Source organism: Acidocella sp. C78, from assembly GCF_907164655.1.
The window spans coordinates 1-50,481 of sequence record NZ_CAJQZK010000081.1 but is presented as its reverse complement, the minus strand read 5'-3'; the positions used below and the strand labels follow the sequence as shown (position 1 = coordinate 50,481).

Annotated in this window: 55 protein-coding genes, 2 tRNA genes and 5 pseudogenes; 32 read left to right on the top strand and 30 right to left on the bottom strand. The window is 69.2% G+C overall.

The window, feature by feature from the left end; genetic code table 11:
• Window positions 1-221, bottom strand: a pseudogene (locus ACIDOCELLA78_RS93530) (phosphatase); the annotation flags it as partial.
• A 4-nt stretch (window positions 222-225) separates the two neighbouring features.
• The gene (locus ACIDOCELLA78_RS93525; RefSeq protein ID WP_249676430.1) at window positions 226-678 is read right to left on the bottom strand and encodes an outer membrane protein assembly factor BamE; all 453 of its coding nucleotides are present in this window, start codon (window positions 676-678) and stop codon (window positions 226-228) included.
• Window positions 679-805: 127 nt separating this feature from the next.
• On the opposite strand from ACIDOCELLA78_RS93525, the gene ACIDOCELLA78_RS93520 reads away from it, so the two are divergent.
• From ACIDOCELLA78_RS93520 to ACIDOCELLA78_RS93485, 8 genes are all read left to right on the top strand, one after another.
• Window positions 806-1,330 carry a DUF177 domain-containing protein gene (locus ACIDOCELLA78_RS93520; RefSeq protein WP_201729422.1) on the top strand — a complete coding sequence of 175 codons (525 nt, stop codon included), beginning with the start codon at window positions 806-808 and terminating at the stop codon, window positions 1,328-1,330.
• Window positions 1,331-1,478: 148 nt separating this feature from the next.
• A complete protein-coding gene (gene rpmF, locus ACIDOCELLA78_RS93515) occupies window positions 1,479-1,682 on the top strand; it encodes a 50S ribosomal protein L32 (protein WP_174503934.1) in 204 nt (67 codons plus the stop codon).
• Between the two features lie 153 nt (window positions 1,683-1,835).
• A complete protein-coding gene (plsX, locus tag ACIDOCELLA78_RS93510) occupies window positions 1,836-2,876 on the top strand; it encodes a phosphate acyltransferase PlsX (protein WP_214006286.1) in 1,041 nt (346 codons plus the stop codon).
• Between the two features lie 5 nt (window positions 2,877-2,881).
• A complete protein-coding gene (locus ACIDOCELLA78_RS93505) occupies window positions 2,882-3,844 on the top strand; it encodes a beta-ketoacyl-ACP synthase III (RefSeq protein ID WP_201729421.1) in 963 nt (320 codons plus the stop codon).
• Window positions 3,845-3,923: 79 nt separating this feature from the next.
• On the top strand, window positions 3,924-4,238 hold the full coding sequence (locus ACIDOCELLA78_RS93500) for an integration host factor subunit alpha (RefSeq protein WP_201729420.1): 315 nt from the start codon (window positions 3,924-3,926) through the stop codon (window positions 4,236-4,238).
• Window positions 4,235-4,828, top strand: a complete 594-nt coding sequence (locus ACIDOCELLA78_RS93495) for a MerR family transcriptional regulator (RefSeq protein WP_201729419.1) — start codon at window positions 4,235-4,237, stop codon at window positions 4,826-4,828. Before ACIDOCELLA78_RS93500 ends, ACIDOCELLA78_RS93495 begins: the two co-directional genes overlap by 4 nt.
• Before the next feature lie 51 nt (window positions 4,829-4,879).
• Window positions 4,880-4,956, top strand: a tRNA-Pro gene (locus ACIDOCELLA78_RS93490).
• Window positions 4,957-5,153: 197 nt separating this feature from the next.
• Window positions 5,154-6,197 (top strand): YncE family protein, encoded by a 1,044-nt coding sequence (locus ACIDOCELLA78_RS93485; protein ID WP_201729418.1) that lies wholly within the window; start codon window positions 5,154-5,156, stop codon window positions 6,195-6,197.
• A gap of 209 nt (window positions 6,198-6,406) precedes the next feature.
• On the opposite strand, the gene ACIDOCELLA78_RS93480 is transcribed toward ACIDOCELLA78_RS93485, so the two are convergent.
• Window positions 6,407-6,940, bottom strand: a complete 534-nt coding sequence (locus tag ACIDOCELLA78_RS93480; RefSeq protein ID WP_201729417.1) for a phasin family protein — start codon at window positions 6,938-6,940, stop codon at window positions 6,407-6,409.
• Between the two features lie 365 nt (window positions 6,941-7,305).
• Between ACIDOCELLA78_RS93480 and ACIDOCELLA78_RS93475 the strand changes: the two genes are divergently transcribed.
• Window positions 7,306-8,676, top strand: a complete 1,371-nt coding sequence (locus tag ACIDOCELLA78_RS93475) for a D-alanyl-D-alanine carboxypeptidase (RefSeq protein ID WP_201729416.1) — start codon at window positions 7,306-7,308, stop codon at window positions 8,674-8,676.
• 17 nt (window positions 8,677-8,693) lie between these two features.
• Here ACIDOCELLA78_RS93475 and ACIDOCELLA78_RS93470 read toward each other — a convergent pair whose 3' ends face one another.
• The gene (locus ACIDOCELLA78_RS93470; protein ID WP_201729415.1) at window positions 8,694-10,283 is read right to left on the bottom strand and encodes a glycoside hydrolase; all 1,590 of its coding nucleotides are present in this window, start codon (window positions 10,281-10,283) and stop codon (window positions 8,694-8,696) included.
• 47 nt (window positions 10,284-10,330) lie between these two features.
• Between ACIDOCELLA78_RS93470 and ACIDOCELLA78_RS93465 the strand changes: the two genes are divergently transcribed.
• Window positions 10,331-10,756, top strand: coding sequence for a CoA-binding protein (locus tag ACIDOCELLA78_RS93465; protein WP_201729414.1), 426 nt, complete (start codon window positions 10,331-10,333; stop codon window positions 10,754-10,756).
• Here the strand turns inward: ACIDOCELLA78_RS93465 and serB are convergent.
• On the bottom strand, window positions 10,746-11,618 hold the full coding sequence (serB, locus tag ACIDOCELLA78_RS93460; RefSeq protein WP_201729413.1) for a phosphoserine phosphatase SerB: 873 nt from the start codon (window positions 11,616-11,618) through the stop codon (window positions 10,746-10,748). The genes ACIDOCELLA78_RS93465 and serB overlap by 11 nt on opposite strands.
• Between serB and miaA the strand changes: the two genes are divergently transcribed.
• Genes miaA through ilvN form a run of 3 tightly spaced genes read left to right on the top strand, consistent with a single transcriptional unit; the run spans window position 11,617 to window position 14,999 of the window.
• On the top strand, window positions 11,617-12,594 hold the full coding sequence (miaA, locus tag ACIDOCELLA78_RS93455) for a tRNA (adenosine(37)-N6)-dimethylallyltransferase MiaA (protein ID WP_201729412.1): 978 nt from the start codon (window positions 11,617-11,619) through the stop codon (window positions 12,592-12,594). The two genes, serB and miaA, sit on opposite strands and share 2 nt — an antisense overlap.
• Before the next feature lie 53 nt (window positions 12,595-12,647).
• Window positions 12,648-14,429, top strand: a complete 1,782-nt coding sequence (locus tag ACIDOCELLA78_RS93450) for an acetolactate synthase 3 large subunit (protein WP_201729411.1) — start codon at window positions 12,648-12,650, stop codon at window positions 14,427-14,429.
• 51 nt (window positions 14,430-14,480) lie between these two features.
• A complete protein-coding gene (ilvN, locus tag ACIDOCELLA78_RS93445) occupies window positions 14,481-14,999 on the top strand; it encodes an acetolactate synthase small subunit (protein WP_201729410.1) in 519 nt (172 codons plus the stop codon).
• A gap of 141 nt (window positions 15,000-15,140) precedes the next feature.
• Here ilvN and ACIDOCELLA78_RS93440 read toward each other — a convergent pair whose 3' ends face one another.
• Both ACIDOCELLA78_RS93440 and ACIDOCELLA78_RS93435 read right to left on the bottom strand, forming a co-directional pair.
• On the bottom strand, window positions 15,141-15,515 hold the full coding sequence (locus tag ACIDOCELLA78_RS93440; RefSeq protein WP_201729409.1) for a c-type cytochrome: 375 nt from the start codon (window positions 15,513-15,515) through the stop codon (window positions 15,141-15,143).
• A 53-nt stretch (window positions 15,516-15,568) separates the two neighbouring features.
• Window positions 15,569-16,912 carry a hypothetical protein gene (locus ACIDOCELLA78_RS93435; protein ID WP_201729408.1) on the bottom strand — a complete coding sequence of 448 codons (1,344 nt, stop codon included), beginning with the start codon at window positions 16,910-16,912 and terminating at the stop codon, window positions 15,569-15,571.
• Window positions 16,913-17,072: 160 nt separating this feature from the next.
• Here ACIDOCELLA78_RS93435 and recQ point away from each other — a divergent pair.
• Both recQ and ACIDOCELLA78_RS93425 read left to right on the top strand, forming a co-directional pair.
• Window positions 17,073-18,900 (top strand): annotated as a pseudogene (recQ, locus tag ACIDOCELLA78_RS93430) (DNA helicase RecQ).
• A gap of 151 nt (window positions 18,901-19,051) precedes the next feature.
• The gene (locus ACIDOCELLA78_RS93425; protein ID WP_201729407.1) at window positions 19,052-20,347 is read left to right on the top strand and encodes an O-acetylhomoserine aminocarboxypropyltransferase/cysteine synthase family protein; all 1,296 of its coding nucleotides are present in this window, start codon (window positions 19,052-19,054) and stop codon (window positions 20,345-20,347) included.
• A gap of 52 nt (window positions 20,348-20,399) precedes the next feature.
• Here ACIDOCELLA78_RS93425 and pepN read toward each other — a convergent pair.
• A pseudogene (pepN, locus tag ACIDOCELLA78_RS93420) lies at window positions 20,400-23,062 on the bottom strand (aminopeptidase N).
• Window positions 23,063-23,254: 192 nt separating this feature from the next.
• On the opposite strand from pepN, the gene ACIDOCELLA78_RS93415 reads away from it, so the two are divergent.
• The 4 genes from ACIDOCELLA78_RS93415 to ACIDOCELLA78_RS93400 all read left to right on the top strand — a co-directional run bounded on the left by ACIDOCELLA78_RS93415 (window position 23,255) and on the right by ACIDOCELLA78_RS93400 (window position 27,807).
• Complete coding sequence (locus tag ACIDOCELLA78_RS93415; RefSeq protein ID WP_201729406.1) at window positions 23,255-24,403, top strand: GNAT family N-acetyltransferase; 1,149 nt, start codon at window positions 23,255-23,257, stop codon at window positions 24,401-24,403.
• Window positions 24,400-25,266, top strand: a complete 867-nt coding sequence (locus ACIDOCELLA78_RS93410) for a DMT family transporter (protein WP_201729405.1) — start codon at window positions 24,400-24,402, stop codon at window positions 25,264-25,266. The genes ACIDOCELLA78_RS93415 and ACIDOCELLA78_RS93410 overlap by 4 nt, the downstream gene beginning before the upstream one ends.
• A 174-nt stretch (window positions 25,267-25,440) precedes the next feature.
• Window positions 25,441-27,054: an APC family permease gene (locus ACIDOCELLA78_RS93405; protein ID WP_201729404.1), complete on the top strand. Its 1,614-nt coding sequence runs from the start codon at window positions 25,441-25,443 to the stop codon at window positions 27,052-27,054.
• Between the two features lie 135 nt (window positions 27,055-27,189).
• Window positions 27,190-27,807, top strand: a complete 618-nt coding sequence (locus ACIDOCELLA78_RS93400) for a pyridoxamine 5'-phosphate oxidase family protein (protein ID WP_201729403.1) — start codon at window positions 27,190-27,192, stop codon at window positions 27,805-27,807.
• 19 nt (window positions 27,808-27,826) lie between these two features.
• Here the strand turns inward: ACIDOCELLA78_RS93400 and ACIDOCELLA78_RS93395 are convergent, their stop codons facing one another.
• Both ACIDOCELLA78_RS93395 and ACIDOCELLA78_RS93390 read right to left on the bottom strand, forming a co-directional pair.
• Window positions 27,827-28,426: a glutathione S-transferase N-terminal domain-containing protein gene (locus ACIDOCELLA78_RS93395; RefSeq protein WP_201729402.1), complete on the bottom strand. Its 600-nt coding sequence runs from the start codon at window positions 28,424-28,426 to the stop codon at window positions 27,827-27,829.
• A 93-nt stretch (window positions 28,427-28,519) separates the two neighbouring features.
• Complete coding sequence (locus ACIDOCELLA78_RS93390) at window positions 28,520-29,581, bottom strand: phosphotransferase (protein WP_201729401.1); 1,062 nt, start codon at window positions 29,579-29,581, stop codon at window positions 28,520-28,522.
• 176 nt (window positions 29,582-29,757) lie between these two features.
• Here ACIDOCELLA78_RS93390 and ACIDOCELLA78_RS93385 point away from each other — a divergent pair.
• The 3 genes and pseudogenes from ACIDOCELLA78_RS93385 to ACIDOCELLA78_RS93375 all read left to right on the top strand — a co-directional run bounded on the left by ACIDOCELLA78_RS93385 (window position 29,758) and on the right by ACIDOCELLA78_RS93375 (window position 32,898).
• Window positions 29,758-31,037: pseudogene (locus ACIDOCELLA78_RS93385) on the top strand (acyl-CoA dehydrogenase family protein).
• The gene (locus ACIDOCELLA78_RS93380; RefSeq protein ID WP_201729400.1) at window positions 31,037-32,011 is read left to right on the top strand and encodes an NADPH:quinone oxidoreductase family protein; all 975 of its coding nucleotides are present in this window, start codon (window positions 31,037-31,039) and stop codon (window positions 32,009-32,011) included. Before ACIDOCELLA78_RS93385 ends, ACIDOCELLA78_RS93380 begins: the two are co-directional and overlap by 1 nt.
• A complete protein-coding gene (locus ACIDOCELLA78_RS93375) occupies window positions 32,008-32,898 on the top strand; it encodes an SDR family oxidoreductase (RefSeq protein ID WP_201729399.1) in 891 nt (296 codons plus the stop codon). The genes ACIDOCELLA78_RS93380 and ACIDOCELLA78_RS93375 overlap by 4 nt, the downstream gene beginning before the upstream one ends.
• 7 nt (window positions 32,899-32,905) lie before the next feature.
• On the opposite strand, the gene thiL is transcribed toward ACIDOCELLA78_RS93375, so the two are convergent.
• From thiL to rpiB, 9 genes are read right to left on the bottom strand one after another with little or no spacing between them, the layout of a single operon-like run.
• A complete protein-coding gene (thiL, locus tag ACIDOCELLA78_RS93370; RefSeq protein WP_201729426.1) occupies window positions 32,906-33,844 on the bottom strand; it encodes a thiamine-phosphate kinase in 939 nt (312 codons plus the stop codon).
• A gap of 16 nt (window positions 33,845-33,860) precedes the next feature.
• Window positions 33,861-34,358: a transcription antitermination factor NusB gene (nusB, locus tag ACIDOCELLA78_RS93365; RefSeq protein ID WP_201729398.1), complete on the bottom strand. Its 498-nt coding sequence runs from the start codon at window positions 34,356-34,358 to the stop codon at window positions 33,861-33,863.
• The gene (ribH, locus tag ACIDOCELLA78_RS93360) at window positions 34,355-34,837 is read right to left on the bottom strand and encodes a 6,7-dimethyl-8-ribityllumazine synthase (RefSeq protein ID WP_201729397.1); all 483 of its coding nucleotides are present in this window, start codon (window positions 34,835-34,837) and stop codon (window positions 34,355-34,357) included. Before ribH ends, nusB begins: the two co-directional genes overlap by 4 nt.
• Window positions 34,834-35,961 (bottom strand): 3,4-dihydroxy-2-butanone-4-phosphate synthase, encoded by a 1,128-nt coding sequence (gene ribB / locus ACIDOCELLA78_RS93355; RefSeq protein WP_201729396.1) that lies wholly within the window; start codon window positions 35,959-35,961, stop codon window positions 34,834-34,836. Before ribB ends, ribH begins: the two co-directional genes overlap by 4 nt.
• Window positions 35,961-36,575: a riboflavin synthase gene (locus ACIDOCELLA78_RS93350; RefSeq protein ID WP_201729395.1), complete on the bottom strand. Its 615-nt coding sequence runs from the start codon at window positions 36,573-36,575 to the stop codon at window positions 35,961-35,963. Before ACIDOCELLA78_RS93350 ends, ribB begins: the two co-directional genes overlap by 1 nt.
• A gap of 3 nt (window positions 36,576-36,578) precedes the next feature.
• Window positions 36,579-37,670 carry a bifunctional diaminohydroxyphosphoribosylaminopyrimidine deaminase/5-amino-6-(5-phosphoribosylamino)uracil reductase RibD gene (gene ribD / locus ACIDOCELLA78_RS93345; protein WP_201729394.1) on the bottom strand — a complete coding sequence of 364 codons (1,092 nt, stop codon included), beginning with the start codon at window positions 37,668-37,670 and terminating at the stop codon, window positions 36,579-36,581.
• Between the two features lie 2 nt (window positions 37,671-37,672).
• Window positions 37,673-38,128, bottom strand: coding sequence for a transcriptional regulator NrdR (gene nrdR / locus ACIDOCELLA78_RS93340; protein WP_174503902.1), 456 nt, complete (start codon window positions 38,126-38,128; stop codon window positions 37,673-37,675).
• Window positions 38,129-38,135: 7 nt separating this feature from the next.
• A complete protein-coding gene (gene glyA, locus ACIDOCELLA78_RS93335) occupies window positions 38,136-39,434 on the bottom strand; it encodes a serine hydroxymethyltransferase (protein WP_201729393.1) in 1,299 nt (432 codons plus the stop codon).
• Window positions 39,431-39,883 carry a ribose 5-phosphate isomerase B gene (gene rpiB / locus ACIDOCELLA78_RS93330; protein WP_201729392.1) on the bottom strand — a complete coding sequence of 151 codons (453 nt, stop codon included), beginning with the start codon at window positions 39,881-39,883 and terminating at the stop codon, window positions 39,431-39,433. Before rpiB ends, glyA begins: the two co-directional genes overlap by 4 nt.
• Window positions 39,884-40,013: 130 nt before the next feature.
• Between rpiB and ACIDOCELLA78_RS93325 the strand changes: the two genes are divergently transcribed.
• The 5 genes from ACIDOCELLA78_RS93325 (at window position 40,014) to ACIDOCELLA78_RS93305 (ending at window position 42,458) form a co-directional block, all read left to right on the top strand.
• Window positions 40,014-40,090 (top strand) — tRNA-Arg (locus tag ACIDOCELLA78_RS93325).
• A gap of 108 nt (window positions 40,091-40,198) precedes the next feature.
• Window positions 40,199-40,384 (top strand): Trm112 family protein, encoded by a 186-nt coding sequence (locus ACIDOCELLA78_RS93320; RefSeq protein WP_174503899.1) that lies wholly within the window; start codon window positions 40,199-40,201, stop codon window positions 40,382-40,384.
• Complete coding sequence (locus ACIDOCELLA78_RS93315) at window positions 40,381-40,743, top strand: gamma-butyrobetaine hydroxylase-like domain-containing protein (protein ID WP_201729391.1); 363 nt, start codon at window positions 40,381-40,383, stop codon at window positions 40,741-40,743. The genes ACIDOCELLA78_RS93320 and ACIDOCELLA78_RS93315 overlap by 4 nt, the downstream gene beginning before the upstream one ends.
• Before the next feature lie 111 nt (window positions 40,744-40,854).
• On the top strand, window positions 40,855-41,790 hold the full coding sequence (locus ACIDOCELLA78_RS93310; protein WP_201729390.1) for a tetratricopeptide repeat protein: 936 nt from the start codon (window positions 40,855-40,857) through the stop codon (window positions 41,788-41,790).
• A gap of 14 nt (window positions 41,791-41,804) precedes the next feature.
• The gene (locus tag ACIDOCELLA78_RS93305; protein WP_201729389.1) at window positions 41,805-42,458 is read left to right on the top strand and encodes an LON peptidase substrate-binding domain-containing protein; all 654 of its coding nucleotides are present in this window, start codon (window positions 41,805-41,807) and stop codon (window positions 42,456-42,458) included.
• A 96-nt stretch (window positions 42,459-42,554) separates the two neighbouring features.
• On the opposite strand, the gene ACIDOCELLA78_RS93300 is transcribed toward ACIDOCELLA78_RS93305, so the two are convergent.
• From ACIDOCELLA78_RS93300 to ACIDOCELLA78_RS93270, 7 genes are all read right to left on the bottom strand, one after another.
• The gene (locus tag ACIDOCELLA78_RS93300; RefSeq protein WP_201729388.1) at window positions 42,555-43,622 is read right to left on the bottom strand and encodes a flagellar biosynthesis protein FlhB; all 1,068 of its coding nucleotides are present in this window, start codon (window positions 43,620-43,622) and stop codon (window positions 42,555-42,557) included.
• A 44-nt stretch (window positions 43,623-43,666) separates the two neighbouring features.
• Window positions 43,667-44,446, bottom strand: coding sequence for a flagellar biosynthetic protein FliR (locus ACIDOCELLA78_RS93295; protein ID WP_201729387.1), 780 nt, complete (start codon window positions 44,444-44,446; stop codon window positions 43,667-43,669).
• A 2-nt stretch (window positions 44,447-44,448) separates the two neighbouring features.
• A complete protein-coding gene (locus tag ACIDOCELLA78_RS93290) occupies window positions 44,449-44,724 on the bottom strand; it encodes a flagellar biosynthetic protein FliQ (RefSeq protein WP_249676423.1) in 276 nt (91 codons plus the stop codon).
• Window positions 44,725-44,809: 85 nt separating this feature from the next.
• The gene (locus ACIDOCELLA78_RS93285; RefSeq protein WP_201729386.1) at window positions 44,810-45,112 is read right to left on the bottom strand and encodes a flagellar hook-basal body complex protein FliE; all 303 of its coding nucleotides are present in this window, start codon (window positions 45,110-45,112) and stop codon (window positions 44,810-44,812) included.
• A complete protein-coding gene (flgC, locus tag ACIDOCELLA78_RS93280; RefSeq protein WP_201729385.1) occupies window positions 45,112-45,516 on the bottom strand; it encodes a flagellar basal body rod protein FlgC in 405 nt (134 codons plus the stop codon). The genes ACIDOCELLA78_RS93285 and flgC overlap by 1 nt, the downstream gene beginning before the upstream one ends.
• 15 nt (window positions 45,517-45,531) lie before the next feature.
• Window positions 45,532-45,777: a hypothetical protein gene (locus ACIDOCELLA78_RS93275; protein ID WP_249676420.1), complete on the bottom strand. Its 246-nt coding sequence runs from the start codon at window positions 45,775-45,777 to the stop codon at window positions 45,532-45,534.
• Window positions 45,771-45,911, bottom strand: coding sequence for a flagellar basal body protein (locus ACIDOCELLA78_RS93270; RefSeq protein WP_249676417.1), 141 nt, complete (start codon window positions 45,909-45,911; stop codon window positions 45,771-45,773). The genes ACIDOCELLA78_RS93275 and ACIDOCELLA78_RS93270 overlap by 7 nt, the downstream gene beginning before the upstream one ends.
• A gap of 210 nt (window positions 45,912-46,121) precedes the next feature.
• Here ACIDOCELLA78_RS93270 and ACIDOCELLA78_RS93265 point away from each other — a divergent pair, with 210 nt between their 5' ends.
• Window positions 46,122-46,406 (top strand): hypothetical protein, encoded by a 285-nt coding sequence (locus tag ACIDOCELLA78_RS93265; RefSeq protein WP_201729384.1) that lies wholly within the window; start codon window positions 46,122-46,124, stop codon window positions 46,404-46,406.
• Entirely contained in the window at window positions 46,406-47,167 is a 762-nt protein-coding gene (gene fliP, locus ACIDOCELLA78_RS93260) for a flagellar type III secretion system pore protein FliP (RefSeq protein WP_201729424.1), read from the top strand. The genes ACIDOCELLA78_RS93265 and fliP overlap by 1 nt, the downstream gene beginning before the upstream one ends.
• A 30-nt stretch (window positions 47,168-47,197) precedes the next feature.
• On the opposite strand, the gene ACIDOCELLA78_RS93255 is transcribed toward fliP, so the two are convergent.
• From ACIDOCELLA78_RS93255 to ACIDOCELLA78_RS93240, 4 genes are read right to left on the bottom strand one after another with little or no spacing between them, the layout of a single operon-like run.
• The gene (locus ACIDOCELLA78_RS93255; protein ID WP_249676412.1) at window positions 47,198-47,416 is read right to left on the bottom strand and encodes a sensor histidine kinase KdpD; all 219 of its coding nucleotides are present in this window, start codon (window positions 47,414-47,416) and stop codon (window positions 47,198-47,200) included.
• Entirely contained in the window at window positions 47,410-48,039 is a 630-nt protein-coding gene (locus tag ACIDOCELLA78_RS93250) for a hypothetical protein (protein ID WP_249676409.1), read from the bottom strand. The genes ACIDOCELLA78_RS93255 and ACIDOCELLA78_RS93250 overlap by 7 nt, the downstream gene beginning before the upstream one ends.
• Window positions 48,000-48,593, bottom strand: a complete 594-nt coding sequence (locus ACIDOCELLA78_RS93245; RefSeq protein WP_249676406.1) for a hypothetical protein — start codon at window positions 48,591-48,593, stop codon at window positions 48,000-48,002. The genes ACIDOCELLA78_RS93250 and ACIDOCELLA78_RS93245 overlap by 40 nt, the downstream gene beginning before the upstream one ends.
• Window positions 48,594-48,598: 5 nt before the next feature.
• Window positions 48,599-49,540 carry a patatin-like phospholipase family protein gene (locus tag ACIDOCELLA78_RS93240; protein ID WP_249676403.1) on the bottom strand — a complete coding sequence of 314 codons (942 nt, stop codon included), beginning with the start codon at window positions 49,538-49,540 and terminating at the stop codon, window positions 48,599-48,601.
• Window positions 49,541-49,741: 201 nt separating this feature from the next.
• Between ACIDOCELLA78_RS93240 and rpmH the strand changes: the two are divergent.
• The 3 genes and pseudogenes from rpmH to yidD form a co-directional block, all read left to right on the top strand.
• Window positions 49,742-49,875 (top strand): annotated as a pseudogene (gene rpmH / locus ACIDOCELLA78_RS93235) (50S ribosomal protein L34).
• 67 nt (window positions 49,876-49,942) lie between these two features.
• Complete coding sequence (rnpA, locus tag ACIDOCELLA78_RS93230; protein WP_201729382.1) at window positions 49,943-50,311, top strand: ribonuclease P protein component; 369 nt, start codon at window positions 49,943-49,945, stop codon at window positions 50,309-50,311.
• Window positions 50,308-50,481, top strand: a 174-nt coding sequence (gene yidD / locus ACIDOCELLA78_RS93225; protein WP_201729381.1) for a membrane protein insertion efficiency factor YidD, incomplete at its 3' end; no start/stop codon positions are given. The genes rnpA and yidD, both read left to right, overlap by 4 nt.

The window sequence follows — 50,481 nt, the reverse complement described above, 5'->3', positions numbered from 1 at the left end:
GGCGGCGCGCCGGGCAGCACGGGATCGCCCCAGCGGATCAGCACGTCCCGCCGCCACCCCGGCGCCACCACGTCGTTCAGCTGCGGCGCCTCCGATCCGGGCGGCAGGCTGGTGACGGGCTCAGCCATGCCGAGCACCGAGGTCGAGGCGCGGGCGGTCCCGGCCATCGCCAGCGCCGCCACGGTCCCGGTTCCGGCCAGAATGCCGCGCCGCCCGATCATGCGATCAGAATCCGCTCGCTCCGCCCAGGCCGCCGGACTGTCCGGCGCCAAGGCCCGGGTTATAATGCCCGACACCGCCGACAAGCTGCTGCAGGAAACCTGCATGGCCGCCCGGCGCGTGCGTTCTGCCACCCGCCATCGCCACATTCACCGCCTGTTTCTTGCCAACCCGGCGGATCGATTTCAGCACCCCGCCGCCGCCGAAATCCAGCACGACGACCTGCTGCTTCTCGACGCCGAGGGTCTGGCCGATGCGCGGCCGCGTCACCTGGCTCACATAAAGCCAGTCGTGGTCGTTGAACGATTCCCGCAGCGTCGGCGAACCGAGCAGGGCGGTGGCGTCCGCCTCGGTCGAAACGCCGGGAGTGAGCTGCTTGAGCTGCGCCTCGGTCACCGCGGTGCCCCGATAGCGCGGTTGCGCCGAAAACACGGCACAGCCGGCGAGCGCCGGCAGCATCAGCAAGGGGAGAAATGGGCGGAGCTTGATCGCCAATCTGCGCACGCGGCTCGATCCTCGGGTTGCGGCTGGTTCAGGCTCTATGAGCGAGCTTCCCTCGCCGTGCAAGATGCGGCACTGTTTTAACATGACTGACGCAGCCCCCGCCCCGCTCATCCGGCGCCTCGATCTCGCCCGCCTCGGCGATGAGCCTGAAACCCTGACCATCGAGTCCACACCGGCAGAGCGCGCCGCCATCGCCGCCGCCTTCGGCATCCCCGCGATCGCCGCGCTGTCGGGCCGTTTCCACCTGCGCCGCGCCGGCGGACCGCGGATCGCGGCGCGGCTGGAGCTCGCGGCCGAGGTCACGCAATCCTGCATCGTCTCGCTCGAACCGGTGGAGCAGTCGATCGCCGAAACCGCCGCGCTGCTGCTCGTCACCAACGGCGCGCCGGCGGAGGACGACGACATGCTGGACCCCGACGCGCCAGACCAGATCGCGCTGGACAGCACAATGGCCGATCTCGGCGCCCTGCTCGTCGAGCAGCTCGCCCTCGCCCTCGATCCCTATCCCCGCCGGCCCGGCGCGGAACCGCCCGCAGCACCCGATGCCGGCGCGGCGCCGCAGGCGCACCCGTTCGCCGCCCTCGCCAAGCTCCGCCGGCCGGACTGAGCCCAGCCCAGTCCGCCCCACCGCCAATCTTGCCCTCCGCCCCTCTCTCTGCTAGAGCGCCCCTTTCCGTTCCCCCCGGTCCGCGGGGCGTCACCTGCTGGCGCGCCCGGACCTTTCGCGACGAAACGTACAGAACCGAGAGCGACCCATGGCCGTACCCAAGCGCAAGACCTCCCCCTCCCGCCAAGGCATGCGCCGCAGCCACCACGCCGTGGGCCAGCAGGCTCATGCCGAGTGCAGCAACTGCGGCGAGCTGAAGCGTCCGCATCACGTCTGCGGCCATTGCGGCCATTATGACGGGCGTGAAGTCGTCGCGGCCGGCAAGGATCTCAAGGGCACGGTCCGGATCTGATCCGGCCGTGACCTTGTCGCCACCGTCCGTGCCTCCGCACAGCCGATGACGACCGGATCCCCTCCCGACTCCGCCTCCTCCGTGCCGCATCCGCCGCAGGGCCCCGATCGCCCGCTTGCCGCCGCGGGAGCCCCGGTGCTCGCTGTCGATGCGATGGGCGGCGACAATGCCCCGGATGTGGTCATTGCCGGGCTCGACATCGCCGCCGAGCGCCACCCGAGCGCCCGGTTCGAGGTGTTCGGCGACGCGCCGCGGCTCGACGAGCTGATCCGGCTGAGCAAGCGCCTGCGCAACCGCGTCACCATCCGCGCGACGACGGAAGTCATCCCCAACGAGCTGAAACCCACCGCCGCCCTGCGGCTTCGGGATGCCTCGCTGCGCCGGGCGATCGACGCCGTCGCCAATGGCGAGGCCGCCGGTGTGGTCTCGGCCGGCAATACCGGCGCGATGCTCGCGCTCGCCAAGATCGTCCTCAAGACAATGAGCGGGATCGACCGCCCCGCGATGGCGGCCATCGGCCCCTCGGCGCGCGGCGACGTGGTGATGCTCGATCTGGGCGCCAATGTCGTCTGCGATGCCCGCAACCTCGTCGAATTCGCCATCATGGGCGAGTTGTTCGCCCGCACCGTGCTCGGCCTGCCGCACCCGACGATCGGCCTGCTCAATGTCGGCTCCGAGGAAATGAAGGGCGACGAAACCCTGCGCCGCGCCGCCGAGGCGCTCCGCGAAAGCCCGATCGGGCCGCAGTTCCACGGCTTCATCGAAGGCCACGACATCGCCGGCGGCACCGTCGATGTCGTCGTGACCGACGGTTTCACCGGCAATGTCGCGCTCAAGACCGGCGAGGGCGCGCTGCGCCTGGTCGGCGACCTGCTGCGGCGGATCTTCACCGCCAACATCGCCGCCCGCCTTGCCTATCTCCTCGCCCGCCCCGGCCTGTCGCGCCTGCGCGAATGGCTCGACCCGCGGCGCTACAACGGCGCGGTCCTGCTCGGGCTGAACGGCGTCGTGGTCAAATCCCACGGCGGCGCCGACGCCGAGGGCTTCGCCCATGCCGTCGACGTCGCGATGGACATGATCGTCAACCGCTTCAACGACCGCATCCGCGACGACCTGACCCAGCACGTCGATCGCGAGCGCCTCGCCAGCGACGCCTTCCGCGTTACGCCATCCACACCTGTCACATCCGGCTGACCGACATGAAACGCACCGTTTTCGAAGGGGTCGGCAGCTACCTGCCGGAACGCATCGTCACCAACGACGAACTGGCCACACGGGTCGACACCTCCGATACCTGGATCCGCGAGCGCACCGGTATCGGCCAGCGGCACCTCGCCGCCCCGCACGAAACCGCGACCTTCATGGGCGCCGAGGCCGCGCGCCGCGCGCTTGCCTATGCCGGCGCCGCGCCCGAGACGGTCGATGCCATCATCGTCGCGACATCAACGCCGGATCAGGGCTTTCCCGCAACCGCGGTCAGCATCCAGGCCGCCCTCGGCATCACCCGCGGCTTCGCGTTCGACCTCTCGGCGGCCTGCTCGGGCTTCGTCTACGCCGTCTCGGTGGCCGATGCCTTCATCCGCTCCGGCCAGTGCGCCAGCGTGCTGGTGATCGGCACCGAGGTCTATTCCCGCATCCTCAACTGGGAAGACCGCGGCACCTGCGTCCTGTTCGGCGACGGCGCCGGCGCGGTGCTGCTGCGCGCGGCACAGGACGACGCCGATCGCGGGCTGATCTCCACCCATATCCATTCGGATGGCCGCTACGGCGACATCCTCTATATCGATGGCGCGACCGGCCAGGCCGACCGGCCCCAGCATCTGGTGATGAAGGGCTCGGAGGTGTTCCGCCACGCGGTGAGCAAGCTCGCCGGCGCGGTGGACGAGGCGCTCGCCGCGAACGGGCTCTCGCAGTCGGATATCGACTGGCTGGTCCCCCACCAGGCCAACCGCCGCATCATCGATGCGATGGGCAAGCGGCTCGGCCTGTCGCCCGAACAGGTCGTCGTCACGGTCGACCGGCACGCCAACACCTCCGCCGCCTCGATCCCGCTCGCACTCGACGAGGCGGTGCGGGACGGGCGGATCCAGCCGGGCCATCTCGTGCTGATCGAGGCGCTGGGCGGCGGGCTGACCTGGGGCTCGGCGCTGTTCCGGTTCTGACCCGGCGCCGCACCTCACCCGCGCCGCGGCGATGCCGGTTCCGTGTTGACCCGGCGATCTTTCTTGCTAATCTTGAAAAATGAGCACGTTGACACGCGCCGGACTGGCTGAGTCGATCTATGCGGCAGTTGGACTGTCGCGCAACGAATCCGCGGCGCTGCTCGAAGCGGTGCTGGACCGCATGAAGCACGCCCTTGCCGAAGGCGAGTCGATCAAGATCAGCGGCTTCGGCACCTTTTCCGTGCGCCAGAAAGGCCGTCGCATCGGCCGCAACCCGAAAACCGGCCACGAGGTGCCGATCCTGCCGCGCCGCGTGCTGGTCTTCCGCCCCAGCCAGATCCTGCGCGAAGCGGTCGATACCGGCAAATCCCCGTCATCGGCGGGCCGGTCTTGACCGACGAGGCGCCGCCGGACGATCCGCGGCAGGACGAGCAGGGCCGCGCCCGGGTGCGCAAATCAGCCGAGGCGTTCCGCACCATCAGCGAGGTGGCGGACGAGTTGCATGTCCCCCAGCATGTGCTGCGCTTCTGGGAAACCAAGTTTCCCCGCATCAAGCCCCTCAAGCGCGGCGGCGGCCGCCGCTACTACCGTCCGGACGATGTCGTGCTGCTGCAACGCATCGCAGACCTGCTCTATACCCAGGGCTATACGATCAAGGGAGTCCAGCGGTTGCTCCGCGAGGGCGGTGGGCTGCTGCATGGGGAGATCCCGCCCGCCTCGGAAGAGGAACGCGCCGCCTCCGCCGCCGAGCGCATGCGCGCAACTGCCGAGGCCGGCCTGCCGTCCGAGGCCAGCGAAGACGCGCCCGAACTGCCGATCCTCGCCGGTGCCGCCGCATCCCGGCCGGAACCGGGGCGGCCCGTCGATGCCGCGCCGGACCGGCGACTCGAACGCGCCCAGGCCACCACCACGGTGCTGCGCACCGCCATCCGCGCGGTGCTCGACGAGCTGGAAACCCTGCGCGCCAGCCTCGACCCGAGATAAGCGCCCGGGGTCGATTGCCTCACCCTGAATCAGTTGCTAAGACCCCCCTGTCGGAGCGTAGCGCAGCCTGGTAGCGCATCAGTCTGGGGGACTGGGGGTCGTGGGTTCGAATCCCGCCGCTCCGACCACTGGTTTCAATGTCTTCTCCCCCTCCCGAATCCCGATTTCGGCGCTAATTCCAGCCCGATCACGGCGCCGGCACCGCATGCGCCCGTTCGCCGCCCGGCCCGCGCCATGACGTTCCGATGAATTCCCGCGACTGAGGCTTGCCCGCGCGCGTCCGATCGGTGAAGGCCATGCTCCCTCAAACCGGAACGGACCCTTCATGATCAAGCCGCGCCTCCTCGCTCTCGCCCTGCTGCCCGGCCTGTGCGCAGCGCCCTTCGCGCGCGCCGCAACGCCCCGCTTCCATGTCGCCGGCCAGATCGCCCTGCCCGCAGGCCCGGTGAAATGGGATTACCTCGCCGATGAGCCGTCGGCGCACCGCATCTTCGCCGCCCAGGGCGACCAGGTCGACGTGATCGACACGCGCACCGATCGCCTCGTCGGCACGATCGCCAACGTGCGGGGGGCGCATGGCATCGCGCTCGCGCCGCGCTTCGGCCACGGGTTCGCCACCGCCGGAATGGCCGGCACCGTGACCATGTTCGACCTGAAGACCTTGCGCACGATCCGCACCATCGATGTCGGCAAGGGGCCGGATGCGATCGCCTATGATCCCTCGTCGCGGCGGGTTCTCGTGCCCAACGAAGTCAGCCAGACCCTGTTCGCGATCGACCCGGCAAATGGCGGGATCGTCGGCTCCCTGCCCTTCCATGCCGATCCCGAATTCATCGTCGCCGACGGGCGCGGGCGCGTGTATCTCAACCTCAAATCCGCCAACCGGATCGCGGTGATCGATCCGCGGCGCATGCGCATCCTGCGCGAGATCGACGTCTCGCACGCCTGCACGGGGCCGACCGGCCTCGCGATCGACCGCGCGGCGGCGCGCCTGTTCGTATCCTGCCGCAACGACGTGCTGGCGGTGGTCGATGCGCGCGGCGGGAAAGTGGTCGCCTCGCTGCAACTGCCAGGCTTTGCCGACGCGGTGCGCTACGATGCGCGGGACGCTCTGGCGCTGGCGCCGAGCATCGACGGCACGCTGACCGTCATCGGCGCGTCGCCCAGAGGTGGATATCGCATCGTCCAGCGCCTTGGAACCGAACCGGGCGCCCGAACCATGACCTTCGACGCCGCGACGAGAACGGCCTACCTTTCCACGGCGAGGCAGGTGGCCGTGCTGCCGCCGGCGCCGGGAAAAACCTACCCAAGGCGGGCGTTCAAGCCGGGGAGTTTCCGCGTGCTGGTGGTCCGCGCCAGCGCGCCCTGACAGCGTTGCCAGAGCACGTTGATAACCAGAGCACGTTGATAATGTGAGCATCATCCGATCGGACGGGTCATCCGATCGGAACCTGCTCCAAACGCAAAAAGCCTGAAATCCGAAGGATTCCAGGCTTCAGGCAAACACTGGCGTCGCCAGTATCGGGCAGTCGTCATGCCCCCGAAACCCGTCAGGGTTTCTGGGGCATCTTTATCGGCTCAGAGAGCCGCGCCGAACTTCTCGACGGCGAGCGTCACGCGCGCGGTCAGCGGCGCGATGGTCTGCTCGGTCAGCTTCAGCGAGGCGTCGGTGATGCGGCCGGTCTCGGCAACCGCCTTCTCCATCAGCGAGCGGGCGAAACCGGTCTGCAGGTCCACCGCTTCCTTGACCGACTTCACGCCGGCGAGCGCCTTGGTCATCGCGACGGTTTCCTCAACCGAATTCTGCGTGGTGCTGGCGATCTGCTTCGAGATGCCCTGCATGCCGGAAGCGAAGATCTGGCTCGCCTTCACCAGCGCCTCGAAATTGCCCTGGCCGAACGCCATCATCTCTTCGGTGGTCTTCATCGCCTTCACAACCTGCTCCTTCATCTTGGCCTGCTGGGTCTCGAAACCCTTGGCGGCGTTTTCCATGCCCTCCTTCATCGAAGCCAGGGTCTTCTCGAACCCGGCCGCGACCTGGGCCTTCGTCGCCTCCACAGCCGCCTCGGCGGTGTTCTGGGCGGTATCGGCAGCTTTTGCCTTTGTCGTCATCGCTATCCACTCCTTGTCAGTCCGTTGCAACGATTGCCGGCGCCCGCAGGCACCCAATCTTGGCTGTCGCCACTTTCGTCTCAGGAAGAAACACGACGGCCAAAAGTCCCGCACGCACGTTGATAGTGCAGTGCAACATCGCCGATCTAGGCGCTATCGAAGACGGAGTCAAACTTTTTTTGTGCATCGCACAATGACAAATCGGGGACGGAACGACCGGGCCGGGCACCGAGATCGGCGCCCGACAACGCAACATCCACCATTAACCCTTTGGCTTTTTTATTAATTTCATTATTTCAACTGGACAGGCGGGAAAAATCATCCTATCCGACGCATGAGGTATCGTTCATGTTCGGGAGATCGATATGGGTTTTGCCGGGTTGCGTGATCGCGCGGGAGGCGTCCTGAAGCGCTGCGCGGGCATTGCCATTGGCGGCGCCGGCGCGGCCGCCCTGCTGGCCGCGCCGGCGGCGAAGGCGTATGCGCATCACCACCGACCCTACCGGCACATCACCCCGATCGCGGCGGCGGCCACCGGGTCCGGCCCGCTCGCCCCGGGGATCGACTGGGTGGTGATGGACGCCGCGACCGGCAAGATCATCTCCGAGAACAACGCCTACAACATCCGCTATCCCGCCAGCCTGACCAAGCTGATGACGCTCGACCTCGCCTTCACCGCGCTCAAGGACGGGCGGCTGCGCATGAACACGGCGCTGCCGGTCAGCGCCGCGGCGGCCGCGGTCCAGCCGGTGAAGCTCAATCTCGTGGCCGGGCAGACCGTGACCGTCCGCCAGGCCATGCTCGGCATGACCACGCTCTCCGCCAACGATGCGGCGACCGCGCTCGGCCAGTATCTCGGCAATGGCAGCATCCGCCGCGTCGCCGCCGAAATGACCGCGCACGCCCACGCCATCGGCATGCAGCGCAGCGTCTTTCGCAACCCCTCCGGCCTGCCCGACCCCGGCCAGGTGACCGACGCCTACGACATGGCGATCCTCGCCCGCCATCTGCTGCTCGACTATCCGCAATACCGCTACCTCTTCTCGGTTCCGAGCTTCCGCTTCGAAGGCCGCACCATCCCCAATATCGATGGCATGCTCAAGCGCTACGACGGCGCGATCGGCATGAAAACCGGCTTCACCAACCTCGCCCGGTTCAATCTCGTCACCGCCGCGGTGCGCAACGGCCACATGCTGATCGGCGTGGAAATGCACGCCCCATCCTGGATCGTGGCCTATGACAACATGGCCCATCTGCTCGATGCCGGGTTCGCGGCCGAAGGCGGCGCGCCGGCGATGGTGGTGGCCGCCAACGCCCCGGCGAGGTCGCCGGCCCCGCCCGCCGCCATCCGTCATCCCGCCGCGGCCCCGGCGCCGGCCGCGCCCCGGCTCGCGCATCTCGCCCGGCCGGCCCCGAATCACCTGCGCCTCGCCGCGGCCGCCCCCGTCACGCACCGCGCCAGCGTCACGCGCGACATCGTCCCCGGCTGGACCGCGCAGGTCGGCGCCTATGACAGTTACAGCCTCGCCCGGCGGCAGGCCCTGCTCGTGCGCGGCCAGCATCGCGTCGGCATCGCCCGCGTCGGCAGCACACTCGTCCACCGCCGCCGCGTCTGGCGCGCCCAGATCGCCGGGCTCGACCACCGGAGCGCGAGGATGGTCTGCGACGATCTCAAGCGCGCCCACCAGTCCTGCTTCATCATCCCGCCGGGCAACGAAAGCCTGGCGATGCGCTGACCTCGCGGCGGCGCCGCTTACCGCCGCTCACCGCCCAGCCGGAGCGCCAGCAGCCCTGGCGCCGCGACAACCAGCATCAGCGCGTTCCAGAGCATGAACTCCAGGTTCAGCACGCCGGAGATGACGGCGCTGGCCACCGCGCCGGCCGCCAGCAGCGCGCTTGGCAGCCAGTCCCGCCAGCTCCGCGATGCCGGCCAGTCGCCGCGGGCAAGCCGCCAGGCCGCGATCACGACCGGCACCGCAAACACCGGGAACGGCGCATCGCGATAGCGCGGATCGAACACCAGCCCCGCCTGCACGATGACCGCCGCCGCCACGAACAGGAACCAGAGGTGGTCGAACAGCCGCCGGCCCCAGTCGGCCAGACCCGCCTTGCCGAACAGGCTCGCGCGCAGCAGCAGCACCGTCGCCGCCCCATCCGCCGCCGGCGTCGCCGCGCCGCGCGAGGCCCGGCGCAGGGCGGCCAGCGCCAGGGCGAGCTGCGCCGGCAGGTTCACCGCGGCGCAGATCAGCAGGGATTCGTCATACAGAACATGATGCGTGATCGCCCAGGCATAGACCAGCGCATTGCCAAGCCCGAAGGCGAGCGCGAGGCCGGATGCCGCCGCCATCCCGCCGAGCAGCGCGAAAACCACCGACAGCGCGATCCCCGCTCCGGCATAAAGCGGCCAGTGCGGCATCTCCACCACCGGCCCGGAGAGCGGGAATTTCGGCGCCCGCCCGGCGGACCAGATACCCCAGTTCGCGCCGGCGATCCCCTCGTCGTGATATTTCCAATGCTGATCGAACGCCTCGATCAGGTTGTAATCCACATGCGCGCGATCGGCGAGGCTGACGAAGCGCCGCAGGAACACCGCCTCGTTGACCCGCGAGGGGGCGGCATCCGCCCGCCATCGCCCCCGGCTCGGCCAGCCGGTCTCGCCCACCGAAATCGTCTTGCCCGGAAACAGACGCTCGGCCTTGCGGATGGTCCGCCCGATCCGCGCGATCGCGCCATTCACCCCCACCGGGTGGTTCTGCCAGTAGGGCAGCAGATGGATCATCACGACATCGACATGCCTGGCAACTTGCGGAAACTCGAACCAGAAGCTCGCCACATCCGCATAGGCCACTTTCTGCTTCACCCGGGCGCGCACATGGTCGATGTCGCGGATCAGTTCCCCCACCGACAGATCGCGCCGGAGCAGCACCTCGTTGCCGACGACGACGCGGGTGATCGTGTGCGGATGCGCGTTCGCCGCGGCGATCCCCGCCGCCATCTCCCGCGCATTGTCCTTCGCGTTCGGCCCGAGCCAGATCCCGGCCCAGACCTTCAGCCCCGCCCGCTTCGCCAGCGCGCCGATATCGAAATCCCCCTCGATCGAGGAATAGGTGCGGATGCCGCGCGCATGGCGCGCGATCAGGCGCAGATCCTGCGCCACCTCGGCGGCGGAGGCGAAGGTTTTCGTCAGCGGCGACTGGCCATTGCGGAACGGCGCGTAGGAGACCGAGTTGAACCGCGCATCGGGCATGGCGACACCGCCGGCACGCGGCCGGTTCGGCAGGTACCACGCGGCGACGCTCAGCAGGCCGAGCAGAAAGATCACGTAAGGTCTTGCGGTGCGCATGGTCCGTGCGCTTACAGGAGGCTCCACCGGCAGACCAGAGGCGGCTCATGAGCATCGACGGGCTCGACGACACGACGATCGCGCGCATCCTGACGAACACGCGGCGGATCGCGCTGGTCGGCGCCTCGGCCAACCCGTCCCGCCCCTCGAACGAGGTGCTCGGCGCGCTGCTCCGCCTCGGCTACGACGTCACCCCGGTCAATCCCGGCCTCGCCGGCACCAGGCTGCACGGGCGAGTGGTCGCCGCCTCGCTCGACGATGCCGCCCCGCTCGACATGGTCGAGCTGTTCCGCGCCTCCGAACGGGTGCTGCCGGCGGTGCGCGACGCGATCCGCCTCGGCGCGAAGACGATCTGGATGCAGCTCGGCGTGGCGAACGAGGAGGCCGCCGCCCTCGCCCGCGCCGCCGGGCTCGTCGTGGTGATGAACCGCTGCCCGCTGATCGAGCGCCCGCGGCTCGGCCTCACTCCTTGAACGACGCGGCCGGATAGCCCTGGGCGAAGAGCAGCGCGCGCAGGTCGCCATGCTCGACGCGCACCGCCGCCGCCTCGGCGAGGATCGGCTTCGCGTGATACGCCACCCCCAGCCCGGCATCGGCGATCATCGCGAGATCGTTCGCCCCGTCGCCCACCGCCAGCGTCGCCGACAGCTTCACCCCGCGCGTCGCCGCCAGTTCGTGCAGCGCCGCGCGCTTGGCGTCGCGGTCCAGCACCGGCTCGGCGACGCGGCCGATCAGCCGGGAACCGTCATCGAGCAGCTCGTTGGCGCGATGCGTGTCGAACCCGACCTCCGCCGCCACCCGGCTGGTGAACCAGGTGAACCCGCCCGAAACCAGCGCCGTCACCGCGCCATGCGCGCGCATCGTCGCGACCAGCGCGCGCGCCCCCGGCATGATCGCGGTGCGCCGCCAGGTGCGCTCCAGCGCCGCCACGTCGAGCCCCTCCAGCAGGGCGACGCGCTCGCGCAGCGCATCGGCGAAATCCAGCTCCCCCGCCATCGAGCGCGCGGTGATCGCGGCAACGCGCTCGCCAATCCCCGCCTCCGCCGCCAGCTCGTCGAGCGTTTCCGAGGTGACGATCGTGCTGTCCATGTCGGCCACCAGCACCGCCTTGCGCCGCCCGCGATCCCTGACGCACATCACATCCACCGGCGCATTGTCGAGCGCCGCGCGCACCAGGGCGAAATCGGGCGGGTTCATGCACGGAATTTCGGCGGCCTCGCCGGGCGAAAGCCAGGCCGGCGCGCCGCCGGCGGCCAGTTCGCGCACCCGCGCCACCATCGTATCGGTCAACGTCACCTTGTCGCGCGCCGCGACCAGCACCAGAACGAATTTCATGACCCAGTCGCCTAGAGCAAGTTCCGCCTCCCCGGCAAGGCCGCTGCTGATCGTCGCCGGCCCCACCGCCTCGGGCAAGTCGGCCCTCGCCCTCGCCGCAGCACAGCGCTTCGGCGGCACGATCATCAACGCCGACGCGATGCAATGCTATGCCGACTGGCGGATCATCACCGCCCGCCCCTCGCCGGCGGACGAGGCGGCGGCGCCGCACCGCCTCTATGGCGTGCGGGCGCTGGAAGACGCGGTCGATGCCGCCTGGTGGCGCGGCCGGGCGCTGGCCGAGCTGGAGGCGGCGGCGCTGCCGATCCTGTGCGGCGGCACCGGCATGTATCTCTCGGCGCTGGTCAACGGCATCGCCCCGATCCCCGATCCCGGGCCGCAGGCGCGGGCGGCGGCGCGGCAGATGCTCGCGGCGGATGGCCCGGCCGCGCTGCACGCCTGGCTTGCGTCGCGCGATCCGGCCACGGCGGCGAAGCTGCGGCCGAGCGACCCCCAGCGCCTCGCCCGCGCCGCCGAGGTGCTGCTCGGCACCGGGCGCGGCCTCGCCGCCTGGCACGCCGCACCGCGCGACGGTCTCAACGGATACCGCGTCATGCTGCTGCTGCTCGACCCGCCCCGCCTTGCGCTGCGCGAGGCGATCGCGGCGCGCTTCGCCGCGATGCTCGCCGCGGGCGCGCTGGCGGAAGTCGCCGCCGTCACCGCCCGCCACCCCGATCCCGCGCTGCCCGGCCTGCGCGCCCACGGCGTGCCGGAATTGCGGGCGCATCTCGCCGGCGAGATCGGCCTCGATGAGGCCGCCGCCCGCGCCATCGCCGCCACCATCGCCTACACGAAACGCCAGGCCACCTGGTTCCGCCACCAGAAACTGGCAGATCAGCGCGATACGCATACGATCAGTTCACGTTTTACCGATTCCGCGCAATTTTCCGAAAGCACGCTCGGCAATATCATTTCATTTATTAATGGGCCGGGTTGACGCAGCGCAGCGGACCGGGCTAGGCCTGCTCCGCGATCGCACATGATGGGGATATGAACGCCGTGAACAATTCCGTCGCTTCCGGAGCCGAAACCCTTCTCCGCGCGCTCAAGGCGCAGGGGGTCGAGGTCATTTTCGGCTATCCGGGCGGTGCCGTGCTGCCGATCTACGATGCGCTGTTCCAGCAGAACGCGATCCGCCATATCCTGGTCCGCCACGAACAGGCGGCGGTTCACGCGGCGGAAGGCTATGCCCGCTCGACCGGCAAGGTCGGCGTCGTCCTCGTCACCTCCGGCCCCGGCGCCACCAACGCCGTCACCGGCCTGGTCGACGCGCTGATGGACAGCATTCCCGTCGTCTGCCTCACCGGCCAGGTGCCGACCCACCTGATCGGCAACGACGCCTTCCAGGAAGCCGACACCACCGGCATCACCCGTCAGGCCACCAAGCACAATTATCTGGTCAAGCGCTCGGACGATCTCGCCCGCATCGTGCACGAGGCGTTCCACGTCGCGCGGACCGGCCGGCCCGGCCCCGTGCTGATCGACCTGCCGAAGGACATCCTCATCAATCCGGCGCCCTATACCGAGGCGCCGGACGGCCCGCACCGCTCCTACCGCCCGCGCACCGAGCCCGATCTTTCCCACGTCGCCGCGGCGGTGAAGCTGCTCAAGGGCGCGCGTCGGCCGATCATCTACACCGGCGGCGGGCTGATCAATGCCGGCCCCGAATCGGCCGAACTGATCGTCGCGTTCGCGAAGCTGACGGGCGCGCCCGTCACCTCGACGCTGATGGGCCTCGGCGCCTTCCCGGCCTCGAACCCGGCCTTTCTCGGCATGCTCGGCATGCACGGCACCTACGAGGCCAACCTCGCGATGCATGGCTGCGACGTGATGCTGAACATCGGCGCCCGGTTCGACGACCGCGTGACCGGCCGGCTCAACGCCTTCGCCCCGCATTCGAAGAAAATCCACATCGACATCGACCCCTCGAACATCAACAAGAACGTGGTGGTCGACATCGCCATCGCCGCCGACGCGACCGAGGCGCTGCGCGCCCTCATCGCCGCCTGGAAGCAGGATGACGCCCGGCAGGACAGTGCAGCGCTCGCCGAATGGTGGCGCATGATCGAGACCTGGCGCGAGAAGGACTCGCTGCGCTTCACCCAGAGCTTCGAGACCGGCGCGATCATCAAGCCACAGCACGCCATCCGCCGGCTGTGGGAAAAGACCCAGGGCCGCGAAACCTATGTCACGACCGAGGTGGGCCAGCACCAGATGTGGGCGGCCCAGCATTTCCGCTTCGACAAGCCGAACCGCTGGATGACCTCGGGCGGCCTCGGCACGATGGGCTACGGCCTGCCCGCGGCGATGGGCGTGCAGATCGCCCATCCCGACGCGCTGGTGATCGACATCGCCGGCGAGGCCAGCATCCTGATGAACATCCAGGAGATGGGCACGCTCGCGCAATACCGCCTGCCGGTGAAGATCTTCATCCTCAACAACGAATACATGGGCATGGTCCGCCAGTGGCAGGAATTGCTGCATGGCGGCCGCTATTCCGAGAGCTATTCCGCCGCCCTGCCCGATTTCGTGCGCCTCGCCGAGAGCTTCCACGCCGTCGGCCTGCGCGCCGAGAGCATCGACGATCTCGACCGGGTGATCGACGAGATGCTGGCGACCGACCGCCCGGTGATCGCGGACATCCATGTCGACCGCGCGGAGAACTGCTTCCCGATGATCCCCTCGGGGGCGGCGCACAACGAGATGATCCTCGGGCCGGAACACGAGGCGAGCGCCGCCGGCATCACCGATGAGGGGCTCGTGCTCGTCTGAGCCCCGCCATCGCCGCCGAGATCCCGAGACACCGAACCTGAAAGAGCCGACATGAACGCCATCGTCCAGGAACCCATGCGCGCCGCCACGATCTCCGTGCTGGTCGAGAACGAGTCCGGCGTTCTCGCGCGCGTCATCGGCCTGTTTTCAGGTCGCGGCTACAATATCGACAGCCTGACCGTCGCCCCCGTCGAGGACGACCGGCGCAAGAGCCGCATCACCGTCGTCACCTCCGGCACCGAGCTGGTGATCCAGCAGATCAAGGCGCAGCTCGATCGCCTCGTGCCGGTCTACCGGGTGTCCGACCTCTCCGCCGAAGGGCCGCACATCGCCCGCGAACTCGCCCTCATCAAGGTGATCTGCGGCGGCGAGAAGCGGCTGGAAACGCTGCGCCTCGCCGATGCGTTCCGCGCCCGCGTGATCGACGCGACGACCGAAAGCTTCGTCTTCGAACTCACCGGCGCGACCGACAAGCTCGACGCGTTCCTCGAACTGATGCGCCCGCTCGGCCTCGCCGAGGTCTCGCGCACCGGCGTCGCCGCCATCGCCCGCGGCACCCGCACGATCTGACGGCGCCGCCGGCCCGCGCCGCCGGCCCACGCCAACGAAAAAGGCCTCATCCGCTCCCGCCGGATGAGGCCCGCCCGAAAGACCGGTTCACGAAACACGGCAAAACCCGGCCCGCCTGGGCCGGGTCGTGCCGCAACCGCCCTACTTGCCGCTCAGCGTCTTGAGATAGGCGACCACATCGGCGCGGTCCGTCGCATTCGGCATGCCCATATAGGGCATCTTGGTGCCCGGCACGTCCGCCTGCGGATTGGCGAGGAATTTGGAAAGCGTGTCCGCGTTCCAGACGATGCCGGAATGCTTCAGCGCCGGCGAGAACTGGAACCCCGCGCTCGCCGCCGCCTTGGCACCATAGATCCCCGCCAGCGAAGGCCCGATCCCGTTCTGCCCCGCCTTGGCGCTGTGGCACGCCGCGCACTGGGCCTGAAACAACGCCTCGCCATGCGCGACATTCGCCGCATGCGCCCCGGCGATGCTCAGGGCACCGGCAGCCAGGGCAAGGATGGTTAAGGATTTCATGTGCAGTCTCTCCTGTCCGGCACCCGCCCCCCTGGGCGGGTGCGTCATGTTCGTCAGAAAGCCAGCCACACGCCCGCAAAGAGCGTATCGTTCGCCTGCGCGTTCGTTCCCGCGCCATCATAGTTGCGCACACTGCCGTTGAATACAGGGTAGATCGTGTTTTCAACGAAGAGTTTCGCATTCAGCCACGGCAGCCATTTCGGCCCGCCATTGTTGAACGGATAGTAATCGAGTTCCGTCGTCCAGGCATTGCTGTTCGGCTTGCCATTGGCACTGCTCGTATACTCGCCCGCATCGGCGTTGCCATAGATCGTGTTGAACGATTCCGTGATCCCGTATTTCTGATAGATCAGGTCGGAAACCGTGATCGTCGCGACATTGAGGCTGTCGGCCCGGTTGCTGGCGGCACCCGGCGCCCATTCCTGCGATTCGTGAACCAGGTTGGCCTGCACCGAGAAGGCCTGGTTCTGCGTGATGTACTGGAACTGGGAGTCGGCGGCGATGTCGAAGAACCGGTTCGTCGGCCCGCTGGCGACGCCGGTCGGATAGGTTCGGTCCATCAGCGCGTAGGTGCCGACCTCGATCGAGGAATTGCCCCACTGGTGCTGCACGGCGAGCCGCACATAGGGTGCTACGCCATCGATCTTCACCCCGCCCCCGGCGCCGAGCGCGTAGCCCAGCCGCTGCGGCAGCGATTTGTAAAGATCCGCCTCGGCATAGATCATGTCCGCCGGCGTCACGTTCAGCGCGCCATAGACGCCGATGCCATAGACCGATTGCGCGAGCGAGGCGATCTGCTGTGCCGCGGCCGGCGCGTTGGCGAGGCCCGAGGGGATATACGGATACCCCCAGCTCGGCGGCGTGTTCCACAGATCGGTGACACCCGGATTGTTGTTGAGCGTGACACCCCAGAACAGCGGATGGCCGAACAGCTTGCCCGGCCGGGCGAGGCGGATATCGGTATTGTCCCAGCTCCACTGCCGGGCCACGCCATCATAGGTGACCTGCACGAACGCGCCGAGCCCGATCGCCGAATCCAGCGCGCCGCCATAGAACAGGCTGGTCTGCTGCGCCGCCCAGGCGTCGTTCGACTTGAAGCCTGGCTGCAACCCGCCCGGTATCTTGTCGTGCTGCTGGGTCCAGCCGATCTGCGACATCGCCGCGAAATTCTTCCAGGTCGGGAACATGCCGCCGGCGATATAGCCCTCGAGCTTGAAATCCCGCCCATATGGGGTCAGCTGCGGAAAGCCGATATGACAGGCCGAGCAGGGCTCTCCGGTCTGCGCCGCGAAGGCGGGAATGGCATAGGCGGCGCCCGGCGCCGCCAGCGATGCCGCGGCGACCATGCCAGCCGCAGCCGCCAGGCGCCAGGAACCATGATGTGACCGGGGTTTCATGTGCAGTCTCCCGTTGACTTTCATTCAGTGACGATGCCGGGGGTATCAGGGCCGAACCGCGCGGTCGTTGATCGAGATCAATATTGTGACGGCTTGTTTCATGGTGTTGCAGATAAGGCACCATTGCCGCGGTCCCGGCGCGCGCCCTACACCTTGCGGCGTGCGAATCGATCTTCCCTTCCCGCCGCCCGCTGCCGCCGCCGATCCCGAATCGATGCTGCGCCGCGTCTTCGGCCATGGCGGTTTCCGCGGCAGCCAGCGCGACGTCGTCGAGCATGTGATCGCCGGCCACGATGCGCTGGTGCTGATGCCGACCGGCGGGGGCAAGTCGGTCTGCTACCAGCTGCCCGCCCTCTGCCGGCCGGGTGTCGGCATCGTGGTCTCGCCGCTGATCGCGCTGATGCGCAACCAGGTCGAGGCGATCCGCCAGCTCGGCGTGCGCGCGGCCTCGTTCAATTCGACCCAGAGCCCGGCGGAACGGATGGAGGTGCGCCGGGCCCTGCGCGCGGGCGAGCTGGACCTGCTCTATGTCGCCCCCGAGCGGCTGGTCACCGAGGAGTTCCTCGCCCTGCTCGAACCGGTGCGGATCGCCCTGTTCGCGATCGACGAGGCCCATTGCGTCAGCCAGTGGGGGCACGATTTCCGGCCGGAATACCTCCAGCTCGCGACCATCGGCGCGCGCTTCCCCGGCGTGCCGCGGGTCGCGCTGACCGCGACGGCCGACCCGCAGACCCGGGACGACATCGCGCGCCGCCTCGGCCTCGGCGGCGCGCGCCTGTTCCTCTCCAGCTTCGACCGCCCCAACCTGACCTACGCCATCACCCCGAAAACCGAGCCGCGGCGCCAGCTTCTCGGTTTCCTGCGCGCCCATCCGGGCGAGAGCGGAATCGTCTACTGTCTCAGCCGCGCCGCGGTCGAGGACACCGCAACCTGGCTCTGCGGCCAGGGCCTGCGCGCCCTGCCCTACCATGCGGTCTCGCCGCCGAAACGCGCAACCGCAACCAGGACGCCTTCCTCGCCGACGAGGGGCTGATCCTGGTCGCGACCATCGCCTTCGGCATGGGGATCGACAAGCCGGACATCCGCTTCGTCGCGCATCTCGACCTGCCGTCGAGCCTCGAAGCCTATTACCAGGAAACCGGCCGCGCCGGCCGCGACGGCGCGCCGGCCGAAACCCTGATGCTCTATGGCATGCAGGACGTCACACTGCGCCGGCGGATGATCGACCAGGGCGACGCGCCGGACGAGGTCAAGCGCGTCGCCCGCGCCAAGCTCGACGCGCTGCTCGGCGTCTGCGAAACCGCAGGCTGCCGGCGGCGGGCGATCCTCGCCCATTTCGGCGAGGCCTATCCGCGCGATTGCGGCCAGTGCGACAATTGCCGCCAGCCGGTCGAGACGTGGGACGGCACCGAGGCCGCGCGCAAGGCGCTCTCCGCCATGCTGCGCACCGGCCAGCGCTTCGGCGCCGGCCACCTGATCGACATCCTGCGCGGCACCGGGACCGAACGGATCCACCAGCTCGGCCATGACCGCCTGCCCACCTTCGGCGTCGGCGCCGATCTCGACCGCCGCCAATGGGGCTCGGTGTTCCGCCAGCTGATCGTCGCCGGGCTGATCGAGGTCGATCACGACGCCCATGGCGCGCTGTTCGCCACCCCCGCGCCCGCCCGGTGCTGCGCGGCGAGGAATCGCTCCGCCTGCGCCGCGACCCCGCCGGCACGCGCCAGACCACACGGCGCGGCGCCGTCCCGCCGGATTCCGCCACCGACTCCCCCGCCTTCGCCGCCTTGCGCGAATGGCGGCGCGACACCGCGCGGGCGCAGCAGGTGCCGGCCTATGTCATTTTCCACGACGCGACACTGGCCGCCCTCGCCGCCGCGCATCCGCGCGACCGCAGCGACCTCGCGACCGTCCCCGGCATCGGCGCGAGCAAGATCGAGCGCTATGGCGATGCCGTGCTCGCCGTGCTCGCCGGCGTGCGCGGCTGAACCCCGCCCCCGCGCGACAGCCGCCCCTGCCACAGCCACCCTTGCCACGCCACCCGCCCGCGGCTTAGCCTCCGGCCCGACAGAGCACGACCTCCGGCCCGGAAGTCTCGGAACGTGCCCTGAAAACCAGAGCCCCCGACGGAGACAGTCCATGACGGTCAAGAGCCACCACCCGGAAACCCTCGCCCTGCACGCCGGCTGGCGCGCCGACCCCACGACCGGCTCGGTCGCGGTGCCGATCCACCAGACCACCTCCTACCAGTTCAACAGCACCGAACATGCCGCCAACCTGTTCGCGCTCTCCGAGCTCGGCAACATCTATACCCGCATCATGAACCCGACGACGGACGTGCTCGAACAGCGCCTCGCCGCGATCGAGGGCGGCGTCGCGGCCCTTGCCGTCGCCTCCGGCCAGGCCGCCTCGGCCAGCGCGATCCGCACGCTGACCCGCGCGGGCGAGAATGTCGTCGCCTCCACCGATCTCTACGGCGGCACCTGGAACCTCTTCGCCAACACGCTGCGCGACCAGGGGATCGAGATCCGCTTCGTCGACCCGACCGACCCCGAGAATTTCCGCCGCGCGACCGATGACAAGACCCGCGCCTACTACGCCGAAACCCTGCCCAACCCGAAGCTCGCGGTCTTCCCCATCGCCGAGGTCGCGGCGATCGGCCGCCCGCTCGGCATCCCGCTGATCATGGACAACACCGCCGCCCCGCTGCTCTGCCGTCCCTTCGACCACGGCGCGGCCATCGTGGTCTATTCCGCCACCAAATATATCGGCGGCCACGGCACCTCGATCGGCGGGATGATCATCGATTCCGGCAATTTCGACTGGGCGGCGCAGCCCGAGCGCCAGCCGCTGCTGAACGCGCCCGACCCCTCCTATCACGGCGCCGTCTGGGTCGAGGCGGTCAAGCCGCTCGGCCCCATCGCCTACATCATCCGCGCCCGCACCGTGATCCTGCGCGACGAGGGTGCGGCGCTCTCGCCGTTCAACGCCTTCCAGCTCATCCAGGGGCTGGAGACGCTGCCGCTGCGCATCGCGCGGCATTGCGAGAACGCCGAGAAAGTCGTCGATTTCCTCTCCAGCCATCCCGACGTCGTGCGGGTGATCCATCCCAGCGTCGCCACCGGCGAGGCGCGGCGGCGGGCGGAAACCTACCTCACCGGCGGCAACGGCGCGCTGGTCGGCTTCGAGCTGACCGGCGGCGCCGCATCGGGGCGGAAATTCATCGAGGCGCTGCGGATGTTCTACCACGTCGCCAATATCGGCGACGCCCGCAGCCTCGCCATCCACCCCGCCAGCACCACCCACTCCCAGCTCTCGGCCGAGGAACAGGCGGCCACCGGCGTTACGCCCGGCTATGTCCGGCTGTCGATCGGCCTCGAACACATCGAGGACATCATCGCCGATCTGGATCAGGCGCTGGCCGCCGCGCGCTGAGCTTCAGTATCCCGATGTCGCGGGCCGGATCGCCGATCCGGCCCGCGATCCTTCACGACCCCGCCCGCGCCCGCTCGGCCATTTCGCGCACATTCGCCGACAAGGCGGGGGCGGCCAGAATCTCATCCAGCGCGCCCCGCATCAGCGCCTGCCGCGCCGGGTCGAAGCGCCGCCAGTTCGCGAACACGTCGATGCAGCGCGCCGCGATCTGCCGGTTCACCTGGTCGACCTCGCCGATCATCCGCGCCACCAGCGCATAGCCGCGCCCCGACGAATCGTGGAACCAGCGCTGGTTGCCCGCCCCGAACGCCTGCACCAGGGCGCGGAAGCGGTTGGGGTTGCGCAGGTCGAAATCGGCGTGCCGGGTCAGCGCCTCGACGCGGTCCAGCGTGTCCGGCGCCGCCGCCATCGCCTGGATGCGGAACCACTTGTCGCCCACCAGCGCATCGCCGCGCCAGCGCGCGTGAAACGCCGCCAGCGCCACATCGCGCGCCGGCGTCGCGGTATCGGCGAGCAGCGCCAGCGCGCCCAGCCGCACGGTCATGGTCGGCGCGGTCTCGAAGCGGCGCTGCGCCACCTCCAGCACCGCCGCCGGGTCCGCCGCCATCAGATAGGCCAGCGCGACATTGCCGAGCGCCCGCCGCCCCATGCTCGCCGGATCGAGGCTGAACGGCGCCGATGGGTCCTCCACCCCGCACAGTGAAGCGAAGCGGTCCCGCAGCCGCCGGCCGATTGCCGCCCGCGTCGTCTCCAGCGCGTCATGGATCGCATCCGGATCGATCACCGCCATCCGATCCGCCAGCACGTCCTTGCCCGGCAGCGACAATATCCGTGCCGCGAGCGCCGGCGCCTCCGTCGCGAGGTCGAGGGCCGCCGCCATCGCCGCCACCAGCGCCGGATCGGTCGCCACTGCCTCGCCGCGCTGCAATGCGGCGATCGCGTCGAGCAGCGCCCGCGTCGCATATTCCTGCCCAGCCTCCCAGCGGCTGAACCCGTCGGTATCGTGCGCGGCAAGCCGTGCGAGCCCGGCCGCCTCGTGCCCCGAGAGCTTCACCGGCGCCGAGAACCCGCGCAGCAGCGAGGGCACCGGCGGGGCGGCGACCTCCTCGAACACGAAGCGCTGCTCCGCCGCGCGCAACAGCAGCAGCCGCGTGCCTGCATGCGCCGCGTCCTCGCCTTCCAGCCGGGCGGCAAGCTCCGCGCCATCCGGCCCGATCAGCCCCATCGCCACCGGAATGAGAAACGGTTCCTTGCGCGCCTGTCCCGGCGTCGGCGCCGTCATCTGCCGCAATGTGAGCGTATAGCGCCGCGCCGCCGCGTCGTAGTCGCCCTCGAACCGCAATTGCGGCGTGCCGGCCTGCTCGTACCAGCGCATGAACTGCGAAAAATCGAACCCCGATTCCTCGCCCATCGCGGCCACGAAATCCTCGATCGTCGCCGCCGCATTGTCGTTGCGGGCGATATAAAGGTCGAAGCCGCGGCGGAACGCCTCGTGGCCGATGATCGTGCGGATCATCCGCACCACCTCCGCCCCCTTCTCATAGACGGTCGCGGTGTAGAAATTGTCGATCTTGCGATAGGCGGCGGGGCGGACGGGGTGCGCCAGCGGCCCGGCATCCTCGGCGAACTGCCGGGCGCGCAGCATCTTCACGTCGTCGATCCGCGACAGCGCCGCATCGGTGGTCGCCGCACCGTATTCCTGGTCGCGGAACACGGTCAGCCCCTCCTTGAGCGAGAGCTGAAACCAGTCCCGGCAGGTCACCCGGTCGCCGGTCCAGTTGTGGAAATATTCATGCGCGATCACCCGGTCGATCCGCTGATAATCCGCATCCGTCGCGGTGTCCGGCCGGGCGAGCACGAGGGCGGTGTTGAAGATGTTGAGCCCCTTGTTCTCCATCGCCCCCATGTTGAAGTCGGCAACGGCGGCGATGTTGAAAATGTCGAGGTCGTATTCGAGGCCGAACGCCTCCTCGTCCCAGCGCATCGCCCGCTTGAGGCAGGCCATCGCGTGGTCCACCTTGTCCTCGTCGCCGCGGCGAACATGGATGCCGAGCTGCACCTGCCGCCCCGACCGGGTGACGAATTCATCATGCGCCGACACAAGGTCGCCCGCGACCAGCGCGAACAGATAGGACGGCTTGGGATGCGGGTCCTCCCATTTCGCCCAGTGCCGCCCGTCCGGCAGCACCCGCGATCGACCGGATTGCCGTTGGAGAGCAGCAGCGGGCAGCGCGCCGGATCGGCGATCAGCGTCGCGGTGTAGCGGGCCATCACGTCCGGCCGGTCGGGGAAGAAGGTGATGCGGCGAAACCCCTCTGCCTCGCACTGGGTGAAGAAATCCCCGCCCGAGACATACAGCCCCGAAAGCTCGGAATTGCGCTCCGGCGCGATGATCACCTCGGTATCCAGGGTGAACTCGTCCGGCACGTCGCGAATGACGAGGCCATGATCGCCCAGCGCGTAGCGATTGGCGCCGAGCGCCTCGCCGTCGAGCAGCACCGATCGCAGGTCGAGCGCCTCGCCATCGAGTTCCAGCGGCGCATCCGCGATCCCGTGCGCCGCGTTGCGCCGCAGCGTCAGGCTGGCGCGCACCCGCGTCGCCGCCGGATCGAGATCGAAGATGAGATCGACGCTATCGACCAGAAAAGCCGGCGGCCGGTATTCGTCGAGGCGGCGCGGGGCGGCGTCGGGCAGCGGGACGGGACGTTCGGCCATCTTTGTCTCCTTGCGAATGCCCCCTTATCTGGCCCGCCGGCTGCCGGCGCGCAAATCGCTCCACCTCCCCGAATTGCCCCGAGCGGGACTCCGACCTGCCCGGCGGATGGTTGCATAAGCCGCATCACGACCTATGATTTTGTAAATATTACGCGGGACGCCACGCTCCCTCCCGCATTGCGCACGGGATACATGAACGGCACCGCGGACGACCTCTCCCTCTCGCTGCACCAGAGCATCCACGAGATCCCGGCGCCGGACTGGGATGCGCTCGCCGGCGGCAACCCGTTCGTCAGCCACGCCTTTCTCTCCGCCCTGGAAGACAGCGCCTCGGTCGGCGGCGACAGCGGCTGGTATCCCCAGCACGCGGCGCTGCGCGACGGCACGGGCCGCCTGCTCGGCGCCGCCCCCGCCTATGTGAAAGCCCATTCCTACGGCGAATACGTGTTCGATCACGGCTGGGCCAACGCCTTCGAGCGCGCCGGCGGGCGCTATTACCCGAAGCTGCAAGTCGCCGCCCCGTTCAGCCCGGTCCCCGGCCCGCGCCTGCTGATGGCCGACGGCCTGCCCCCGTCGCTCCTCGCCCGCGGCCTCGAAATCGCCGCCGAGCGGCTCGGCTGCTCCTCGATCCACGCCACCTTCTGCACCGAGGCGGAATGGCACGCGCTGGGCGAGGCCGGCTGGCTGCGGCGCATGGGCGTGCAATATCACTGGCACAACCGCGGCTATGCCGCGTTCGAGGATTTCCTCGCCGCCCTGTCCTCGCGCAAGCGCAAGGCGATCCGCCGCGAGCGGCGCGACGCCCAGGCGGGGCTCGAAATCCGCGCCCTGCGCGGCAGCGAGATGGGTCGGCGCGAATGGGCCGCCTTCTACAATTTCTACCTCTCCACCGTCGACCGCAAATGGGGCGGCGCCTACCTCACCGAGCGCTTCTTCCCCCTGCTCGGCGAGCGCCTCGGCGATGCGGTGGTGATGATGATGGCCTTCCGCGCCGGCCGCCCGATCGCCGGCGCGCTCAACCTGCGCGGCCGGGACGCGCTCTACGGCCGCAACTGGGGTGCCGTGGAAGACATCCCCTTCCTGCATTTCGAACTCTGCTACTACCAGGCGATCGACTACGCGATCGGCGCCGGCCTCGCCCGCGTCGAGGCCGGCGCCCAGGGCCAGCACAAGATCCAGCGCGGCTACCTGCCGAGCCGCACCTATTCCGCGCACTGGATCGGCCATCCCGGCCTCAGCGACGCCGTGGCGCGGTTTCTCGACGCCGAGCGCCCGGCGGTGGAGGAGGAAATGGCGATGCTCGGCGAGCAATCCCCCTATCGCAGCGATCTTTCGCCGTGATCGCGGCCTATGCGGCGCTGGCCGCCTCGATGGTGATCGTCGGCGGCAATGTCGTCCTGCTCAAACTGCTGGCCGCCCACCTGCCGACCTTCCCGCTGCTGTTCATGCGGACGGGCTTCGCGACATTGTGCCTTGCCCCGCTGGTCGCACCCCGCCTGCCGGCGCCGCGCACGCTGGCCATCCTGTTCATGCAGGCGGCGTGCGGCACGCTGCTCTACAACGGCATGATGGTCGCCGGGCTGAAACTCACCGGCGCGGTGCAGGCCGGGCTGGTCCTCGCCAGCCTGCCGGCGGTGATCGCGCTCGGCGCCGCGCTGTTCCTGCGCGAGCATCTGCGGCCGCTGCAATGGGCGGCGGTGGTGCTGGCGGGCGTCGGCATCGCCGCCCTCGCGCGCGGCGGCGGCGGCTTCAGCCTGCTGGGCGACGCGCTGATCTTCGGCGCGGTCTGCGGCGAGGCCGGATACGCGCTGTTCGCCCGCCGCGCCGCCGGCCTGCTCCCGGTGATGCAGGCCACTTTCTGGATGCAGGCCTGCGGCGCCGCGATGACCGCCCCGCTCGCCATCGCCGGTTTCGGGCAGGTCCACTTCACCTGGACGATCGCCGGATTGCTGCTGGTCAACAGCCTCACCTCCAGCGTGCTCGCGGTGATCCTGTGGTATCACGGCATGCGGCGGGTCCAGGCCGGCATCGCTGGCACCTTCACCGCCCTGCTGCCCGCCACCGCCACGCTGATGGGCGTGCTCGTTCTCGCCGAACCGTTCACACGGGGCGATGCGATGGGCTTCGCCGCCCTGTTCGTCTCGATGGTGCTCATCCTCCGCCCGCAGCGCCGCCGCCCCGCCCGCGAACCGGCAGACGCCTGACCCCCGACATTAGCATGATGTCCGATCCCGGCGGATCGGACAGGCCCCCCTGCCGCCCATGATGAACGGCAAGGTTGTAAACCCCGATTTTGTCATGGCAGATTCACGGACCGGTTTCCTCCGATGCAAAACTGCATTAGGGTTTGTTCATAAACTGTCATGGGGGCACGTAAAATGAGTGGAAAATCGGGTGTCAAACTCAAGCGGGATGCGGGTATCATCGGCCTGCTCTTCGCGAGTCTAGGCGGCATCATTGGCTCGAGCTGGCTGTTCGGCCCGCTTCACGCCGCCAAGGATGCCGGTCCGGCGGCGATCTTCGCCTGGCTGATCGGCGGTGTCGCGGTCCTGCTGCTGGGCTTCGTCTATGCCGAGCTGGCCACGGCCTTCCCGCGCGGCGGCGCGGTGATCGCCTTCCCGAAACTCTCGCACGGCAACCTGATGGCCGTGATCATGAGCTTCGTGGTGTTTCTCGGCTATGTCTCCGTGCCGCCCGCCGAAGCCTCGGCGGTCATCACCTATGGCAACAACTACATCCCCGGCCTGGTCGACAAATCCGGCGTGCTCACCGGCTTCGGCTTCTTCGCCTCGCTGATCCTGATGCTGGTCTTCACCGGCATCAACGCGCTGGCGGTGCGCCTCGTGCTGACGGTCAACAGCGCGCTGACCTGGTGGAAACTCGCGGTCCCGGCGCTGACGGTGATCGTGCTGATCATCGCCGGCTTCCATCCCGGCAATTTCTCGGCCCACGGCTTCGCCCCGCACGGCACGGCCGGCGTGTTCTCGGCCGTGGCCACATCCGGCGTCATCTTCGCCTATCTCGGCTTCCGCCAGGCGGTGGAACTCGCCGGCGAATCGAGCAACCCGCGCCGTAACCTGCCCATCGCCATCGTCGGCTCGGTCGCCATCGCGCTGGTGCTCTATGTCGGCCTGCAGGTCGCCTTCATCGGCGCGCTCCGCCCGTCCGACCTCGCCAAGGGGTGGGATGCGCTGACCTTCGCCGGCGCCTCCGGCCCGTTCGCCGGTCTCGCCACCATCGTCGGCGCCACCTGGCTCGCCATCCTGCTCTATATCGACAGCGTGGTTTCGCCCGCCGGCACCGGCATCATCTACTTCACCACCACCTCGCGCGTGGTCTACGCCACCGGCCAGGAAGGGCTGCTCGGCGGGCAGACCTTCGCGAAACTGTCCAAGGTGGGCGTGCCGATCGGCGGCCTGATCATGACGCTGATCGTCGGCGTCTTCTTCATGTTCCCCTTCCCGTCCTGGCAGAAGATCATCGGCTTCATCTCCTCGGCCTCGGTGCTCTCCTACGGCACCGGCCCGATCGTGCTGCTGACCCTGCGCAAGACCATGCCGGTCGAACAATACAAGCGGCCCTACCAGCTGCCCGGCGGCACGCTGGTCTCGACCCTCGCCTTCATCATCTCCAACTTCATCGTGTTCTGGAGCGGCGCTTCGACCGACAACTTCCTGTTCGGCATCATCCTCCTCTTCACGATCGTCTATGTCGGCTACGAGGCGACGATGGGCGAAGGGCTCGGCAACCTGCACTGGCGCGGCGCGTGGTGGCTGGCGCCGTATTTCTTCGGCCTGTGGCTCATCACCTATCTCGGCCCGAAGAACCTGACCGGCGGCACCGGCACGTTCTCCAACCTCGTCGCCTCGATCATCCTGATCGTCTTCAGCCTGATCGTCATCCAGGTCGCGGTGAATTCCGGCTCGCCCGATCCGGAAGAAGCGAAAGCGACGATCCTCGCCGGCGAACCCGAAGTCTTCGGCGCCGACTGACCGCGCAACCCGGCCCCTGCGGGCCGGACCACGCACCTGACTGAGACCGCCAAGGCGGATGGGGCCTCCCCCATCCGCCTTTCTTCTTGCCCCGGCGGGGTTTTCATCCGCCCGAAACGGTCCAGATCTTCACCCATGACCGAACCCGCCCCACAAGCCGCCATCGCGCACGACACCGATCCCGCCCTGCATCCGGCAGAAAATTTCATCGCCGCCGCGCTCGCCCGGCTGACAAGCGGCGTGCGCGACCGGCGCAGCGATTTCCACGTGATCGGCCTCGCCACCACCGGGGCGGACGGCGGGCCCCGCCTGCGCAGCGTCGTGCTGCGCGGCCGCGCGGCGCAGGGCGGACAGATCACCTTCCACACCGATGCGCGCTCCGCCAAATTCGCCGAGCTGAGCCGCGATGGCCGCGCCGCGCTCCTCGCCTATTCACACGCCGCGAAGCTGCAAATCCGCATCGAAGGCCGGGTGACGCTGCATCACGACGATGAAGAGGCCTCCGCCATCTGGCGCGCCCTGCCCGAGGGCGCGCGCCAGATCTACCGCGCGGAACTGCCGCCGGGCACCGAAGCCGCGGCCGACCGTCTCGATCAGACCCTGAGCCTGGAGGCGGCCGCCCGGCATTTCGCCGTCTGCCACCTGCGCCCCGCGCTGTATGATGTTCTGTGGCTGCGGCCGGAAGGCCACCGCCGCGCCATCGGCACGCTCGATGGCGCGGGCGCTCTGGCGGCGCGCTGGGTCGCCGCCTGACCCTGGCCGCGCCTCGGCCTCAGGCCGCCGGCGGCGCGGTCCGCGCGAAGGCCGGCTCGCGCGCGAAGGCGGCGAACCACGCGGCCAGCGCCGGGCAGGCTTTCCGCCAGTCATGCGCGGCGAGGCGGAAATCGAGATAGCCCAGCGCGCAGCCCACCGCGATCGAGCCGATATCCAGCATCCGGCCCGGCGGGTCCTGTTCGAGCACGGCCAGCGTCCGCTCGATCGCCTGCATCTGCCGCTCCATGAACGCCGCCCGCGCCGCTTCCTTCGGCTTCAGGCTTTCCATGCGGATGCCCACGGCGGCGTCGAGAATGCCATCGCCCATTGCCTGATAGCGCAGCGCCGTCCAGCGGGCCGACCCGCTGCCCGGAAACAGCGGCAACGCATCGCCGATCTGGTCGAGATATTCGCAGATCACCCGGCTGTCGAACAGCGCCACCCCCTCGTCGGTCACCAGGCACGGCACTTTCGACAGCGGGTTGTTCGCGGTCAGCGCCGCCGGGCTCTCATGCGGGTTGGTCGGGATCAGCTCGATCCGCTGGTCGATCTCGCGGGCGATCGCGCAGGCCATCACCTTGCGGACATACGGGCTGGTGACGGAGTGAAACAGCTTCATGTGTCGGACTTCCTTCTGCTGGCGGCACCGGTCGCATCCCGGGCCGCCGATACCGTTACGCGAGGGGCGGCGCCGGCCGCGATCCATCGCCGCTCAGTCGCCGCGCACGACGTTCCAGCCGGTTTTCGCAACCTGCAGGAACACGTCGTGCATCCGGTGGGCGCGCTGGTCGGCGGCATTGCCGGCCAGCGCGCGGGCATACACCCCCTCGACGATCGCCGCCGAGCGGAACAGCGAGAAGCCGAGGAAGAAGCGCCAGTTCTCGATCCGCTCTCGCCCGGTCCGCCGGCAATAAAGCTCCAGCGCCTCAGCCTCGCTCATCAGCCCGAGCGCGGCGAGATCGACCCCCTGATATCCCGCCATCGCCGGCCCCGAGCCGGGCGGCAGGTGGTAGGACATGCAGCAATAGGCGAGATCGGCGAGCGGATGGCCGATGGTCGAAAGCTCCCAGTCCAGCACCGCGAGAATGCGCGGCTCGGTCGGGTGAATCATCATGTTGCCGAGGCGGAAATCGCCATGCACGATGGAACTCTCGTCGCGCTCGGGAATATTGCCGCGCAGCCACGCGATCAGATTGGCCATCGGCGCGAAATCCTCGGTCTTCGAGGCTTCGTACTGCTTGGTCCACCGCTCGATCTGGCGCGCGACATAATGGTCCGGCCGGCCGAATCCGGCGAGCCCCACCGCCTCGTACTCCACCATGTGCAATGCGGCGATGGTCTCGATGATCTGCCGGTGGATCGCGCCGCGCTCCTGCGGCGCGAGCCCGGGCATCATCACGTCGTGGAACACCCGGCCCGCCACATGGCCCATCACGTAGAACTCGGTGCCGATCACCGCGGCGTCGGTGCAGTAATGCAGCATCGGCACCACCGGCACCGCGCTCGCGGCCAGCGCGCTCTGGATGCGATATTCGCGGTCGATCTGGTGCGCCGAGGGCAGCAGCGTTCCCGGCGGCTTCTTGCGCAGCACGTAGTTCCGCCCCGGCGTCTCGATCAGGTAGGTCGGGTTGGACTGCCCGCCCTGGAACTGGCGGATCGCGGCCGGCGGAGCGAAACCGTCGACATTGGCGGCCAGATAGGCGAACAGCGCCGCCTCGTCGATCCTGTGCTGCGGCAGCATCTCGACAAGACGCGGCTGGTTGTCCGTGCTCATCCGGTTTCCTCCTCCGAAACGGCCGGGAAAATCGGCGGCGGGCGGCGCGCTGTCAAGCGGCAGTGCCCCAGCCGTATCCGCTCTGCCGCTTGGGGACTTGCATAACCCGCGCGCACCTCGCACAGTTGGGTCAAATCGATCGTCCAGCAGAATCAGACCACGAGGGAAATGCCACCATGGAGTTCCGCTATTCCGCCAAGACCGAGGCTCTGCGCCAGCGCGTTGCCGACTTCATGGCCGAGCACGTCTATCCCAACGAACAGGCGCTGTTCCACACCGCCCACACCCAGGCCGACCAGTGGAAGCCGCTGGAACTGCTGCAGGACATCAAGCAGAAAGCCAGGGCGGCGGGGCTGTGGAACCTGTTCCTCCCCGAATCCGAGCACGGCGCCGGGCTGACCAATGTCGAATACGCGCCGCTCGCCGAAATCATGGGCCGCTCGCCCTTCGGCCCGGAAGCCTTCAACTGCTCCGCCCCCGATACCGGCAACATGGAAGTGCTGACCCGCTACGGCACGCAAGAGCAGCGGGAAACCTGGCTGAAGCCGCTGCTGGCCGGAGAAATCCGCTCCGCCTTCGCGATGACCGAGCCGCGCGTCGCCTCGTCGGATGCAAAGAACATCGAAACCTCGATCCGCCGCGAGGGCGACGAATACGTCATCGACGGCCATAAATGGTGGACCTCCGGCGCGCCCGATCCGCGCTGCCGCATCCTGATCGTGATGGGCCAGTCCGATCCGGAAAACCCCGACCCCTACAAGCGCCAGTCGATGATCCTGGTGCCCTTCCCGCATCCGGGTGTCACGATGAAGCGCGCCCTGCCGGTGTTCGGCGATGTCGACGCCCCGCACGGCCATGCCGAGATGATCTTCGACAAGGTGCGGGTGCCCGCCACCAACATGCTGCTCGGCGAGGGCCGCGGCTTCGAGATCGCCCAGGGCCGCCTCGGGCCGGGACGCATCCATCACTGCATGCGCTCGATCGGCGCCGCCGAGCGCGCGCTGGAGCGCATGGTCCGCCGCCTCGAAAGCCGCACCGCCTTCGGCAAGCCGGTCATCGAGCAGAGCGTCTGGCGCGAGCGCATCGCCGAAAGCCGCATCATGATCGACCAGGCCCGCCTGCTCACCCTCAAGGCCGCCCAGATGATGGACACGGTGGGCAACAAGGAAGCCCGCGCCGAAATCGCCATGATCAAGGTCGTCGCCCCAACGTCGCCTGCAAGGTGATCGACTGGGCGATCCAGGCCTTCGGCGGCGGCGGCGTCGCCGATACCTGGCTCTCCTCGGCCTATGCCCACCAGCGCACGCTGCGCCTCGCCGATGGGCCGGACGAGGTGCATCGCGACCAGCTCGCCCGGCTCGAACACCGCCGCTACCGCAACACCGATCCGGCGCGCACCGGCGGCTATCCGAACGTGCTGATCGCGGACGGGCTGTCGGAACCGGGCCAGGCCTGATGCGCGCGATCCGCTGCGAGGCGTGGGGCGGGCCGGAAACGCTTCTCCTGCGCGACCTGCCCGATCCCGTCCCGCAGGCGGGCGAGGTGCTGATCCGGGTGCGCGCCGCCGGGGTGAATTTCCCCGACGTGCTGATCATCCAGAAAAAATACCAGGTCCAGCCCGAACTGCCCTTCACCCCCGGCGCCGAAATCGCCGGGGAGATCGAGGCGGTCGGCGAGGGTGTCGCCGGCTACAAGCCGGGGGACCGCGTGCTCGCCCTCTGCTCCACCGGCGGATTCGCTGAAAAGATCGCGATCGACGCGCATCGCTGCGTGCCGGTGCCGGACAGCGTCTCCTTCGAGGTCGCCGCCGGGCTGATGCTCGCCTTCGGCACCTCGCACCACGCCGTGGTCGATCGCGGCGAGATCAAGCCCGGCGAGACGATCCTGGTGCTCGGTGCCGCCGGCGGCGTCGGCCTCGCCGCGGTCGACATCGCCAAGGCCAAGGGTGCGAGGGTCATCGCCGCCGCCTCGTCGGCGGAAAAGCTCGAACTCTGCCGCGCCCACGGCGCCGACGCCCTCATCAATTACACGACCGAAGACCTGCGCGCCGCGATCCGCGAACATACCGGCGGCAAGGGGCCGGACGTGATTTTCGATCCCGTCGGCGGCAAGCTCGCCGAGCCCGCCTTCCGCTCGATCGCCTGGCGCGGCCGCTACCTCGTCATCGGCTTCGCCGAGGGCACCATCCCCGCCCTGCCGCTCAACCTGCCGCTGCTCAAGGGCGCGTCGCTGGTCGGCGTGTTCTGGGGCGAGTTCGCCCGCCGCGAGCCGAAGAACCAGATCCGGATGATGGAAGACCTGTTCGCCATGCTGGCGCGCGGCGAAATCCGCCCGCTGGTGTCGAAAACCTACCGCCTCGAGCAGACGGAAGACGCCCTGCGGGACATGGCGGCGCGCCGCGTCACCGGCAAGATCGTGATTCTGCCATGAAGGATTTCCACAACCGGGTTGCCGTCATCACCGGCGCGGGCAGCGGCTTCGGCCGCGAATTCGCCCGCATCGCAGCCAGCCGCTTCATGCGCCTGGCTTTGGCCGACATCCAGCCCGACGCGCTGGAGGCCACCGCCGCCGAGCTGCGCGCCGCCGGCGCCGAGGTGCTCACCGAACGCCTCGATGTCAGCGACGCCGCAGCGATGGAGCGCTTCGCCGATGCGGTCTTCGCGCGATACGGCAACGCCCATCTGCTGTTCAACAATGCCGGGGTCGGCGGCGGCGGGCTGCTCTGGGAACATTCCGTGCGCGACTGGCAATGGGTGCTCGGCGTCAATCTCTGGGGCGTGATCCACGGCGTGCGCTGCTTCGTCCCCCGCATGATCGCGAATGGCGAGGAGGGCCACATCGTCAACACCGCCTCCGTCGCCGGGCTGGTCGCCGCCCAGACGATGGGGGTCTACAACGTCTCCAAGCACGGCGTCGTCGCCCTGTCCGAAACCCTGTTCCAGGATCTGCGGATCGCCGGGGCGAAACTCGGCGTCACCGTGCTCTGCCCCGCCTTCGTCGATACCGGCATCAAGGACGCGGCGCGCAACCGCCCGGCCGAACTCGCCAACGACGCGCCGCCGACGGCGAGCCAGCGCCTCGCCGAGGAACAGACCCGCAAGGCCGTCACCTCGGGCCGCCTCGGCGCCGCCGATGTCGCCGCCCGCACCTTCGACTGCATCGAGCAGAACCGCTTCTACTGCCTGACCCACCCGAAAATTCTCGGCACGGTCGAATTGCGGATGCAGGACATTCTCAACCAGCGCAACCCGAGCGATCCGTTCTCGCTGAAGCGCGACGTCGCCTTCAAGGCCCCGCCCGACGCCACAACCGCCTGACCCCGCGTCAGAAATGCTGCCAGCCGGCCCGCCCGAGCGGAACCGGCTGGCCCGTCTCGTCGATCACCCGCACCTCCGCCGCCCCCGCCACGAACCGGCCGATCCGCGTCAGCGGCACCGGCGCGCAGGCCGCCTCCAGCGCCGCCGCCCGCCCGGACGGCGCCGCGAGCAGCAACTCGTAGTCATCGCCACCGGTCAGGATCGTCGCGCGCCAGCCCATCCCCGCCGCCCGCGCCGCGTCCGACAGCGGCACAAGCCCCGCCTCGATCACCGCACCGCACCCCGACGCCCGGCACACATGGCCGAGATCCTGCACCAGCCCGTCCGAGACATCGATCGCGGCGGTCGCGATCCCGGCCAGCGCCAGGCCGGTGCGCGGTGTGGGCAGCAGCCGGCGGGCCCGAAACACACCGGTCGGATCGGCAATCCCGCCGCGCGCCGCGTGCAGCCCGAGCACCGCATCGCCGATCGTGCCGGTCACGAACACCGCATCCCCCGGCCGCGCGCCGCCGCGCCGCAGCGCGGTCCCAGGTTCGAGACTGCCGATCATGGTGATCGCGGTGGTCACCGGCCCGGGGGTGGACGAGCTGTCGCCGCCCCACAGCCGCACCCCGAATTCCGCCTGGTCGGCCGCCAGCCCCGCGGCGAATCCCGCGAGCCAGGCTTCCGGCGTCTCCGCCCGCAGCGCCGTGGCGAGCAGATACCCCTCCGGCCGCGCCCCCATCGCGGCAAGGTCGGACAGGTTCCGGCGCATCAGCTTGCGGGCGACGAGATCGGGCGGATCGTCGGGCAGGAAATGCACGCCCTCGATCATCTGGTCGACCGTGAGCACCGCCTGAAGCCCGGCGGGCGGTGTCCACAGCGCGGCGTCGTCGGCAAGTCCCAGCCCCTCGGCCGCGGCGAGCGGCGCGAAATACCGGGCGATGCGGCCGAACTCGCCGCTCACCTCAAGCCCGCTCACCTCAAGCCCGGGCCTCGCCGGCGAACTCGCCCTCCCGCAGCGTGCGGGCGATCCGGTCGAGCACGGCATTGCCCATCTGCACCGCCTCGCCTTCGAGAAACCCGTGCGCCACGTCGAGATACTCGTTGATGACGACGCGCGCCGGCGGCCCGTCGGTCATCCACAGCTCGGCGCCGGCGGCGCGCAGCAGCGCGCGCAGCACCGGGTCGAGCCGCGGCATCGGCCAGGCCTCCGGCAGCACCCCGGCGATCAGCGGATCGACCACGTCCTGCTGCGCCGTCGCGGTGCGGACGATGCGCGAGAACAGCGGCACGTCCGGCGGCGCCACCTCGCTCTCCCCGGCATCGAGCAGCCCGGCCATCCGCCCGAAGCGATGGCGGACGAACTGGTCGATCACGGTTTCCGCCGTCTCCCCGGCATGCTCGCACTGATAGAGCGCCTGCACCGCGGCGGCCCGCGCCAGGGTGCGCGGCCGCGCGCCTTTCGCTGCGGGCTTCATGCGAGGCCCATCCGCCGCGCGAGCGCGATCTGCCGCAGGCAGGCCGAAGCCGCCTCCGCCCCCTTGTTCGAGCCCGTCTCGGCGGAGCGCGCTTCCGCCTGCGCGAGCGTATCGACGGTGAGCAGCGCCGTCCCGAGCGGCGCGGCGTGGTCGATCGCCACCTGCATCAGCCCGTTCATCGCCGAATCGCAGATGAACTCGTAATGATCGGTCTCGCCGCGCACGACGCAGCCGAGCGCCACATAGCCGTCGAACCGCGCCCGCCCGCGCAGCGCGATGGCGAGCGCCTGCGGCAGCTCGAACGCGCCGGCGACATCCACCGTCTCGATCGTCGCATTGGCGCGGCCGAGCAGCATCACCGCCGCATCGGTCATCCCGTCGACGACCTGGCGATAATACGGCGCGCGGATCAGCAAGACGCGCGGCGCCGGGCCCGGCACGTCCGGCACCTCGGCTTCGGGGGCATCGGCGGTGCTCATGACCTCGCGGGCTCCTCGATCGGCAGTTGTTCGACGATGTTCAGCCCGTAGCCCTCAAGCCCGACCACGGCGCGCTTGTGGTTCGACAGCAGCACCATGTCGCGCACGCCGAGATCGGCGAGAATCTGCGCGCCCACGCCATAGTCGCGCAGCACCGCCCCGGTGCGCGCCCCGCCGACGATCTGCTGCAACCTTGAGGACACCGCATCCGGCCGCGCCTCGCGGATCAGCACGACGACCCCCCGGCCCGACTGCGCGATCTGCGCCATCGCCCGCCGGAGATCGCGGATATGGTCGCCGCCCAGAATATCGTCGATGGTGCTGACCGCGTGCATCCGCACCAGCACCGGCTCGTCGGCGGCGATATCGCCCTTGACGAGGGCCACATGCTCGACCCGGTCGATCGTGTTCTCATAGACCACGCTGCGCCATTGCTGGCCGGCGCCATCGGTGATCATCCCGTCGCCCGCGCGCCGCACCAGCTTCTCCATCCGCCGCCGATAGGCGATCAGGTCGGCGATCGTGCCGAGCTTGAGGTTGTGATACTGCGCGAACGACACGAGGTCCGGCAGCCGCGCCATCGTCCCGTCATCGTTCATGATCTCGCAGATCACCCCGGCCGGGGTCAGCCCGGCGAGCCGCGCGATATCCACCGCCGCCTCGGTGTGCCCGGTGCGCACCAGCGTGCCGCCGTCGCGCGCCATCAGCGGAAAGATATGCCCCGGCGTCACGATGTCCGCCGCCCCGCATTCCGGGTTGATCGCCACCGCGACGGTGCGCGCCCGGTCGGCGGCGGAAATCCCCGTCGTCACCCCCTCGCGCGCCTCGATCGACACGGTGAAGGCGGTTTCGTGCCGCGACCCGTTCGACTGCGCCATGAGCTTGAGCCCCAGCGTCTCGCAGCGCGCCCGCGTCAGCGCGAGGCAGATCAGCCCCCTGGCGTGCCGGGCCATGAAATTCACCGCATCCGGTGTGGCGAACTGCGCCGGGATCACGAGGTCGCCCTCGTTCTCGCGGTCCTCGTCATCCACCAGGATGAACATGCGCCCCGCCCGCGCCTCCTCGATGATCTCCTCGGCCGATGCCAGATATTCCTGCAACGACGCGGTCTTCAGATGGTCCATCAGCCTGCCTCCGCCAGCCGCGCCACATAGCGCGCCAGCATGTCGATTTCGATATTCACCGCATCGCCCACCGCCAGCGTGGCGAAACTGGTATGCGTTTCCGTGTGCGGGATGATGTTCACCCCGAATTCCGCGCCGTCAACCTCGTTGACCGTGAGCGACACGCCATTGACCGCAACGCTGCCCTTCGGCGCGATGAAACGGGCGAGGTCGCGCGGCACGCCGAAGCGCCACCGCGTCGAACCGCCCTCCGGCCGCGTCGAGACCACCTCGCCCAGCCCGTCGACATGGCCGGAGACGACATGCCCGCCCAGCTCGTCGCCTATCCGCAGCGCCCGTTCGAGATTGACCGCCGTCCCCGCCCGCCAGGTGCCGAGCGTCGTCTTCGACAGCGTCTCCCCCGAAACCTCGACGGCGAACCAGTCCGCCCCCCGCTCGATCACGGTCAGGCAGCAGCCCGAACACGCGATCGACGCGCCGAGCGCCACCTCGCCGATCCCCGCCCAGGCGGGGTTTCCCGCCGGCACGCCGATCACAAGCCGCGTATCCGTCGCCGCCCCGCCGGGCCGCACCTCGCGCACCGCGCCAACCCCGGTGATGATCCCGGTGAACATCGCTCAGTCCCTCCGATAGCGCGCGCGGCGGTCGCCGCCGCACTGCGTTTCGCCAAGGCGCGCGAACCGCGCCGCCGCCGCCGGCGTCTCGATGCCGAATCCCGCCACCGCGCCGATCCCGTCATCGCCGATCACGATCGGCGCGGTGAACCATTCCAGCCGGTCCACCAGATCGGCGCGGATCAGCGCGGCCGCAAGAGTGCCGCCGCCCTCGGCCAGCACGCGGGTCAGCCCCGCCGCCCCCAGCGCGGCGAAGGCCGCGCCGAGATCGACGCCCACCGGCGCCGCCGGCACCTCGAACAGGCGCGCGCCCAGCGCCAGCAGCGCCGCCCGCCGCGCCGGGTCGGCGCCGTCGCGATGCACGATCCACAGCGGATCGCGCGCCGCCCCGCGCGCCAGCCGGCCATCCAGCGGAATCCGTAAATGCGAATCCACGATCACCCGCACCAGCGGGCGCGCCCGGAATCCCTCGATCCGGCAGGTCAGCTCCGGGTCGTCGGCCAGCACCGTGCCCACCCCGACCATCACCGCGTCGTGCATCCCCCTCAGCGCGTGGCCAAGCTGGCGCGCCGCCGCCCCGGTGATCCACTGGCTTGCCCCGGTCCGGGTCGCGATCTGCCCGTCGAGCGAGGTCGCGAGCTTGAGCGTCACCAGCGGCCGCCCGGCGCGCACCCGCAGGATGAACCCGGCATTGATCTCCGCCGCCTCCGCTTCCCCCACCCCCGTCACCACCTCGATCCCCGCGGCGCGCAGCCGGGCGATGCCCGCGCCATCGGTCCGCGGGTCGGGATCGGTCATGGCGATGACGACGCGCGCGATCCCGGCGGCGATCAACGCCTCCGCGCAGGGCGGGGTCCGGCCATGATGGGCGCAGGGTTCGAGCGTGACATAGGCGGTCGCCCCGCGCGCCGCGTCCCCGGCCATGGCCAGGGCCTCGGTTTCCGCGTGCGGCCGCCCGCCGGGCGCCGTCCGTCCGCGCCCGACCACCCTTCCCTGCCGCACGATCACGCAGCCGACACTCGGATTGGGCGAGGTCTCGCCCAGGCCGCGCCGGGCGAGCGCGAGGGCGGAACGCATCGGGGCCAGATCGTCCATGCCTATTTCGGCTGGTCCATCGTGCCAAGGAAAGCCTTGAAATCCTTGGTTTCACGAAAATCGCGATAGACCGAGGCGAAGCGCACATACGCCACCGCGTCGACCTCCTTCAGCGTATCCATCACCAGCTCGCCGATCTCGCTCGAAGGAATTTCCGCCTCGCCCGAGGCTTCGAGCTTGCGGACGATGCCATTGACGATCCGCTCGATCCGCTCGTCATCCACCGGCCGCTTGCGCAGCGCGGTACGAATCGAGCGGGCCAGCTTGTCGCGGTCGAAACCGACCCGTCGCTGATCCGCCTTGATCACCACCAGCTCGCGCAGCTGCACCCGCTCGACGGTGGTGAAGCGCTGGCTGCATTGCGGGCAGAAGCGCCGGCGGCGGATGGCGGTGCCATCTTCCGCCGGCCGGCTGTCCTTCACCTGGGTGTCGGCCTCACCGCAGAACGGGCAGCGCACCGCGCATTCACCGGTAGATCGGGAACCGGGCGCAGAGGTCCAGCACCTTGGCGCCCACCGCCGCCTCGACCGCGTCGTTCGCGCCGTCGTTGGAGGCAGAAAGCCCGTCCAGCACCTCGACGATGAACCGGCCGACCATGCGGAACTCCTCGGTCCCGAACCCGCGGGTCGTCGCCGCCGGCGTGCCGAGGCGAATGCCCGAGGTCACCGCCGGCTTCGCCGGGTCGAACGGGATCGCGTTCTTGTTCGCGGTCATGTGCGCGCGCTCGAGCGAGGCCTCCGCCGCCTTGCCCGTCACGTTCTTCGGCCGCAGATCGACCAGCACGAGATGGCAGTCGGTGCCTCCGGTCACGATGTCGAGCCCGCCTTCGATCAGCGTCGCCGCCAGCACGCGGGCGTTCTCGGCCAGCGCCTTCTGATAGGCGCGGAAATCGGGGCGCAGCGCCTCGCCGAAGGCCACCGCCTTCGCCGCGATCACATGCATCAGCGGCCCGCCCTGCAAGCCGGGGAAGACGGCCGAGTTGAACTTCTTGCCGAGTTCGGGATCGTTTGACAGGATCATGCCGCCGCGCGGCCCGCGCAGGGTCTTGTGCGTCGTCGTGGTCACCACATGCGCGTGCGGCAGCGGCGAGGGGAAAATCCCCGCCGCGACCAGCCCGGCGAAATGCGCCATATCCACCAGGAAATACGCGCCGACCTCGTCCGCCACCTTGCGGATGCGGGCGAAATCGATGAAGCGCGGATAGGCCGAGCCGCCGGCGATGATCAGCTTCGGCCGGTGCGCGCGGGCAAGCTGCTCCAGCTCCTCGTAATCGAGCGTGCCATCCTCGCGCTTGACGCCATACTGCACGGCGTTGAACCACTTGCCCGACAGGTTCGGCGCCGCCCCATGGGTCAGATGCCCGCCGGCGGCCAGGCTCATGCCCAGAATCGTGTCGCCCGCGTTCAGCAGCGCGAGGAACACCGCCTGGTTCGCCTGCGCGCCCGAATGCGGCTGGACATTGGCGTAGGCGCAGCCGAACAGCTCGCGCGCCCGCGCGATCGCCAGCTCCTCGGCGACGTCAACCGCGGCGCAGCCGCCATAATAGCGCTTGCCCGGATAGCCCTCGGCATATTTGTTGGTCAGCACCGATCCCTGCGCCTCGAGCACCGCGCGCGAGACGATGTTTTCCGAGGCGATCAGCTCGATGCCGTCCTGCTGGCGGGCGAGTTCGCGGCCGATCGCGGCGGCGAGATTGGGATCGGTCTCGGCCAGCGAGGAGGTGAAGAAGCGCGCGATGTTCGCAATCGGGCTCTGCTCGTTCATGCTTTTGGCTCCGGATTGAGTTTGGCGACCCTGCCCTGATGCCGGCCGCCTTCGAACTCGGTGGTCAGAAACGCGTCGAGGGCTTCGAGCGCGACCACCTCGCCGGTCAGCCGCGCACCCAGCGCTAATATGTTGGCGTCGTTGTGCTGGCGCGAAAGCCGCGCCTCCGTCGCCGTATGGGCCTGGGCGCAGCGCACGCCTTCATGCCGGTTCGCCGCGATCGCCATCCCGATGCCCGACCCGCAGACCAGCAGCCCGAACCGCGCCGCCCCGGCCTCGATGCGCGCGCTCACCGCATGGGCGATGTCGGGATAATCGACGCTCGCCGGCGAATTGGTGCCGCAATCGACCACGTCCCACCCCGCCTTGCGCGCGGCCTCCGCCAGCCGGTCCTTCAGTTCGTACCCGGCATGATCGGCGCCGACCACCAGTGTCCTTGTCTCGCTCATTGCGGCGGCTTAGCACGCCCCGCCCCGCCGCGAAACCGGATTTGCGCCCCTCCGCCATGTCATGCGGCGCACACAACCGTCCCATGGGGTTGCGGGATCGCCGCCGATCCGCTAATGCGCCTCCCACGGCGGACCCGTAGCTCAACTGGATAGAGCACCAGACTACGAATCTGGGGGTTAGGAGTTCGAGTCTCTTCGGGTCCGCCATATGTCGCGATGCTGGCGCACGCCGCCCGACCTCGCCCACCGGACCTTGCCAATCCCGGCCGCCGCGCCAGCTCCGCCGCATCGGGTTCATTTCAGGGGATGTCCTTCATGGCCGATACCGCGCCGATCGACCCTCGCCTTCTCGAAGTCCTGGTCTGCCCGCTGACCAAGGGCAAGCTGATCTACGACCGCGAGGCCGCCGAGCTGATCAGCCCCACCGCGGGCCTCGCCTTCCCCGTGCGCGACGGCATTCCCATCATGCTGGTCGACGAAGCCCGCCAGATCGAGCCGTGACCGCGCCCGAACCCACCGAGCTGCGCCTGCGCCGCGCCGAGCGGGTGCTGGAGATCAGCTTCGCCGACGGCGCGCATTTCGCGCTCGATGCCGAATATCTCCGCGTCGAGAGCCCGAGCGCCGAGGTTCAGGGCCACAGCCCCGCCGAGCGCCAGCTCGTCGCCGGCAAGCGGGGCGTCGGCATCACCCGGCTGGAACCCAACGGCCACTACGCCGTGCGGATCACCTTCGACGACGGCCATTCCACCGGCATCTATTCATGGGACTACCTGCACCGGCTGGGCCGCGAGCACGCCCAGCGCTGGGCCGCCTATCTCCAGGCGCTCGACGCCGCCGGACTGCGGCGCGACACCCCATAAAATCCCTCCCGCACCCGGTTCCGCGCCCCATTTCACGCACCCATGCGTGCGACTGGCTTGCACCGGCGCCGTTGTCTATCATCTAGTGAGGCATAGAAACGGATCATGACCATGGATCATCTGACAGACCCCGATGCGCGGCGCCCGGCCGGCGCCGACGCCCAGATCATCGAAGGCAGCCAGGCCACCTTCATGGCCGATGTCGTCGAGGCATCGCGCAAGGTGCCGGTGCTGGTCGATTTCTGGGCGACCTGGTGCGGCCCCTGCAAGACCTTGACGCCGACGCTCGAAAAGGTGGTGCGGGCCTACGGCGGGCGCATCCGCCTGGTCAAGATCGACATCGACCAGAACCGCGCCCTCGTCCAGCAGCTCGCCAGCCTCGGCCTGCCGCTGCAATCCGTCCCCACCGTCGCCGCCTTCTGGCAGGGACAGATCGCCGACCTGTTCCAGGGCGCGCTGCCGGAAAGCGACGTGCGCCGCTTCGTCGACGCCCTGCTCAAGGCCGCCGGCTCGTCCGCCCCCTCGGCGGACCTGATCGCCCAGGCCCGCGCGGCGATGGAGGGCAACCGGGCGGAGGAAGCCGCATCGCTCTTCGGCGCCGCGCTCGATGAGGATGAAAACCGCCCCGAGGCCTGGGCCGGCCTGGTCCGCGCCCTGATCGCCCTCGGCGCGGACGACCGCGCGGCCGCCATCCTCGCCGAAATCCCGCCCGCCCTCGCCGATCACGCCGAAATCACCGCGGCGAAAACGGCGCTCTCTGTGGCGCGCGAGGGCCGCGCCGCCGCCCGCCAGCTCGCCGAGCTGCAACAGAAGCTCGCGGCGAACGAAAACGATCACGACTCCCGCCTCGCTTTGGCGGTCGCGCTGAACGCGACCGGCAACCGCACCGAGGCCGCCGACGCTTTGCTCGACATCATGCGCCGCCAGCGTGGCTGGAACGACGACGCCGCCCGGCTCCAGCTCCTCAAGTTCTTCGACGCCTGGGGCGTTGACGACGCCGACACGATGGCCGCCCGGCGCAAGCTCTCCGCGCTGTTGTTCAGTTGAGTTCTCTGTTCGGCATGTCAGGCGCTCACGCGCGGCTGGAAGGGGTGCCGGAAGTCTTTCCGGTCTTTCCCCTCACCGGCGCCGTGCTGTTTCCCGGCGGGCGGCTGCCGCTCAACATCTTCGAGCCGCGCTACCTCGCGATGGTGGACGACGCGATGGCCGCCGGCCGCCTGTTCGGCATGATCCAGCCCCTGCCGGACGCGCCGCGCACCGAGCACGGCCCGGCCATCCACCGCGTCGGCTGCCTCGGCCGGATCACCGCCTTCAGCGAGACCGAGGATGGCCGCTACCTCATCACCCTGACCGGGCTGATGCGCTTCGAGGTCGTCGAGGAGGCCGAAATGCGCCGCGGCTACCGGCGGGTGCAGGGCGATGTCTCCGCTTTCCGCGACGATGTCGCGGCCCTCTCCGGCAACCCCGTGGACGACGCCGCGCCGGTGACCCGCGCCATGCTGGTCGAGGCGCTCGGCCACTATTTCGAGGCAACCGGAATCGATGCGAACTGGGACGCGATCGAGGAAATTTCCGACGAGGCCCTGATCGTCACGCTCTGCATGGCCTGCCCCTTCAGCCCGGCGGAAAAACAGGTGCTGCTCGAGGCGAAAAACGAGGCCGAGCGGGCGGAAGCCCTGCTGGCGATCCTCGAGATCAACGCCCGCCGCGGCTGAACACCGGCCGCCAGAGCGCGTCACCCGGCGCGTCACCCGGCCCGGCACGCCGGACAATCCGCCGCCCCTGCCGGACATACCGCCCAGCCATACCGCTCAGACATGCTGGGCCTGCTTCTCGGCGAGACGCCAGATATAGGCGATGATCTCCGCAACCGTCCGGTAGTGCTCGGGCAGGATTTCCGATTCCAGCTCCTGCTGGAAGAGCGCGCGCGCCAACGGCGGATTCGGCACGATCGGAATCCGCGCATCGCGCGCGAGATCGCGGATGCGCGCGGCCTGCTCGTCCACGCCCTTGGCGACGATCTTCGGCGCCTCCGCCTGCCCGGGCCGATATTCGAGCGCGACGGCATAATGCGTCGGGTTGGTCACCACCACGGCCGCCCGCGTCATCGCCACCTGCAGGCTCCGCTTGGCCAGCGCGGTCTGCGCCGCCTTGATCCGCGCCTTGATCCGCGGATCGCCCTCCATTTCCTTCTGCTCGTCCTTGATCTCCTGCTGCGACATCTTCGTCGATTGGGAAAACCGCCGCCGCGTCATGACGAAGTCGAGCGGCCCGGCAATCGCCTGGATGGCCAGGGCCCCGCCCAGCATCGCCACGATCGAGCCAAAAATCGCCCGGACCAGCGCGATGTCCGAGCCGACCAGCAGCGTCTCGATCCCGCGCAGCCGGTCCGCCATGACGACATAGAGCGCGCCGCCGATCGCGACGAGCTTGAGAATGGTCTGCGCCGAAACCCCGAGGCTCTGGGCGCCGAACATCCGGGTCAGCCCGGTCAGCGGGTTCAGCCGCGCGAAGTTGAACCCGACGGCCGACATGTTGAGCTTCATCCCCGTCTGCAGCAGCGTGACGATCGCCGCCGCCAGCACCATCGCCGCGGCGAGCGGTAGAACGACCCCCGCCGCCGCCACCGCGACCTGCGATGTCGCCCGGCCGAGCGACGCGCCGGCATCGATGGTCGCGGCTCGCGTGAACAGCGAGGCGAGAACCCTCACCAGATGATCGGCGGACGCGGGCAGCCTGCTGCTGGTATAAACAAAGGCAACCGCCAGCCCCGCGAGGGCCGCGACCTCGCGCGACGCGCCCTGGCCATGATCGCCGAGCGCCTTCGCCAGCCGGGTTGGCGTGGCGGCTTCGGTTTTACTTTCCTTGTCGTCATCCATGGCCGGACGGCCTCATCCGACGCCACCGGGCCCGGCCGGCGGTCCTACCAGCCGGCATAGGCCCGCAGCAGCGGCAGCGTCGCATCATGCCAGACCGAGATCATCGGCGAGGCGAGAAAGGCCAGCAGCGCCGTCCCGCCAAGCAGTTGCAGCGGAGCGGCGATGAAGAAGACCTGGATGTTCGGCGCCGCTTTCGACATCAGGCCGAGCCCCGCCTGCCAGACCAGGCCGATGAAGAGAAATGGTGCCGCGAGATGCAGGGCTGCAACGAATTCCGCCGAAACCGCCTTCACCGCGAGGTCCAGCAGCACGCCGGCGGCCGGCAGATTCGCCCCCCCGAGTCCGGCAGGCAGCGGCAGGGTGCGGAACGAGCGGACGATCGCCAGCACCGGCAGCAGGAAGATCCCGCTGGCAAAGACGAGGGCGGGCAGCAGCAATCCCATCGCATTGGCGATGACGGTGCTGTTCGGCCCGATCGTCGAATTGGGCAGCAGCACGCTCGAAAGGCCGATCTGGTAGGAAATGATCTGCCCGGCAACCGGCAGGCTCAGCAGGATCGCCCCGGTCAGCCAGCCGAGCGAAAGGCCGATGACGATCTCCCGCAGGATCTCGAGCGCAAAGACCAGGATCGATGCCGGCACGCCAGGCATCGCCCCGCCGATCAGCGGCACGACGATCGCGGTCAGCGCCACCGACAGCCCGATGCGCAGCTGCGCCGGCGCGGTGCCGTTGCCGGTGAACGGCACGGCCATGACGAGGCTCGAAATCCGGACCAGCACCAGCAGCGGACCATAGACCAGATTGGCCAGATCGTGCGGGAACACGGCTAGCCCACGTGGATCATGGCGCTGAAGATCTGGTGGGCGAACGCAGCGAGCGTGCTGAACAGGAACCCGCCCATGACCATCAGCGTGCCGACCACGGCGGCGATCTTCGGCAGGAACGAAATGGTCGCCTCGTTGATCTGGGTCACCGCCTGCAACAGCGATATCACGACGCCCGAAACCAGCGAGGCGATCAGCGGCGGCGCCGACAGTTTCGCCGCGACCACCAGCGCCGCATGCAGCGTGGTGATCACCGCCGGATCGGTCATGCCCTGCATGCGCGATCCCGCAACGCCGCGCCACACCCGGGCATGCCGGCGCGGACCAGGAGCCGGCGCGCGCGCTGGGGCCGAACGATCATGGTCAGATCGGCATGTTCATGATCGACTGATACGCCGTGATCAGCCGGTCGCGGATCGCGACGGTCGTCTGCAGCGCCACCTGCGCCTGCGCGACCGAGGCGACGACATGGGTGAGATCGCCATTGCCCAGCAGCCCCGCATTCGCCGCCGTCTCGGTCGAGGCGCTCTGATGGACGGCGCTGGTGACGACATTGGAGACGAAATCGCCGAAGCTCGGCCCGGCCGACGATCCCGGCCCGGCAACGCGCCCATAGGCCGAAAGGGCGCTGGAAGGGCTGACCAGCCCGCTGATGGTGCCCGACATCAGATCAGCCCCAGCGTGCGGGTCATCATGCCGCGCGTCGCGTTCATCACCGAGAGATTGGCGTCATACGACCGCTGCGCCTGCTGCATGTCCATCAGTTCCACGAGGCTGTTGACGTTCGGCATCTTGACGTAGCCCTGTGCGTTGGCCGCCGGGTTGGACGGATCGTATTTCATCGGGAACGGCGTCTTGTCCCGGCCGATCGCCGCGACCTCGACGACATTGGTCCCGGCCGCCTGGCTGTAGACGTCCTGAAACGCGATCGTCTTGCGCTGATAGGGGTTGCCGCCGGGGGTGGAGCTTGTGCTGTCGGCGTTCGCGAGGTTCTGCGCGATCACCTGCAGGCGGGAATTCTGCGCGGAGAGAGCCGCCGCCGAAATGTCCAGCGTGGTACCGAATTTCATGATGATATCCCCCGATTACGGGTTGGGGCCAAGTGCCGTCGTGAACATGCCGAGATAGGTCTTGTAGATGTTCACCGCGTATTGCTGGTTGATCTGGTTCCCGGCGATCGCCGCAAGCTGGCTTTCGAGCGAGACGCCGTTGCCGTCCGGCGACTTCGCCGCGACCGTCGCGATCCGGGTCGAGAAGGACTGGCCGGCCGGCGAGGGAATGTCATTGGCGCTGGTCGTGACCATCGCCAGATTGCCGCCCCCGTTCAGCACGTTCGAAAGGCAACCGGCGCCTTCGGCACGTAGCCCGGCGTGTCGGTATTGGCGATGTTGCCCGCCAGAACGGACTGCGACTGCGCCAGATACACCAGCCGGTCGGCCGCAAGGCCGAGTAGATTCAAGGTCATTTTGCCCTCCGAAACCCGAACGGAAAATGCCACCCAAAGGTTAACGAACAGTCAAGGAACAACGCCGGCGATTTTTTTATTTCCTGGACGCAAAGATCATGAAATCAATATTTAATTAACCTTTTTACCGTCATGTCACCGCCAAGACCGCGCCTCCCCCGATTCGGCGGGGCGGCGATCCGGTCGATCGGATCCGGAGACCTTCATGCGATGAGCATGGCACAAATCGGCAGCGTCATCATCGCGCTCGGGGCGGTTCTGCTCCTGATCGCGATCGCCGCCTTCCTTCTGCGCAAGCTGCGCTCCGGCCGCGCGCTCGCCGGCCTCGCGGCGGCGTGGGGCGTTTCGGGCCAGACCCTGTCCTGCCGGGTGGGCCGCGGCACCACGCTCTCGATCGTCACCCTCGGCGGGCATCGCTTCGCGGTGCTGAACGGCCCGAGAACCGACCAGTTGCAGCTCCTCCCGCCCTCCGAACCCGGCAGCACCGCGCCATGATGACGCGCCTCCTGCGCCTCGCCGCGCTGTCGGTGGCCGGTCTCGGCCTCGCGCTGCTGGTCTTCCCGCATGTGGCGAGCGCGCAATCGGTGGATTTCCATCTCGGCTCGGGCAGCGCGCCCGAAACCGCGAAGCTCGTGCAGCTCATCCTGCTCATCGGCATCCTGTCGCTGGCGCCGAGCCTGCTGGTGATGCTGACCGCCTTCACCCGGATCGTCATCGTCCTGAGCCTGCTGCGCACGGCGCTCGGCACGCAGACCACGCCGCCGAACTCGGTGCTGATCGGCCTCGCCCTCTTCCTGACCTATTTCGTGATGGCGCCGGTCTTCGCGCAATCCTGGCATGTCGGCCTCCTGCCGATGACACAGGGCGATGTCGGCACGATCGAGGGGCTGAAACTGGCCGCCGCCCCCTTCCACACCTTCCTCGCCGACAATGCCCGCCCGGCCGATATCCGCGTGTTCCTCTCCCTCGCACATGTGAAACTCCCGGCGAACATGCAGGACGTGCCGTGGCGCGTGCTCATCCCCGGCTTCGTCGTCGGCGAATTGCGCCGCGGCTTCGAGATGGGCTTCATGATCTTCCTGCCCTTCATGGTCATCGATATCGTGATTTCCTCGATCCTGATGAGCCTCGGCATGATGATGCTGCCGCCCACCGCGGTCTCCATGCCGTTCAAGATCATCTTCTTCGTCCTGGTGAATGGCTGGCAGCTCGTCTGCGGTAGCCTGGTGCGAAGCTTCCCGCCCATCCATTTCTAGTGTCCCGAAGCTGAAATCCAGCCGCCGCGATCAGGCCGGCTCCAGCGGGATCGCGAGGCGGAACTGGGTGCCCCGGTCGCCCGTCGCCACCAGCGACAGCTCGCCGCCATGCGCGCGGACCAGATCGCGCGCGATGGCAAGGCCGAGCCCGGTTCCGCCGCTGCGCGCAGAGCCGGTAAAGGGGCGGAACAGATTGGCCCGCGCGCGCTCCGGCAGGCCCGGCCCGTCATCGCCGATCTCGATCAGCAACTGCCCGGCCTCCACCCTGCCGCTGACAACGATCCGCCCGGCCCGGCCTCGGCGGCGTTGCGCATGAGGTTGAGCAGCGCGCGCTGGATCTGCGTGCGGTCGAGCATCGGCGCGATATCCTCCGGCACGTCGATCCCGATCACGAGCCCCTCGTGCAACAGGCGCGTCTGCCCCGCCACCTCGCCCACCAGCTCCGCGAGCGGGCAGGCCGCCCGCAGCAGCGGCGGCGGCCCCTCGCGGGCGAAGCCGAGCGTATGGGTCACAAGCTCCGTCGCCCGCTCGACCGCGTCGACCAGCGTCGCCGCGCCGCTGCGGATGGCGGGATCGGCGCTGCCCGAAAGCCGGTCGGCGACGAGCAGCGCGGTCGAGAGGATGTTGCGCAGGTCGTGGCTGATCTTCGCCACCGCCGTGCCCAGCGCCGCCAGCCGCGCATTGCGCCACAGCGCCGCGCGCAGCTCGGTCTGCATCGTCGCAAGCTCGCGCGCGGCGATGGCGATTTCATCATCCCTGAGCGGCGCGCCAGCGGCCAGGGCCAGCGGCGCCGCGTGCTCCGGGTCCTCGCGGAAGCGGGCGATGCTCTCGGTCAGGCGCCGCATCGGCAGCACCAGCACACGGTTGAGCACGAGATAGACCACAAGCCCGTCAGCAGCGCGATCGCCACCGACAGCGCGGCGATATGCTCGACATAGCGCCACAGATGCGCCGCGAGAACCGGATTATGCACCACGATCTGCACGATCACGCCATGCTGCAACGGGCTCGGCGCGGTCACCAGCACATCGCGCGGCGCCAGGCCGAACTGCACCTCGATCGCCCGGATCACCGAGCCGAACAGCGTTTCATGCGCGAGGTTGATCGCCCCTTCCGCGTGAACGGTGCCGCGCGGCGGCAACACCAGAATGCTGCGCCCCCCCTGCGCCAGCCGGATCGCCTCGGTGCCCGAAAGCCGCAGCAATTCGTTGCGGGTCGACAGGTCGACAACCCCGTGCGGCGCCGCCGAAACCGTCAGCGCCGCCAGATGCGCCTCGGTCACCCGGTTCATCAGCCAGGCGCTGCGCTCGCGCCCGAGACTGGGCAGCAGGATCATCACCTCGGTCAGCAGCGTGACGATCACCGTCAGCCAGAGCAGCCTTGCCGACAGGCTGTGGCCGATCCAGCGCCCGAAGACTTTGCGCAACGCGCTCAGGCGGCCTCCGCCCGGAAGGCGGCGCGCCCGGCCTCGAACAGCCGGTCGAGAAAGGCGCGGTCGGCATAGGCGCGCGATTCCGGCGAAAGCCCAGCCAGCGCCCGGTCGGCCGGATATTCGACGAAGTCGAGACCGGCCGGCAGCAGCGCACACTCGGCGTCGATCGCGGTCTGGAACGCCAGCTCCTGCACCCGGTTGAGAATATCCGCCGGCTGGCTCGGCACCCCCGCCCGCAGCCGGCTCTGCGCGCGGATCAGCACCAGCCGCTCCGGCGCCAGCTCCAGCAGCGGCGCGAGCGGCGGGTTGCCCGAATAGGCCCCGTCCCAATACGCGACCCCCTCGATCATCACCGGCGGGAACAGCGTCGGCAGGCAGGACGAGGCCAGCAGCGCGTCAACGGTGACGTCGTCATTGGTGAAAATCCGGGCGCGTCCCGATTCCACCGCGGTCGCGGCGATGAACAGGCGCGGCGCCGCCGGCGCGCGCAGCGCCTCGCGGTCGAGCAGGTCGGCGATGATCGGGCGGAGCGGGTTCTGCCCCAGCGGGTTGACCGAGGCCTGGCCGAACAGGCTGAGGACCGTGGCGATCCCCTGCATCGCGAGGTTGCTGCCGAATTCGCGCCCCAGCTCGAAGCCCGGCAGCCAGCGGTCGAGATGCGAGGTCAGCGGTGCGAGCATGTTGGTGGCGACCACGCGGTCCCAGAACTGCGCCATCGCCGCCCGCGCCCCGTCCGCGCCGCCGCGCACCATCCCCTGCACCGCCATCGTGCCCAGAATCGCCCCGGACGAGACACCGCAAACGGCATCGAACGTCTCGCCCGCCGCCAGCAGCGCGTCGAGCACGCCCCAGGCATAGGCCCCGTGCGACCCGCCCCCCTGCAGGGCGAGCGCGGTTCGGCAACGGCGTCGCGCCAGCGTCTTCATGGCCTCAATCTGCACGGTCGGAGCGGGGTTGGGCAAGCGGGGAACGATCTTTATCCCCCGCGCCACCGGCTTTGTTGACGCCGCCCCCCACAATGCCTATGACAACACCCAGCAGGAAGCCGCTCCGGACCGGTTGCGGCATCCTATCTGTTTTCTGAATTCCACCGGCGTTTGCCTGCGGCAACCGCCTCACCGGCAGTCATCGGAGTTGAGACCGTGAAGCGCACCTACCAACCCTCCAAGCTCGTCCGCAAGCGTCGTCATGGCTTCGCTCGCGGATGGAAACCGTCGGCGGCCGCAAGGTCCTGGCGAACCGCCGCGCCAAGGGTCGGAAGCGCCTTTCCGCCTGATTCTTCCTCGCGTCCGCCCGGCGCCGCGCGCCTGCCTGCGCGGCCGGGCCGGGAACTGATCACGATCATGCGCGCCGCGCCCCTTCACTCCCTGCCCCAGCGTGCCGATTTCCTGCGCGCTGCGAGCCATGGGCGAAAGGCGGCGCGCCCCGGCTTTGTCGTGCAGATCCTGCAAACCACCCCCGGCGCTCCCCTCCGCCTCGGCCTGACCGCCAGCCGCAAGGTCGGCAACGCGGTCATCCGCAACCGCGCCCGGCGCCGGCTGCGCGCCCTCGCGCGCGAGGAACTGCGCGCCCGCGCGCTCAGCGGCGCCGACATCGTGCTGATCGCCCGCAAGGGCACCGCCGAAACCGATTTCGCCACCCTGCGGGCCGATCTCCGCGCGGTGCTCGATGCCGCCTTCCCCGCGCCCACCGCCCCGGCCGGCGCGCCGTGACTCCGGCGACGAAACTGCTGCGCGGCGGCGTGCGCGCCTACCAGCTCACCCTGTCTTCGGTGCTGGGCGGGCAATGCCGCTTCTATCCTTCCTGCAGCGCCTATGCGATGGAAGCCCTCGCGGTTCACGGCGCCCTGCGCGGCTCCGCCCTCGCCGCGCGGCGCATCCTG

What these genes read in the sequence shown, in the direction of transcription:
- ACIDOCELLA78_RS93525 (WP_249676430.1), bottom strand. Translation starts at nt 678, where the DNA reads ATGCTGCCGGCGCTCGCCGGCTGTGCCGTGTTTTCGGCGCAACCGCGC.
- ACIDOCELLA78_RS93520 (WP_201729422.1), top strand. Translation starts at nt 806, where the DNA reads ATGACTGACGCAGCCCCCGCCCCGCTCATCCGGCGCCTCGATCTCGCC.
- rpmF (WP_174503934.1), top strand. Translation starts at nt 1,479, where the DNA reads ATGGCCGTACCCAAGCGCAAGACCTCCCCCTCCCGCCAAGGCATGCGC.
- plsX (WP_214006286.1), top strand. Translation starts at nt 1,836, where the DNA reads ATGGGCGGCGACAATGCCCCGGATGTGGTCATTGCCGGGCTCGACATC.
- ACIDOCELLA78_RS93505 (WP_201729421.1), top strand. Translation starts at nt 2,882, where the DNA reads ATGAAACGCACCGTTTTCGAAGGGGTCGGCAGCTACCTGCCGGAACGC.
- ACIDOCELLA78_RS93500 (WP_201729420.1), top strand. Translation starts at nt 3,924, where the DNA reads ATGAGCACGTTGACACGCGCCGGACTGGCTGAGTCGATCTATGCGGCA.
- ACIDOCELLA78_RS93485 (WP_201729418.1), top strand. Translation starts at nt 5,154, where the DNA reads ATGATCAAGCCGCGCCTCCTCGCTCTCGCCCTGCTGCCCGGCCTGTGC.
- ACIDOCELLA78_RS93480 (WP_201729417.1), bottom strand. Translation starts at nt 6,940, where the DNA reads ATGACGACAAAGGCAAAAGCTGCCGATACCGCCCAGAACACCGCCGAG.
- ACIDOCELLA78_RS93475 (WP_201729416.1), top strand. Translation starts at nt 7,306, where the DNA reads ATGGGTTTTGCCGGGTTGCGTGATCGCGCGGGAGGCGTCCTGAAGCGC.
- ACIDOCELLA78_RS93470 (WP_201729415.1), bottom strand. Translation starts at nt 10,283, where the DNA reads ATGCGCACCGCAAGACCTTACGTGATCTTTCTGCTCGGCCTGCTGAGC.
- ACIDOCELLA78_RS93465 (WP_201729414.1), top strand. Translation starts at nt 10,331, where the DNA reads ATGAGCATCGACGGGCTCGACGACACGACGATCGCGCGCATCCTGACG.
- miaA (WP_201729412.1), top strand. Translation starts at nt 11,617, where the DNA reads ATGACCCAGTCGCCTAGAGCAAGTTCCGCCTCCCCGGCAAGGCCGCTG.
- serB (WP_201729413.1), bottom strand. Translation starts at nt 11,618, where the DNA reads ATGAAATTCGTTCTGGTGCTGGTCGCGGCGCGCGACAAGGTGACGTTG.
- ACIDOCELLA78_RS93450 (WP_201729411.1), top strand. Translation starts at nt 12,648, where the DNA reads ATGAACGCCGTGAACAATTCCGTCGCTTCCGGAGCCGAAACCCTTCTC.
- ilvN (WP_201729410.1), top strand. Translation starts at nt 14,481, where the DNA reads ATGAACGCCATCGTCCAGGAACCCATGCGCGCCGCCACGATCTCCGTG.
- ACIDOCELLA78_RS93440 (WP_201729409.1), bottom strand. Translation starts at nt 15,515, where the DNA reads ATGAAATCCTTAACCATCCTTGCCCTGGCTGCCGGTGCCCTGAGCATC.
- ACIDOCELLA78_RS93435 (WP_201729408.1), bottom strand. Translation starts at nt 16,912, where the DNA reads ATGAAACCCCGGTCACATCATGGTTCCTGGCGCCTGGCGGCTGCGGCT.
- ACIDOCELLA78_RS93425 (WP_201729407.1), top strand. Translation starts at nt 19,052, where the DNA reads ATGACGGTCAAGAGCCACCACCCGGAAACCCTCGCCCTGCACGCCGGC.
- ACIDOCELLA78_RS93415 (WP_201729406.1), top strand. Translation starts at nt 23,255, where the DNA reads ATGAACGGCACCGCGGACGACCTCTCCCTCTCGCTGCACCAGAGCATC.
- ACIDOCELLA78_RS93405 (WP_201729404.1), top strand. Translation starts at nt 25,441, where the DNA reads ATGAGTGGAAAATCGGGTGTCAAACTCAAGCGGGATGCGGGTATCATC.
- ACIDOCELLA78_RS93400 (WP_201729403.1), top strand. Translation starts at nt 27,190, where the DNA reads ATGACCGAACCCGCCCCACAAGCCGCCATCGCGCACGACACCGATCCC.
- ACIDOCELLA78_RS93395 (WP_201729402.1), bottom strand. Translation starts at nt 28,426, where the DNA reads ATGAAGCTGTTTCACTCCGTCACCAGCCCGTATGTCCGCAAGGTGATG.
- ACIDOCELLA78_RS93390 (WP_201729401.1), bottom strand. Translation starts at nt 29,581, where the DNA reads ATGAGCACGGACAACCAGCCGCGTCTTGTCGAGATGCTGCCGCAGCAC.
- ACIDOCELLA78_RS93380 (WP_201729400.1), top strand. Translation starts at nt 31,037, where the DNA reads ATGCGCGCGATCCGCTGCGAGGCGTGGGGCGGGCCGGAAACGCTTCTC.
- ACIDOCELLA78_RS93375 (WP_201729399.1), top strand. Translation starts at nt 32,008, where the DNA reads ATGAAGGATTTCCACAACCGGGTTGCCGTCATCACCGGCGCGGGCAGC.
- nusB (WP_201729398.1), bottom strand. Translation starts at nt 34,358, where the DNA reads ATGAAGCCCGCAGCGAAAGGCGCGCGGCCGCGCACCCTGGCGCGGGCC.
- ribH (WP_201729397.1), bottom strand. Translation starts at nt 34,837, where the DNA reads ATGAGCACCGCCGATGCCCCCGAAGCCGAGGTGCCGGACGTGCCGGGC.
- ribB (WP_201729396.1), bottom strand. Translation starts at nt 35,961, where the DNA reads ATGGACCATCTGAAGACCGCGTCGTTGCAGGAATATCTGGCATCGGCC.
- ACIDOCELLA78_RS93350 (WP_201729395.1), bottom strand. Translation starts at nt 36,575, where the DNA reads ATGTTCACCGGGATCATCACCGGGGTTGGCGCGGTGCGCGAGGTGCGG.
- ribD (WP_201729394.1), bottom strand. Translation starts at nt 37,670, where the DNA reads ATGGACGATCTGGCCCCGATGCGTTCCGCCCTCGCGCTCGCCCGGCGC.
- glyA (WP_201729393.1), bottom strand. Translation starts at nt 39,434, where the DNA reads ATGAACGAGCAGAGCCCGATTGCGAACATCGCGCGCTTCTTCACCTCC.
- rpiB (WP_201729392.1), bottom strand. Translation starts at nt 39,883, where the DNA reads ATGAGCGAGACAAGGACACTGGTGGTCGGCGCCGATCATGCCGGGTAC.
- ACIDOCELLA78_RS93320 (WP_174503899.1), top strand. Translation starts at nt 40,199, where the DNA reads ATGGCCGATACCGCGCCGATCGACCCTCGCCTTCTCGAAGTCCTGGTC.
- ACIDOCELLA78_RS93310 (WP_201729390.1), top strand. Translation starts at nt 40,855, where the DNA reads ATGGATCATCTGACAGACCCCGATGCGCGGCGCCCGGCCGGCGCCGAC.
- ACIDOCELLA78_RS93305 (WP_201729389.1), top strand. Translation starts at nt 41,805, where the DNA reads ATGTCAGGCGCTCACGCGCGGCTGGAAGGGGTGCCGGAAGTCTTTCCG.
- ACIDOCELLA78_RS93300 (WP_201729388.1), bottom strand. Translation starts at nt 43,622, where the DNA reads ATGGATGACGACAAGGAAAGTAAAACCGAAGCCGCCACGCCAACCCGG.
- ACIDOCELLA78_RS93290 (WP_249676423.1), bottom strand. Translation starts at nt 44,724, where the DNA reads ATGCAGGGCATGACCGATCCGGCGGTGATCACCACGCTGCATGCGGCG.
- ACIDOCELLA78_RS93285 (WP_201729386.1), bottom strand. Translation starts at nt 45,112, where the DNA reads ATGTCGGGCACCATCAGCGGGCTGGTCAGCCCTTCCAGCGCCCTTTCG.
- flgC (WP_201729385.1), bottom strand. Translation starts at nt 45,516, where the DNA reads ATGAAATTCGGTACCACGCTGGACATTTCGGCGGCGGCTCTCTCCGCG.
- ACIDOCELLA78_RS93270 (WP_249676417.1), bottom strand. Translation starts at nt 45,911, where the DNA reads ATGACCTTGAATCTACTCGGCCTTGCGGCCGACCGGCTGGTGTATCTG.
- ACIDOCELLA78_RS93265 (WP_201729384.1), top strand. Translation starts at nt 46,122, where the DNA reads ATGAGCATGGCACAAATCGGCAGCGTCATCATCGCGCTCGGGGCGGTT.
- fliP (WP_201729424.1), top strand. Translation starts at nt 46,406, where the DNA reads ATGACGCGCCTCCTGCGCCTCGCCGCGCTGTCGGTGGCCGGTCTCGGC.
- rnpA (WP_201729382.1), top strand. Translation starts at nt 49,943, where the DNA reads ATGCGCGCCGCGCCCCTTCACTCCCTGCCCCAGCGTGCCGATTTCCTG.